The sequence below is a fragment of the Mucilaginibacter sp. RCC_168 genome, from assembly GCF_041355315.1.
Lineage (GTDB): Bacteria > Bacteroidota > Bacteroidia > Sphingobacteriales > Sphingobacteriaceae > Mucilaginibacter.
The window spans coordinates 1-57671 of the sequence record NZ_JBFUPN010000031.1; the positions used below are offsets into that span (position 1 = coordinate 1).

48 protein-coding genes and 1 riboswitch (1 of these 49 running past the window's edge) are annotated in these 57671 nt (G+C 41.8%); of the genes, 28 read left to right on the forward strand and 20 right to left on the reverse strand.

What is annotated here, in order from left to right:
- Positions 1-90: 90 nt before the first annotated feature.
- Both alaS and AB6735_RS24685 read right to left on the reverse strand, forming a co-directional pair.
- Complete coding sequence (gene alaS / locus AB6735_RS24680; RefSeq protein WP_370998843.1) at positions 91-2763, reverse strand: alanine--tRNA ligase; 2673 nt, start codon at positions 2761-2763, stop codon at positions 91-93.
- Positions 2764-3309: 546 nt separating this feature from the next.
- Complete coding sequence (locus AB6735_RS24685) at positions 3310-3930, reverse strand: hypothetical protein (protein WP_370998844.1); 621 nt, start codon at positions 3928-3930, stop codon at positions 3310-3312.
- A gap of 198 nt (positions 3931-4128) precedes the next feature.
- Between AB6735_RS24685 and AB6735_RS24690 the strand changes: the two genes are divergently transcribed.
- The 5 genes from AB6735_RS24690 (at position 4129) to AB6735_RS24710 (ending at position 10226) form a co-directional block, all read left to right on the forward strand.
- Positions 4129-4788: a hypothetical protein gene (locus tag AB6735_RS24690; protein WP_370998845.1), complete on the forward strand. Its 660-nt coding sequence runs from the start codon at positions 4129-4131 to the stop codon at positions 4786-4788.
- 144 nt (positions 4789-4932) lie between these two features.
- Complete coding sequence (locus AB6735_RS24695) at positions 4933-5268, forward strand: MerR family transcriptional regulator (protein ID WP_172335200.1); 336 nt, start codon at positions 4933-4935, stop codon at positions 5266-5268.
- Positions 5269-5358: 90 nt separating this feature from the next.
- Positions 5359-7452, forward strand: a complete 2094-nt coding sequence (locus AB6735_RS24700; RefSeq protein ID WP_370998847.1) for a ComEC/Rec2 family competence protein — start codon at positions 5359-5361, stop codon at positions 7450-7452.
- Positions 7453-7527: 75 nt separating this feature from the next.
- A complete protein-coding gene (locus AB6735_RS24705) occupies positions 7528-8172 on the forward strand; it encodes a hypothetical protein (protein WP_370998849.1) in 645 nt (214 codons plus the stop codon).
- Between the two features lie 176 nt (positions 8173-8348).
- Positions 8349-10226, forward strand: a complete 1878-nt coding sequence (locus AB6735_RS24710; RefSeq protein ID WP_370998851.1) for an LTA synthase family protein — start codon at positions 8349-8351, stop codon at positions 10224-10226.
- A gap of 164 nt (positions 10227-10390) precedes the next feature.
- On the opposite strand, the gene AB6735_RS24715 is transcribed toward AB6735_RS24710, so the two are convergent.
- From AB6735_RS24715 to AB6735_RS24730, 4 genes are read right to left on the reverse strand one after another with little or no spacing between them, the layout of a single operon-like run.
- Positions 10391-10993 (reverse strand): hypothetical protein, encoded by a 603-nt coding sequence (locus tag AB6735_RS24715; protein ID WP_370998852.1) that lies wholly within the window; start codon positions 10991-10993, stop codon positions 10391-10393.
- Positions 10994-10995: 2 nt separating this feature from the next.
- Entirely contained in the window at positions 10996-12261 is a 1266-nt protein-coding gene (gene bioA / locus AB6735_RS24720; protein ID WP_370998854.1) for an adenosylmethionine--8-amino-7-oxononanoate transaminase, read from the reverse strand.
- Positions 12258-12698, reverse strand: a complete 441-nt coding sequence (locus AB6735_RS24725) for an NUDIX domain-containing protein (protein ID WP_370998855.1) — start codon at positions 12696-12698, stop codon at positions 12258-12260. Before AB6735_RS24725 ends, bioA begins: the two co-directional genes overlap by 4 nt.
- Entirely contained in the window at positions 12698-13672 is a 975-nt protein-coding gene (locus AB6735_RS24730; RefSeq protein WP_370998857.1) for a cation diffusion facilitator family transporter, read from the reverse strand. Before AB6735_RS24730 ends, AB6735_RS24725 begins: the two co-directional genes overlap by 1 nt.
- A 90-nt stretch (positions 13673-13762) precedes the next feature.
- Here AB6735_RS24730 and AB6735_RS24735 point away from each other — a divergent pair, with 90 nt between their 5' ends.
- Positions 13763-14956 carry a pyridoxal phosphate-dependent aminotransferase gene (locus tag AB6735_RS24735; protein ID WP_370998859.1) on the forward strand — a complete coding sequence of 398 codons (1194 nt, stop codon included), beginning with the start codon at positions 13763-13765 and terminating at the stop codon, positions 14954-14956.
- A 323-nt stretch (positions 14957-15279) separates the two neighbouring features.
- Here the strand turns inward: AB6735_RS24735 and AB6735_RS24740 are convergent, their stop codons facing one another.
- The 5 genes from AB6735_RS24740 to AB6735_RS24760 form a co-directional block, all read right to left on the reverse strand.
- Positions 15280-16809: a hypothetical protein gene (locus tag AB6735_RS24740; RefSeq protein WP_370998860.1), complete on the reverse strand. Its 1530-nt coding sequence runs from the start codon at positions 16807-16809 to the stop codon at positions 15280-15282.
- Positions 16810-16963: 154 nt separating this feature from the next.
- The gene (locus AB6735_RS24745; RefSeq protein WP_370998861.1) at positions 16964-17530 is read right to left on the reverse strand and encodes a hypothetical protein; all 567 of its coding nucleotides are present in this window, start codon (positions 17528-17530) and stop codon (positions 16964-16966) included.
- Between the two features lie 409 nt (positions 17531-17939).
- On the reverse strand, positions 17940-21119 hold the full coding sequence (locus AB6735_RS24750) for an efflux RND transporter permease subunit (RefSeq protein WP_370998862.1): 3180 nt from the start codon (positions 21117-21119) through the stop codon (positions 17940-17942).
- A gap of 26 nt (positions 21120-21145) precedes the next feature.
- Positions 21146-22345: an efflux RND transporter periplasmic adaptor subunit gene (locus tag AB6735_RS24755; RefSeq protein ID WP_370998864.1), complete on the reverse strand. Its 1200-nt coding sequence runs from the start codon at positions 22343-22345 to the stop codon at positions 21146-21148.
- A 118-nt stretch (positions 22346-22463) separates the two neighbouring features.
- Entirely contained in the window at positions 22464-23816 is a 1353-nt protein-coding gene (locus AB6735_RS24760) for a TolC family protein (protein WP_370998865.1), read from the reverse strand.
- Positions 23817-24183: 367 nt separating this feature from the next.
- On the opposite strand from AB6735_RS24760, the gene AB6735_RS24765 reads away from it, so the two are divergent.
- The 13 genes from AB6735_RS24765 (at position 24184) to AB6735_RS24825 (ending at position 38395) form a co-directional block, all read left to right on the forward strand.
- Positions 24184-25395: an aminotransferase class I/II-fold pyridoxal phosphate-dependent enzyme gene (locus tag AB6735_RS24765; RefSeq protein WP_370998867.1), complete on the forward strand. Its 1212-nt coding sequence runs from the start codon at positions 24184-24186 to the stop codon at positions 25393-25395.
- 105 nt (positions 25396-25500) lie between these two features.
- Positions 25501-26619 (forward strand): hypothetical protein, encoded by a 1119-nt coding sequence (locus tag AB6735_RS24770; RefSeq protein ID WP_370998869.1) that lies wholly within the window; start codon positions 25501-25503, stop codon positions 26617-26619.
- Positions 26616-27602 (forward strand): NAD-dependent epimerase/dehydratase family protein, encoded by a 987-nt coding sequence (locus AB6735_RS24775; RefSeq protein ID WP_370998871.1) that lies wholly within the window; start codon positions 26616-26618, stop codon positions 27600-27602. The genes AB6735_RS24770 and AB6735_RS24775 overlap by 4 nt, the downstream gene beginning before the upstream one ends.
- A gap of 233 nt (positions 27603-27835) precedes the next feature.
- On the forward strand, positions 27836-29152 hold the full coding sequence (locus AB6735_RS24780) for an inositol-3-phosphate synthase (protein WP_370998873.1): 1317 nt from the start codon (positions 27836-27838) through the stop codon (positions 29150-29152).
- 652 nt (positions 29153-29804) lie between these two features.
- A complete protein-coding gene (locus tag AB6735_RS24785) occupies positions 29805-32366 on the forward strand; it encodes a DUF5686 family protein (protein WP_370998875.1) in 2562 nt (853 codons plus the stop codon).
- 29 nt (positions 32367-32395) lie between these two features.
- Entirely contained in the window at positions 32396-33112 is a 717-nt protein-coding gene (locus tag AB6735_RS24790) for a CDP-alcohol phosphatidyltransferase family protein (RefSeq protein ID WP_370998877.1), read from the forward strand.
- 252 nt (positions 33113-33364) lie between these two features.
- Positions 33365-33991 (forward strand): sterol desaturase family protein, encoded by a 627-nt coding sequence (locus AB6735_RS24795; protein ID WP_370998879.1) that lies wholly within the window; start codon positions 33365-33367, stop codon positions 33989-33991.
- A gap of 2 nt (positions 33992-33993) precedes the next feature.
- Complete coding sequence (locus AB6735_RS24800; RefSeq protein WP_370998880.1) at positions 33994-34932, forward strand: phosphatase PAP2 family protein; 939 nt, start codon at positions 33994-33996, stop codon at positions 34930-34932.
- A gap of 216 nt (positions 34933-35148) precedes the next feature.
- Positions 35149-35937 carry a hypothetical protein gene (locus AB6735_RS24805; protein ID WP_370998882.1) on the forward strand — a complete coding sequence of 263 codons (789 nt, stop codon included), beginning with the start codon at positions 35149-35151 and terminating at the stop codon, positions 35935-35937.
- A 169-nt stretch (positions 35938-36106) separates the two neighbouring features.
- Positions 36107-36673: a CAP domain-containing protein gene (locus AB6735_RS24810; protein WP_370998884.1), complete on the forward strand. Its 567-nt coding sequence runs from the start codon at positions 36107-36109 to the stop codon at positions 36671-36673.
- A 122-nt stretch (positions 36674-36795) separates the two neighbouring features.
- Complete coding sequence (locus tag AB6735_RS24815) at positions 36796-37068, forward strand: hypothetical protein (RefSeq protein WP_370998886.1); 273 nt, start codon at positions 36796-36798, stop codon at positions 37066-37068.
- Entirely contained in the window at positions 37065-37826 is a 762-nt protein-coding gene (locus AB6735_RS24820) for an MBL fold metallo-hydrolase (RefSeq protein WP_370998888.1), read from the forward strand. Before AB6735_RS24815 ends, AB6735_RS24820 begins: the two co-directional genes overlap by 4 nt.
- A gap of 146 nt (positions 37827-37972) precedes the next feature.
- Complete coding sequence (locus tag AB6735_RS24825; RefSeq protein ID WP_370998890.1) at positions 37973-38395, forward strand: BLUF domain-containing protein; 423 nt, start codon at positions 37973-37975, stop codon at positions 38393-38395.
- A gap of 165 nt (positions 38396-38560) precedes the next feature.
- Here the strand turns inward: AB6735_RS24825 and AB6735_RS24830 are convergent, their stop codons facing one another.
- The gene (locus AB6735_RS24830) at positions 38561-39022 is read right to left on the reverse strand and encodes a hypothetical protein (RefSeq protein ID WP_370998891.1); all 462 of its coding nucleotides are present in this window, start codon (positions 39020-39022) and stop codon (positions 38561-38563) included.
- 170 nt (positions 39023-39192) lie between these two features.
- On the opposite strand from AB6735_RS24830, the gene AB6735_RS24835 reads away from it, so the two are divergent.
- The 8 genes from AB6735_RS24835 to AB6735_RS24870 all read left to right on the forward strand — a co-directional run bounded on the left by AB6735_RS24835 (position 39193) and on the right by AB6735_RS24870 (position 48003).
- Positions 39193-40773: a GDSL-type esterase/lipase family protein gene (locus tag AB6735_RS24835; RefSeq protein ID WP_370998892.1), complete on the forward strand. Its 1581-nt coding sequence runs from the start codon at positions 39193-39195 to the stop codon at positions 40771-40773.
- 102 nt (positions 40774-40875) lie between these two features.
- Positions 40876-42144 (forward strand): ectonucleotide pyrophosphatase/phosphodiesterase, encoded by a 1269-nt coding sequence (locus AB6735_RS24840; RefSeq protein ID WP_370998893.1) that lies wholly within the window; start codon positions 40876-40878, stop codon positions 42142-42144.
- 16 nt (positions 42145-42160) lie between these two features.
- Positions 42161-43012 carry a helix-turn-helix domain-containing protein gene (locus AB6735_RS24845; protein WP_370998894.1) on the forward strand — a complete coding sequence of 284 codons (852 nt, stop codon included), beginning with the start codon at positions 42161-42163 and terminating at the stop codon, positions 43010-43012.
- A 90-nt stretch (positions 43013-43102) separates the two neighbouring features.
- Positions 43103-43645 (forward strand): YbhB/YbcL family Raf kinase inhibitor-like protein, encoded by a 543-nt coding sequence (locus tag AB6735_RS24850; RefSeq protein WP_370998895.1) that lies wholly within the window; start codon positions 43103-43105, stop codon positions 43643-43645.
- Between the two features lie 306 nt (positions 43646-43951).
- Positions 43952-45577 carry an amidase gene (locus AB6735_RS24855; protein ID WP_370998896.1) on the forward strand — a complete coding sequence of 542 codons (1626 nt, stop codon included), beginning with the start codon at positions 43952-43954 and terminating at the stop codon, positions 45575-45577.
- A 10-nt stretch (positions 45578-45587) separates the two neighbouring features.
- Positions 45588-45992: a helix-turn-helix domain-containing protein gene (locus AB6735_RS24860; protein ID WP_370998897.1), complete on the forward strand. Its 405-nt coding sequence runs from the start codon at positions 45588-45590 to the stop codon at positions 45990-45992.
- A gap of 186 nt (positions 45993-46178) precedes the next feature.
- Positions 46179-46937, forward strand: coding sequence for an SDR family NAD(P)-dependent oxidoreductase (locus tag AB6735_RS24865; RefSeq protein WP_370998898.1), 759 nt, complete (start codon positions 46179-46181; stop codon positions 46935-46937).
- Between the two features lie 139 nt (positions 46938-47076).
- Positions 47077-48003 (forward strand): DUF72 domain-containing protein, encoded by a 927-nt coding sequence (locus AB6735_RS24870; protein WP_370998899.1) that lies wholly within the window; start codon positions 47077-47079, stop codon positions 48001-48003.
- Here the strand turns inward: AB6735_RS24870 and AB6735_RS24875 are convergent.
- The 6 genes from AB6735_RS24875 to AB6735_RS24900 form a co-directional block, all read right to left on the reverse strand.
- Positions 48000-48695, reverse strand: a complete 696-nt coding sequence (locus tag AB6735_RS24875; RefSeq protein WP_370998900.1) for a DUF1345 domain-containing protein — start codon at positions 48693-48695, stop codon at positions 48000-48002. The genes AB6735_RS24870 and AB6735_RS24875 overlap by 4 nt on opposite strands.
- Before the next feature lie 154 nt (positions 48696-48849).
- Positions 48850-49053 carry a YwbE family protein gene (locus tag AB6735_RS24880; protein ID WP_370998901.1) on the reverse strand — a complete coding sequence of 68 codons (204 nt, stop codon included), beginning with the start codon at positions 49051-49053 and terminating at the stop codon, positions 48850-48852.
- 46 nt (positions 49054-49099) lie between these two features.
- Complete coding sequence (argH, locus tag AB6735_RS24885) at positions 49100-50434, reverse strand: argininosuccinate lyase (RefSeq protein ID WP_370998902.1); 1335 nt, start codon at positions 50432-50434, stop codon at positions 49100-49102.
- Between the two features lie 265 nt (positions 50435-50699).
- Positions 50700-50808: riboswitch (SAM riboswitch) on the forward strand.
- A 142-nt stretch (positions 50809-50950) separates the two neighbouring features.
- Positions 50951-52303, reverse strand: a complete 1353-nt coding sequence (locus AB6735_RS24890) for a DUF3943 domain-containing protein (protein WP_370998903.1) — start codon at positions 52301-52303, stop codon at positions 50951-50953.
- Between the two features lie 310 nt (positions 52304-52613).
- Positions 52614-53462, reverse strand: a complete 849-nt coding sequence (locus AB6735_RS24895) for a transglutaminase family protein (RefSeq protein WP_370998904.1) — start codon at positions 53460-53462, stop codon at positions 52614-52616.
- A 98-nt stretch (positions 53463-53560) separates the two neighbouring features.
- Positions 53561-54301: a peptidase gene (locus AB6735_RS24900; RefSeq protein ID WP_370998905.1), complete on the reverse strand. Its 741-nt coding sequence runs from the start codon at positions 54299-54301 to the stop codon at positions 53561-53563.
- Positions 54302-54695: 394 nt separating this feature from the next.
- Between AB6735_RS24900 and AB6735_RS24905 the strand changes: the two genes are divergently transcribed.
- Positions 54696-55787: an acyltransferase family protein gene (locus AB6735_RS24905; RefSeq protein ID WP_370998906.1), complete on the forward strand. Its 1092-nt coding sequence runs from the start codon at positions 54696-54698 to the stop codon at positions 55785-55787.
- A gap of 19 nt (positions 55788-55806) precedes the next feature.
- Here AB6735_RS24905 and AB6735_RS24910 read toward each other — a convergent pair whose 3' ends face one another.
- Positions 55807-57096 (reverse strand): hypothetical protein, encoded by a 1290-nt coding sequence (locus AB6735_RS24910; protein ID WP_370998907.1) that lies wholly within the window; start codon positions 57094-57096, stop codon positions 55807-55809.
- 303 nt (positions 57097-57399) lie between these two features.
- On the reverse strand, positions 57400-57671 hold the final stretch of the coding sequence (locus AB6735_RS24915) for a bestrophin family protein (RefSeq protein WP_370998908.1). 661 nt of this gene lie beyond the right edge of the window; the window shows 272 of its 933 coding nt (coding positions 662-933); its start codon lies off the right edge, out of view — the gene reads right to left on this strand; it ends in the stop codon at positions 57400-57402.

Here is a 57671-nt window from a genome sequence, read left to right on the forward strand (position 1 = left end):
AAAAGAAGCAAAAAGAAAGCTTCAACAATAATAACAACCTATATTATTTGTTGAAGCTAATCTAAAGGCAATGACGCCTGTTATATATTATTAACCTATAAAACTTTTAGCCTTAAGCAATGCACTATCCAACCCGCTGGCATCACTGCCACCCGCGGTAGCAAAGAAGGGCTGACCACCGCCGCCTCCTTTAATCTCTTTGGCGAGTTCCCGAACAATATTGCCGGCATTCAAACCTTTTTCTTTGACCACGTTTTCGGCTATCATCACGGTAAGACTTGGTTTACCATCAAAATCGGCAGCCAGTACCAGGAACATATCCGTTACGATATCTTTTAGCTGGTAAGCCAGGTTTTTAACCGCTTCGGCATTGGGCAGGGTTACTTTTTGAGCAATGAAATTGATACCGTTGACGGCCTCCACCTTTTGTGCCAGTTCGTTCTTTAGCCCTGATGATTTTTCCAGGATCGATTTTTCGATCTCCTTTTTCAGCTTAGCGTTCTCGTCCAACAGGCTCTCTACGCTTTTGGCGAGGTCTTTTGGATTTTTAAGCAGCTCTTTTAACTGGTCTATCAGCTGGTTTTGGTTGGTGATATATACTTCAGCAGCAACCCCGGTGATGGCCTCAATACGGCGTACCCCGGCAGCTACGGCGCTTTCGGCTACTATTTTAAAGAAACCTATCTGCCCGGTAGCTTTTACGTGCGTACCACCGCAAAGCTCCTTGCTAAAGTTATCGTCGAATGTGATCACGCGTACATATTCGCCATACTTTTCACCAAACAGCGCAGTTACACCGCTTTGGATAGCCTCCGCATATAGTACACTGCGTTCTTCTTTTAAAGGGAGATTCTCGCGTACCTTTTGGTTCACGATGGCTTCTATCTGTGCCAGTTCCTCATCAGTTACTTTGGCAAAATGTGAAAAGTCGAAGCGCAGGTAATCCGCATTTACCAATGAACCTTTTTGATTCACATGGCTGCCCAAAACCTGTTTCATAGCGGCGTGCAGCAGGTGTGTAGCAGAGTGGTTACTATTAGTTTGACTGCGCAAGGCCGGATCAACAATAGCGGTTAAGGCATCGTCAATATCTTCGGGCAGCTGATCTACAAAATGTACGATTAAGCCGTTTTCCTTTTTGGTATCGGTTACTTTTACAATTTCACCATCCGGGAAAACCAGCTCACCACGGTCGCCCACCTGGCCGCCACTTTCGGCATAGAAAGGCGTTTTATCCAGTACGATCTGGTATTGTTCTTTACCCTTGGCGGTTACCTTGCGGTATTTTACTACGTGTGCAATGGTTTCGGTTTCATCATAACCGGTAAACTCCACGCTGTCGTTATCTTTTAACACCACCCAATCGCCGGTATCAATGGCGGTTGCAGCACGCGAACGGGATTTTTGTTCCTGGAGAGCTTGGTTATACGCTTCAATATCAACTTTAAACCCTTGCTCGCGAGCCATTAGCTCAGTAAGGTCAAGTGGAAAACCATAGGTATCTGATAATTCAAATGCAAGTTGACCCGATATAACTAAATTTTCCTTAGGCGTATAAAAAGTGTCAGCTTCGTTTATTTTTTGAAGAATCATCTCGGTTAGTAATTTAATTCCAAAACCCAAAGTCCGCAAAAAAGAAACTTCCTCCTCTAACACCACCTTCTGCACAAAATCCTTCTGAGCATACAGATTATCAAACACCCCTTTAAACTGATCGGCCAGTAAAGGCACCAGTTGGTTCAGGAATGGCTCTTTGAAACCTAAATACTGATAGGAATAACGTACCGCACGGCGTAATATCCTGCGAATCACATAGCCCGCTTTATTGTTTGATGGCAGTTGTCCATCGGCAATGGCAAAGCTAATGGCACGGATATGATCGGCCAGTACGCGCATGGCTACAGCTTCGTTCCAGTCGGCATCACCGGGTTTAGCTTTACTGTTGTAGGTTTTACCGCTTTTTTCAGCGATAAACTGGATCATCGGCTGAAAAACATCAGTATCATAGTTCGATGTTTTGCCTTGTAGTACGCGTACCAGGCGCTCGAAGCCCATCCCGGTATCCACATGTTTGGCCGGCAACGGCTGCAGTGCACCACCTTTTAAGCGGTTAAACTGCATGAATACAATGTTCCAGATCTCAATTACCTGGTCATGATCGGCATTTACGAGGGTTGCGCCGTCAACTTCGGCGCGCTCGCTATCCGGGCGGCTGTCATAATGGATCTCTGAACATGGTCCGCACGGACCTGTTTCGCCCATTTCCCAGAAATTATCTTTTTTATTACCCCGCAGAATATGGTCTTCCGCAACCAGGGCCTTCCATAGGTCGTGGCTTTCGGTATCTTTTTCCAGACCTTCCTTGTCGTCACCTTCAAAATAGGTAATGTAAAGGCGGTCTTTAGGCAACTTATAAACTTCGGTTAGCAGCTCCCAGCCCCAGGCAATGGCTTCTTTTTTAAAATAGTCGCCAAAGCTCCAGTTGCCCAGCATCTCAAACATGGTATGATGATAGGTATCAATACCCACCTCTTCCAGATCATTATGTTTGCCGGATACGCGTAAACAGCGTTGTGTATCAGCCGCCCGGGGCGCTTTGGCGGGTGCTTCGCCTAAAAATATATCTTTAAACTGGTTCATCCCCGCGTTGGTGAACATGAGGGTGGGGTCGTTTTTTATTACAATAGATGCAGAAGGCACAATGATATGCCCTTTGGAAACAAAAAAATCAAGAAAAGCCTGTCGTATTTCGGTAGCTGTCATAGTTTGCAAATGTAATTATTAGTCCGGAAGTCGGAAAGTCCGGAAGCCCGAAAGTAAAAGATCGGGATTAGTTAAGGAATACTTACCAATAAAACCACCTCCAAAAAACTTTTTAAACCTTAAATTTTAACATTTTTCTGCTCAGAAACGGGCTAAAAACAGCTCAAAATCATTCGAAAAAATCTCATTTTAACACTTTTTAACAAATTTCAATACCATTTTGAGTGACTTCTAAAACTTTAAAAAGTATTAATTAACTGCCTGTCAAAAAGCTACATGCAAAACGGTCGTTTTCTGTTCTGTTTTTCCTTTAACAAAACAGCCCGGTTTTCCTTTTTATCAGGAAAACCGGGCTGTTGTATATACAAATATACGCAATATTAAATACAATACCTACTCAATCTATGGCAGTCGCTCGGCTCCTGCTGAGTGACTTCTATCACCCGGCCTCCGGCCGCAGTTGAAAGTCAAGTCTGCATTCGCAGGCCAGAGGCCCGGAAATAATCGTCACTCGGCTGGAGCTGAGCGACTGCGGAAATAATCAGTTTACTTTAATGAACTCAGATCCAGTTTCTTTAAAAAATCCTGTAGCTCTGAAAGACTATAGCCTTCGCCTTGTAAAGTAACAGCATAGCGCTCTTTGTATATAAACTTAAGGGAAGAGCTCACTCCCGAGGCGCTTTTGGTATCCTCTGTAGAATAACGCACGCCATCTGCCTCGATGTTTTTGGCTACGGTACCATTTGATTCTGATTCTGATTGCATACTTAGGCCCATAGCCAATAAACTAACCACCGCGCTGCCCGATTCGCCGGCACCATCTAAAATACTTACATGGATGGTTTTGTTATCTTCTTTTGAATATTCGGCTTCTGCGGCAACAATATCGGCCACGGTACCGCCCGCGCTATAGCTTTTTCTTTTAAAATCGCCAATATTTTCTGGCACCACCGCTTTCAGTTCTTCGGTAGTTGCCGGTGTCAGCTTTTTAAGTTTCTCGGTCTGGTCTTTTAGTTTTTCGCCCGATTTTGCAAATTTATCCAGGTTGCTGGCGCCTTCTACTAATTTACCAAGGCCCGACTTTTCTTCATTTTCTTTTTTAGAGGAATTGCCACAGGATGTCAGCGCGAAAAGCAATGCTACGGCTAAAATTGTTTTATTGATCATAAGGATTAGATTTAAATGTTTTCAAACTTAATAAATTCCCGATAATTAGCCTAAATTTCCGTGTAATGTGCTAAGACTTTCAGGTATATATAAATATTATATCCCTTATTAAACTTTCAGCGCCAGGCATCGTCTATCGTTGTATTATAAATGCGCTAACCTAAATATTTACCTATTTTTGCCACCTTAACAATTATCATGAAATTATCTTACACATCTATTGCCTTATTATTTGCTATTACCTGTATCACCATAACATCTTGTAATAAAGACAAAAATAAAGACGACTCCCAGCAATTCCCAAAAACCCTGGAATATCAGGGATTAACATTTACAAGTACCGAAAGGGTATTTACTTATCAGGGTGAGATTACCGACCCAATAGTTAAAGCCAAAGCAATCATATCAACGGGCCTTAACCTCATATCGCATCCAAACCAGGGAGGCGGTACTATTGTATTTACTTCCAAAAACACATTGCAAATTGTTTCGGACAAATATTCGTTAGTTGATGATAGCAGCGGTACATTATTATTTGCGAACAATGAGTCTTCGACTATTTCGGCAAATGATGCCACTGTAAAATTTGCACCTTTATATAAATATCCTGGATTGCAAAGCTCGGGCGATAATTTCATATACCACAACCCAATTATCCTGCACGGCAACTATTCAATGATGAAACAAAGCGGAATGGATTTTTGCTATTTACAAAGAGATGCCAATACCAACAAGGTTATTAAACGGTATGTGCAATGGAATTCAAATGAGTTTAATATTAATGGCATTAACAGTCTTGGCAAACGCGATACACTTGCCATACGGGAATACACCAGTAATTTCGCGGCAAAAAAATAACCCGATTGTTTTATCAGACGTAATTACACCAAAAGTCCGGGCTAAAACTCCCGGGCTTTTTTTATGAAATGCTTTCACAATAACAAAATTTTACAATCCATCACGAAAATTCCCAATTCCAAAATCAAATAAATACATTTGCATATGCCTTATAAAGACCGCGAAATAAGCAAGATGTATTACACCATGGGCGAGGTATCGGCCATGTTTGATGTGAACCAATCGCTTATACGTTTCTATGAAAAGGAATTCGATATCCTGCAGCCCAAAAAGAACAAAAAAGGGAACCGCTATTTTACCCCGGAGGATATCGAAAATTTTAAGATCATCTTTCACCTTATCCGTGATAAAGGCTACACCCTCAATGGCGCCAAAGAGCACCTGAAGCATAACATGAGCGATACCAAAGAGAACCAACGTGTGATTGATTCGCTCGAAAATATCAAAAAATTCTTGCTCGAAGTACGGGACGAACTGTAGAGTGGATATGAGATTTGAGATACCCTTTATCATTCTTAATCGACATTACATATCCTGTCTCAAATCTCATATCTAACATCTCATATCTAAATGCATAAAGGCGAAATCCCGGTTGTTATTCTGCTTGTACCTTTTTTATTGGGATTGGCTGTTGGGATGCAGCTGATGTCGGCAGCTTATTTACCTATCCTTGCTATTGCTTTTATCTGTTTGTCCATCGTATTTATCGCGTTGAATTTAAACTATCAACGCCTGGTCATTTACAAAGCGCGTTGGATTGGTGGTTTATTAATGGGTATGATATTATTTTCGGCCGGATGGATCAGTGTCATCAGTTATAATGAGCTGAATAACCGACACCATTTTTCGAAAATACAGGCGCAATACCTGGCGGTAAGCATCAATAACGAACCACAGCTTAAAAACGGACTGGTACGGTTTACGGCTACCGTTCGGCAAAGCATCAACCGCCGGCAAACCGCCGATGCCAACGGCACACTGCTCCTTACCTTGAAGGACAGCGATGCCATAGCCCTGCAATACGGTGATGAACTGCTGGTACCCGCCTCCTACACCCCTGTCGACCCACCCTTTAACCCGGCCGAGTTTAATTATAAAAAATACCTGGCCCACCAGAATATCTACTACCAGGTGTTTCTGTTTCCGGGCCAGTACAAACTGTTAAAGCACAATACAGGTAACGCCTTTATTGCCTACGCCTTAAAGTTGCGGCAGCAAATGGTGGTGTTATTCAGGCAAAAGCTGCATGATCCCAACGCCATAGCTGTAGCATCTACCCTGATACTGGGTTACAAAGCCGATTTGAGTAATGATGTTTTACAGACATACTCCAAAACAGGCACCATCCATGTGCTATCGGTATCGGGTGCGCATGTGGCCATCATTTATCTTTTAATGCAATGGATGCTGAGTTTTTTAAACCGCTATAAATATGGCAGGCATTTAAAAATGACCATCATGATATTGTTGATAAGCTATTATGCCATGTTAACGGGCTTTTCGCCTGCGGTTTGCCGGGCGGCTGTCATGATCAGTATGATCATTATTGGCCAAACTTTTACACGGCATATCAGTATGTTAAACATCCTGGCTATATCTGCCCTGTTACTATTACTGTACAATCCGTTTTTTATAACCGACGTGGGCTTTCAGCTTTCCTACCTTTCTGTGGTCGGTTTAATTGTATTGCAGCCGGTGGTATATGCCTGGTTCAAATTCAAAAACAAATGGGCCGATAAACTTTGGGCGTTGTGTTCGGTATCTATAGCCGCACAGGTAATCACTTTTCCGTTAAGCGCTTATTATTTTCACCAGTTCCCGGTTTATTTTTTGCTGAGCAACCTGCTCATTATTATCCCCACCATGGTTATTATGTATAGTGGTATAACCTATCTGCTGCTGGCCTGGGTTCCCGGACTGTCGACGGCGCTTGCATGGGTATTGGAAAAATCAATACTGCTGATGAATAAAGCGTTGAGCATTATTGAACATGCGCCTTTTGCCAGCATTAATAAAATATGGTTTACCACAGCCGAATACTTGCTTACTTATGCTTTGATCATCAGTCTGTTTTATTTTTTGTATGATAAAAAATCCTGGCTGCTTAAATTGAGCATGGCCTGCCTGTTTTTGCTCTGTGTAAGTATCAGCGTAAAAAGATATCGTGCTGATAACAGTAGTTCCGTTGCTTTTTTGAACCTGCGCAAAAATACCGGTATGGTTTTTAAAAACGGCGATAAGGCTGTTGTGCTCACCAACCTTGCCGATACCGACAAAAACTACAAATACTCCATTCAGCCGTACCTGGACAGCTGCAAAATAAGTTACGCCGAACTGTATCCTTTTGACCAAAGCATCAGCAAAAAATACCTGAAAAAGCAAGGAGGGTTTATCCAGTTCAATAACAAAAAGATTATGGTATTTAACAGGCAAACACCCAGTTTACAGCTTCCCGAGAAATTAAAAACCGATTATTTATACATCACCGGTAATCCATATATCGATCTTAACATCATCAACAAGAATTATGATTATCAAACACTTGTAATTGACGGCAGCAATAGCGGCAAACTTATTGACCAGCTTGAGCAACAGGCAAGAGCAATGCATATAAATTATAGTGTATTAAAGCGTAACATTTCGTTAATTGCCGTATCTAACTGAAAAAATTAAACCAAGTACTAATAAATTTGTCTTTTAATCAAAAACAAGTAAATTGGTATAAATCAAACAAAAACTATGAATATTAAATTTTTTAATGTTGCCCTGGGCCTGGCTCTTACCGCAACAGCCATGAGCGCCAGCGCGCAGAAAAAATACACCGAGGGTACCGTTAACTTCACTACCAATATGAGGGGTCAGGAAGTTAATGCAAAAGGATATTTCCGTGCCGATTCTAACGCGTTCACCTTTACTGCAGGTCCTGCTACTATAAAAATCTTAACTGATGCCGGCGGCAAATCAATGGCCATATTGGTAGATGTACCGGTTGCCAGCATTAAAAAAGCAGCCATTGCCACGCCAGATGAGGTAGATCAGGCTCAGGCAGATATGCCAACCTTTACTTTTGCGCCAAGCACCGAAACTAAACAGATCTCGGGTTTTAACTGCAAAAAAGTAGTAGCTACAGATTCAAAAACTAAAAAAACCTATGATATCTGGATCACCAATGATGTGGTTGTTCCAATAACCGGTATTGCAAAATACTACAGGGAAATAGGTGGCTTCCCGGTTCAATATACCTCATTTAGCCAGGGCCAAAGTACTGATGTTACTGTTAAGAGCATCGTTGACGAAAAAGCGCCGGCTGGTACATTCGGTATTCCGGCTGATTTTGAAAAGATATCTCTGGATGATCTGAAAGCCATGAGCGGCGGCAGATAAAAATTAGTATCAAGTAGTTAGTATCAAGTATCAAGACTTTTTGCTGGCTTGATAACAAGTATCATACTTAGAGGTCTTGATACTTGATACTATCTACTTGATACCTTCCCCACTTCACTAACAATTCATTAAAGGTTTCTTAACATTGGGGTTAAAGTACTACTTTTGTCCCCTTTATGTTAAGAAACCTTTTTAGTATAATCAGATTTTTCATATTCTGGCTGCTGTTCTTCGTGATCACGCGGCTTACGTTTGAATTATACTTTTTTTATAAAGTTCGTGGCGCCAGTTTCGGCGAGATCCTGCAGACATTTTTTTACGGCTTTAGGCTCGATGCTTCAGCTACAGCCTATATATGCACCATCCCTTTACTCGTATTTATAGTTAACTGGTGCGTTCCGTCGTGGCATATCAAACCTGTCTGGCTTAAAATTTATGTGGGGATCATCTTGTTCTGCATTTCCTTAAATACCATACTCAATTTTAATATTTTCAGGGAATGGGGCACCAAAGTTACTTTCAGGGTATTTAGCTCGTTTTATCATGCCCCTTCCGAGGCGCTGGCATCCTCGGGTTCATCGCCGGTGGGTAAGTGTATCCTGATAGGCGTACTATTGCTAAGTTCAGGCGCCTTGTTATCCAGATACGTTATTGATTATAAGTTCAGGAAGCCCGTGGCCAAACCGGGGCTTAAAATAGCCTTGATCTGTTCACTTGTATTTGTTAACTTTTTGTTTATGCGGGGTGGCCTGCAAACAGAGCCCATCAACCAAAACGCAGCCTATTTTTCTGACAAGGAGATCCTGAACCAGTCGGCACTAAATACCGAGTGGAACCTGTTCAATAACATATTCGAAAATTTCAGGAAGCCCTACAACCCTTATGTGTTCATGGAGCCTGCCGATGCACAGAAACTGGTGCGTGATGCCTATACGGCAATGTCCGACTCATCATTAAAAATATTGACTACCGACAGGCCTAACGTAGTGATCATCCAGTTGGAAAGCTATACAGCCAGCATTATTGAATCATTAGGTGGCGATAAGGGTGTAGCGCCCAACTTTGAAAAGTTCATTCAACAGGGTGTCCTGTTCGATCATATTTATTCCTCGGCCGACCGTACAGATAAGGGTATCATATCTATTATGAGCGGTTTTCCATCACAGGCTATCCGTACCATTATAGCCGATACACTAAAACAACGAAAACTGCCTGCACTATCCGTAGTGTTTAAAAACGCGGGATACCATACCTCCTATTTTTATGGCGGTAAAAGCAGCTACATGGATTTTAATATATTCATGAACAGCCATGCGATAGACCAGATCACTGATGAACATAATTTTGCACCAGCACAGGTACAAACTAAGTGGGGTGTTTATGATGATGTACTGCTCAGCAAACATTTGCAATTCGCGCAGCAACAAAAACAACCCTTCTTTTCGTACCTGCAAACATCCACCAATCATGAGCCCTTTGTATTGCCTGTAAAAGCTCATTTCCCAGCCGATGAAGATGGTGATGCCAGCAATCAATTCAGGAGCACGGCCTATTTTACCGACTCCTGCCTTAATGCCTATTTCGGGCAGGCAAAAAAACAAGCCTGGTATAAAAACACCCTGTTTATACTGGTGGCCGATCATGGGCACCGCCTGCCACGCAATATTGCCGAGGCTTACGACCCTGTTAAATACCATATCCCGCTATTGTTTTTTGGCGACGTGATCAAACCGGAATACCGGGGTAAAAAGATCAATAAATTAGGCGGACAAACCGACATTGCCGCCACACTACTGGCCCAACTGGGTATGCCGCATAATCAATTTACCTGGTCGAAAGATCTGCTTGATCCGGGCAGTAAAGATTTTGCATTTTTTACCTGGGATAACGGTTTTGGTTTTATGACCCCGCAGCAAAGCATCTCCTATGATAACTCGGGCCGCAGGATAGTTTATAAGGGCAATAAAAACGCAGGTGAAGCGGTTACAAATAAAACCTTGCAGGAGGGTAAATCTTTCCTGCAATTGGTTTATACGGAGTATATGAGTTATTGACCGTTGATTTTTTTGATTACATTGATTTCGCTGATTAAAAATCCCTTGTCATTCTGAGCGCAGCGAAGAATCTGTTATACTACATGCTTGTTGAAGAAGATTCTTCACTCCGTTCAGAATGACAGGACGGGTGTTTTTTTGACTTTTTACTTTTGAATTTTGACTTATTTCAAAGAAATACCCAGCTGCTCCACCCATTGATTAAATAAACGGGTTTCAAAGGCAACGGCTTTGTTGGCGTGGCGTTCCCAATCGGGTGAAAATTTGTGCAGTTGGTTCAGCATTTCTTCCAGGTGGCCTTCCTCTTCCAGAATGATGGATTTTACGTTTACCTTGCTGCCGGCTTCATCAAGTGCGTCCTGGTAAATGGGATATAGCTCATCGGCACGTACTTCAATAGCATAAGTAACCAGCAGGTAGGCTGCAAAACGCAGTTCGCTGCCGCTTAAGCCCAATTCCTTTTTCAGGTAACGGCATACATCCACATCCAGTTGGTTCAGGTAGTATTTGCTTGAACCGGGAGCCAGCAGGTATTCGGCTGCATAGGTTGGAAGTTCTACTCCTGTTTTTTCAAGCTGTTTTTTGAGGTAAAAAGCATGACGGTGCTCTTCGGCGGCGTGTTTGAGTATGATATAAGTAACGGTATGCGGATCTTCGCTGGCGGATATTTTACGCGCGCCGGTATTTTCCATCAGCGACAGCGTATTTAACCAGCGGGAGTGCAATTCGTTATCAGCAATTATTTGGGGTAGTAATGTATTCAGCATAGTTATATTTCTTCAAGTGCCTGCTCAATTTTGCTGTAAACATAACCGAGTTCGGCATCAGTAATGCAATATGGGGGTAAAATATAAATAACATTGCCCAGCGGGCGCAATATAATACCTTCGGCCAAAAAGTAGTGATACAATTTATCGCGCAGCGAACTAAAATATGAGGTATTGTCGCCGGTTTCCCATTCCATGGCTATAATGGTACCAGTTTGCCTAACGGTTTTTATTTTAGGATGATGCTTTATTTTGGCGGCAAAAGCGGCGTGCGCTGTTTCAATGCGCTGCATATTTGCCGCCATAGCCGGTTCCAGGAAAAGATCAAGACTGGCCAGCGCAGCTGCGATAGCAACCGGGTTAGCGGTAAAGGAATGCCCGTGAAACAAAGTTTTCAACTTATCATCAGATAAAAAAGCGTCGTAGATCTGCTGGGTACAGGTGGTTAAGCCAAGCGCCATGGTACCGCCCGTAAGCCCTTTGGAGAAACACATAATATCTGGCTGCACCTGCACATGATCGCAGGCAAAACGTTTGCCAGTGCGGCCAAAACCAGTAAATACCTCATCATCTATCATCAGCACGTTCTCCTGTTTACAATGGGCCATGAGTTGGTTCAGATATTCGGCCTCATACATGATCATACCGGCAGATCCCTGCACCAGGGGCTCAAAGATAAAACAGGCCAGTTGGGATTTGAGATCTGAGATCTGAGATTTGAGATCTTCTATATTATCCTTGTTGGGCAGATCGATAAATTCTACCTCGAACAGCAAACTGTCAAACGCGGCCGTGAACGCGCTGCGGCCGCTTACGGCCATGGCGCCAAACGTATCACCATGGTATGCGTTTTTGAAAGCAACTATTTTAGTACGCTGATCGCCTTTATTGAGCCAGTATTGCAGGCACATTTTGATGGCCACCTCAATGGCGGTTGATCCGTTATCCGAGTAAAATGCTTTTTGCTGATTATTGGGTAAAATAGCCAGCAATCTTTCGGCCAGTTCAACGGCGCCTTCGTGGGTAAAGCCGGCAAATATCACGTGCTCCAGCTTATGCAGCTGCTCTGATACTTTTTTGGCGATGTACGGATGCGCATGCCCGTGGATGTTTACCCACCAGGATGATACCGCATCGATATATTTTTTGCCCTCTTCATCAAACAGACCGGCCCCTTCTCCCCTTACTATACCTATCGGCGGCGCGGCGGTTTTCATTTGGGTGTAGGGATGCCATATTACTTTAAGGTCGCGTTCGGTAAGGTTCATAATTCGTTCTGTAAAAGTTCAACCACACGTTTATCTGTCGGAAATTCAAAGTCGGCTACACTCAGCGCGGTAAGCGGCACCCATCTGAAAGCTTGTAACACCTCTCCATCCCCTTCAAAATCAAAGGCGATGGTTTTTATATTAAGATTAACCGGCGCGATACTTTTCACCATATAGTATACACTGATGATCTGCGAATTATTAAAGGCCGATTTTACAGCAAAATCCGTCGTATAAAAATGACTGACAACTTCTATCTCCAGATTGCACTCCTCCATAAATTCGCGTTTAAGGCCATCAATCAGGCCCTCGCCAAGCTCAAGACCGCCGCCGGGAAATTTTGAAAAACGCATGCCATACTCCTGTTCATCGCTAATCAGTAACTCGTCATTATCATTAAGCAGCAGGCCATAAACCCTTACATTAAAATATTCCATTATTCAAAATGCTTTTTGTTACGTACTACCTTATCCATTGTCCAGACTATGGTTTCTGTTTGCGGTTCAGACCGGATAGGGCAATTAGGCATGCTGCAATAGTGGCAACAATCAGGAACACATGGATCAGAATGGATAAACAGCTCCGTTTTAATGCCCACTTCCTTATTGATCATCTTATCAACCAAGGATACTTCGGCATGGGCTTTATTCAGATCAAAGTAGTTGGGCAGGGTCATGTGACAATCGATATGCAGTTCGTTGCCATATTTCTGTGCGCGAAGGTTGTGTACGTCTATCCAGGCTTCGCGTCGTTTTTCGCTTAATACGTTAATAATGTCGGTTACCACCTGAAAATCGGCCTCGTCCATTAAACCTGCTACCGATTTACGGATGAGCTTATAACTACTATATATAATATATAAAGCCACCAGGATGGATAAACCACTATCAAGCCACAGGATACCGGTAAACCTGATGAGCATTAAACCTGCCACCAGGCCAATACTGGTTACCATATCTGCTATCAGATGGCGGCCATCAGCATCCAATGTAATGGAACGTAACGACTTACCTTTTTGGATCATATAATAACCCAGCGCCCCGTTTACAAGCCCTGTAGCGCCAATAATAGCAGCACCGGTAAGCAGGTCATGGATATGGCTTGGATACAATAAACTGTAAACAGATTTGATGATAATAATAACACCCGCTATACCAATGAGCGCGCCTTCAATAAAAACGGAGAAGAATTCCACTTTACCATGCCCGTAGGGATGGTTCTCATCCCGGGGTTGTGATGAAAGGTAGATGCTAAAGAAGGCGAAAGCGCTGGCAATTACGTTTACAATGCTTTCGGCAGCATCGGTAAGTACAAAATTAGATGCTGTTAAAAAATATGCTCCAAACTTCGCCAGCATGAGCACAATGCCTGTAATCAGCGAAATTAGTATGATCCTTTTTTGTTCTTTCAAGGCATTCTTTATTAAGCGACAAATTTATAAATAACAAGCGTAAGTAGCAGTAAAGTTATTTTCTATATTTGCCGCGATAACATAATTTATATGAGCGCATTAAGTACCCGGATCAATAACTTGTCCGAATCTGCAACAATTAAGATGGCCAAATTAGGCCGCGAACTTGCCGCTAAAGGTGTCGACGTGATCAGCCTTAGCTTTGGCGAACCTGACTTTCATACCCCTGAGCACATCAAGGAGGCAGCAAAGCAGGCCATGGATAAAAACTTTACCTACTACACTCCCGTGTCTGGTTATCCCGACCTGCGCAAGGCTGTAGTTGCCAAGCTGAAGAACGAAAACAACCTTGATTATGATTTCAGCCAGATTGTAGTATCAACCGGTGCCAAACAAGCTATTGCCAACACCGTACTGTGTTTGGTAAATCCGGGCGAAGAGGTGATCATCCCTACGCCTTACTGGGTATCATACTCAGAAGTGGTAAAACTGGCCGAAGGTAAAAGCGTGTTTATTAATACTACTGTTGAACAAAACTTCAAAATAACTCCTGAGCAGTTAGAAGCAGCTATTACACCAAATACCAAGCTGTTCATGTTCTCTTCTCCTTGTAACCCTACCGGTAGTGTTTACAGCAAAGATGAATTGGAAGGACTGGCCAAAGTATTTGAAAAACATCCGCATGTATATATCCTGAGCGATGAGATCTATGAGCATATCAACTTTATTGATAAACATGAGTCAATAGCGCAGTTTGATTATATTAAAGATCGTGTAGTGATCATCAACGGTTGGTCAAAAGCATTTGCCATGACCGGCTGGAGAATTGGTTATACCGCTTCAAACTCAGAAATTGCTGCCGCCTGTGATAAAATGCAGGGCCAGGTCACTTCAGGAACCTGCTCCATTACCCAGCGTGCCGGCGTAGCTGCCTACGAAGGTGGATTAGAATCGGTACTGGAGATGCGTGCCGCTTTCAAAAAACGCCGCGATATTGTTTATAAATTACTGAGTGAGGTAGAAGGTGTTAGAGTTAACCTGCCCGATGGCGCGTTTTACTTTTTCCCTAACGTTACTTCTTTCTTTGGCAAAAGCTATAATGGCCGTACTATTAAAGATGCCGACGACCTGAGCATTTACCTGCTGGAAGAAGGCCATGTAGCCACTGTAGGCGGCGATTCATTCGGTGACCCGTCATCTATCCGTATCTCTTATGCCGCTGCCGAAGATAAGCTGATAGAAGCCGTGCGCCGGATCAAGAAAGCATTAGGTAAATTAGTCTGAATCAGAATTTTAAAATTCACAGAATAATTAATGTCATTTTGTTAATTCTCAAATTCTGTAAATTCTGATTCAGACAAAAGAAAAGCCCCTCAGCAAATGCGAGGGCACTGAAAAAGTGGCTATTTATCAAAAGAGGTCGTTTTCAAAATTGAAAACAACCTCTTTTTCGTTGACGTATTCGGGTAGGTGGTGGAGAATGATTTCGTACAGGCGATTCTCAGCGCCTCCATTTTATCTGTAAAACTACCTCTTTAATTTTAAAGGACTTTTTCAGTGCCCTCGCATTTGCTGAGGGGCTTTTCTTTTTAAATGGCTGTTGCAAATTAAAAAATCTTTTTAGGCTCAACACTTATACTTAAAACATTACCACTCGTAATTTCCCTGGTGGTATAGGAACCATTCGAAACATTGGTAATTATAGGTTGATCAAAAGACAAAACCGCCTCACCCAAAAAATCAGAATTTAAGGTAGTTTTAACACTATATGTATTTTTAGTATTTGTCGTTGCACTTGCACCAAATTTCAGCCCTATTTTTTTACTTATTGCATCCGTAATTTCAAAATTGGCAGCGTAAGTAGTAGAATTTTCAAAAGTTTGTGTAACTTCTTGAGCATTATCTATTTCGTAAAATATAAACTTCCAAGCCGTACCATAATTTTCCAAATCCCATGGAACTAATTCAATGTTTGGATGATACTCCTTGGGAACCGCTGAAACAAATTTATAATCTTTGAAAAACCCATGATCTTCTATCTGATATTGAATGTCAAACAAGTCAGATGGTTTAACACTCATGATTTTTTGGAGTTCCGAACCTACCCCGTTTTTTGCATTAATTAATACAGTAATCGAAAACTCGAAATTACCATCTGTCCAAGCTGGGATCAATACTTGCCCACTTCTTAAAATTTTCATCACACTATTAGCTTTAGGATCTCCATCCTGATCTGCAATAATTCCTAAGGCATTAGGTGTTAAGAATTTAAATGATGTAATAACTTCGCTATAATTATTTCTGAAGGCACCTTTTGTATTGGTTGGGGTCAATCCATAATAAACATAATCTCTTTGCCATTCATCACCAGAATTAAATGCAGCAATATTTACAGGATCAATATCATTGGAAGCTGCAACCCTTTGAATACCAAGGTTATTGGTTTTTTGCTCTTTATTGTTGTTTATACCATTGAAAGCATCATCCGCAAAACTGAAAGAAAAATCCGTATTTTGATATAAAGCAGCCGTTTTTTTATTAAGGTTATTTACCGATAGGCTAGTCTTGTTGTTAACGATAACACGTTCATTTTGTTTTACTACAAGTACTGGTATCCCCGGTACTCGGTCTGCTTTCAATATTGTTTCCTTTCCTAATTCATCAAATATAGATGCTTGACCATTATCTACTACAGTAGCTACTAATGGTGCTTCATTTAAAGCATTCCATTTGTCAGGTGAAAAATTAGGTAGAGTTGGAACAAATATTGTCAACAAGGGCAAAGCTCGTTCAATTGAATCTAGTTCCTTTTCTGAGCTTGCATATGAAGTTAAAATTTGATGGAACGTTTTAGACCCATCTACACTTTCGCTTTTAACCATTTGATATAATATATCATTATCATTATCAAATTGTTTCAAGCTCTCCTTCTTCAAAAACTCCCGCAGAGACTGATTAGATTTAACCGCTTTCGCCAAAATTTTTGAAAATACTATTTGCGCTTGTCCAGTAACGGACGATCGAGAATTCGTTACCGAATTGTCATTACTTAATGGCTTTTCTAAACCATTTTTTTTGCAAGATTGCGCTACGCATAAAATCAATGCAAGATACAGGATTCGTAAGGTTAATTTCATTTTAATAATTATTAATATTTTATTTTTTTACAAAATAACATATTTAATTACTTAAAAAGAAATTAATTTATAATTAAGCAGATTATTATTTCAAAATAAGAAAATAAAATCTGCTTAATTATAAATTCTGCTTAATTATAAATTAAACTTACAATTACAACCCAAATCCGTAAGCTATACGTAAACCAACGGTACCATAGTTATTACTCTGGCCCGAATAGTTTTCATAACGTACACCCACATCCCATGATTTAGATGCATAACCTAAGCCTGGGGCCAATAAAAGTTTAGTATTCTTCTTAACATCCACAACATCATTGCCCTTAATATCTCCAAAGCCCTTGGTTTCAAAACCGGCACCTACTTCAGCACCAAAATATAAATTGTTGGTAAAAAAGGCTTTTATACCAGCTTTAACCGGCACCATACCTAAAGACTTATATTTGATGTCTGTACCGTCCCCGATTTTTTTACCGAAGAAGTTGTAGTAACCTGATGTAAGCGTTAATGCCAGATTGTCGGCAATACCGTATTGCAAACGTGCTGTACCACCTATACCAACATTTGAGATATCATGTAAGTTACCTGTTGGCAACAGGCCTTCAACACCTATACCAAAACGCAACGCGTCTTTTGGTACTGTCTGGGCTTTTACATTTGTTCCGATAAATATAGCAAGGGCAGTAAACGCTCCGGCTATAATTTTTGTCATTGTTTTCATAATTGTGTTTTTTAGTACTAACTCTACAATATTTTTATTGTATTAACACCATCTTAACAAATACTTTGCCACTATCATCAGTTTTGCATGCCGATAGTTAGTCCTTCATGATTACTTCATGATAGCAAACAGACTTTAGCTATCTTTAATAGCTGATTATCAATACATTTTGCTCACGAATAGTAAATAGTTACAAATCTTAATTTTAAACTAAAAAAACATAGATCCAAGACCACACCTCAGCTATTTAAGTGTAGGTAAACGCTGAATTTTTGTTTGGTTTTATTAAATGTTAGTCTAATCTTGTCGAAGACTCACGTGCAGAAGCTTCAACGATGCTACCTATGACATAAAAAAACAAAAAAAGGAGAGGCAATGCCTCTCCTTTTTTATCTCTTAACGAAAAATATTAAACCTCGGGTTCATGCCCCTTGTGCGGGTCGTAGTTTTTTTCCAGCTCTGCCAGCTTTTCTTTACCATAGGCAAACCTGGTGATGATAAAAAATAATACCGGTACAATGAATATAGCCAAAGAAGTGGCCGCAAGCATACCGCCAAATACCGTCCACCCAATGGTTTGACGTGCTACCGCACCCGCACCTGTGGCAAATAACAAAGGCGCTACACCTAATATAAATGCCAGCGATGTCATGATGATAGGCCTTAACCTTAGTCGTACGGCTTCCAATGTGGCTTTCTCCAATTCCATACCGCTATCCACACGTTCTTTGGCAAATTCCACAATCAGGATGGCGTTTTTGGCGGCCAAGCCTATCAGCGTAATCAAACCTATTTGCGCGTAAACATTATTATCCAGCTTGGAGTGGAACGTTAAGAATAGGATAGCCCCAAACGCACCCAGCGGTACCGCCAGCAATACCGAGAACGGTACCGACCAGCTTTCATATAAGGCAGCCAGGAACAGGAACACGAACCCGATTGACAACATAAAAATGTAAACCGTTTTTGATCCCGATAATTTTTCCTCCCGGCTTAGGCCCGAAAACTCGTAACCATAACCTTGCGGCAGGGTTTTGGCGGCAACTTCTTCCAACGCGTTCAGCGCGTCGCCGCTACTGTAACCAGGTGCGGAATTACCATCTATCTCCGCCGAACGGAAAAGATTATAGTGTGATATCAATGGTGCGTTTTCAATTACTTTATATGTTGTTAAAGTACTTAATGGCACCATGGTACCCGCCTGGTTTCGTACAAAATACTGCCCGATGTTCTGGATATTGGTACGATAGTTGGTATCGGCTTGTGCCAGCACACGGAATGTACGGCCATACAAGGTCAGGTCGTTGATGTAAGAGCTACCCATATAAGTTTGCAGGGCCGCGTTTACATCAGACAGCGCCACACCCAATCTTTTTGTTTTTTCCCTGTCGATAGTTAACTGATAGGCCGGCGTACGGGCGGTAAAGAAGGAGAACGCTTTAGATATCTCCTTACGCTTACCTAATTCGGCAATAAAATTACGCATCACCGATTCAAAATACTTGATATCCCCGCCTGCTTGTTTCTCCTCCAATATAAACGAGAAACCCGCCGTATTACCCAAACCAGGGATCGCCGGCGGCGGAATTACAACAACATTGGCTTCTTTAAACCGCGAAAGTTTCTTCTGCAGCATAGCTACCAGCGGAAATATGGTATGCTGTTCGCCTTTACGTTGCTCCCAGGGCTTCAACTGTACAAATATGGTGGCACTGTTTGATTTGGTTGCGAACGTTACCGCGTTTAAGCCACCTAAAGCGGCGTAGTGCCCTATCTCCGGGATACTATCCAGCGTGCGCATCATATCATGCAGCACCTTTACAGTACGCTGTGTAGATGATGCCTCGGGCAGATCATAAGTGATATAGATACGACCATCATCTTCCGTTGGGATAAAACCACTTGGCTTACCTCTGAACAACAGGATAGTACCTATAATAATACACACCAATATAATAATAATGAACTTGGAGTTTTTAATACTCTTATCAACACCGTTACGGTATCTGCCGGTTACCCGATCAAACCATGCATTAAATTTAAAGAAAAACTTGTCAAGCCCTTTAGATTCCTGGTCTAATTTACGAGGCTTTAATATCAGCGTACAAAGAGCAGGCGTTAATGAAAGCGCCACAAAGGCCGATATCAATACCGATATAGCGATGGTAATAGCAAACTGCTGATACAAGCGCCCTACAATGCCCGGCACAAAACCTACCGGTACAAACACCGCCGCTAATATCAAAGCAATGGCAATTACCGGAGCCGATATATCGCGCATGGCATGGATCGTAGCTTCTTTGGGCGACATACCTTCCTCGTCCATATAATGCTGCACCGACTCCACCACCACAATGGCATCATCCACCACAATACCAATAGCCAGTACAAAACCAAACAACGTAAGCGTATTAATGGTGAAGCCCAACGGTATAAAGAAAATGAAGGTACCAATGATAGATACCGGGATAGCCAATACCGGGATGAGCGTGGTGCGCCAGCTTTGTAAAAACAGGAATACCACCACAATAACCAGCACCAATGCAATAACCAGCGTTTCAATTACTTCGCTAACGGATACTTTTACTACCGTTATAGATTCGAAAGGCACTACATAATCCACATCAGCAGGAAATGATTTTTTGAGCTGCTCCATGGTGGCGTATACATTATTTGCAGTCTCTATAGCATTACTGCCCGGTGCCTGGTAAACCAGCAAATAAGAAGCGCGTTTGCCATCAACAAAGGAGTTACCGGCATAATTAAACTTACCCAATTCCACACGGGCTACATCTTTCAGGTGCACTATAGCACCGTTACTGGGTTGTGTTCGAACAATGATATTTTCAAACTCAGCCTGGCTGCTTAAGCGCCCCTTAACCAAAACCGTATATTCAAATGGCTGCCCATTTTCCTGTGGTGTTGAACCTACAGAACCGGCAGCAACCTGGGCGTTTTGCTCGGCCAGGGCCGCGGTTACGTCTCCTGCGGTCATGCCTAAAGCGGCCATCTTATCAGGTTTAAGCCATATGCGCATACTAAAGTCGTCAGCACGGGTAAACACGTCACCCACACCTTTAGCACGTAAAAGCGCATCGCGAACAAAAACGTTGGTATAGTTATCTAAAAAGGTAACGTTATGGCTACCCTTTGGAGCGAACATGGCTACCAGCATCAAAATACTGGGGTTACGTTTACGCACGGTTAAACCCAAACGCTGTACCTCCTGCGGCAGTGTTGGTGTAGCGATACCTACACGGTTTTGCACATCAAGAGCGGCAATATTAATATCGGTACCTACTTCAAAGTTAACGGTCATGCTCATGGCGCCATTGCTGGTACTGTTACTTTGCAGGTAGGTCATGCCCGGTGTGCCGTTCACCTGCACTTCCACAGGAGTGGCCACGGTTTGTTCAACCGTTAATGCATCAGCACCGGTATAAGTACCGGTGATATTTACAGTTGGCGGTGTAATTTCAGGATACTGGCCTATAGCCAAATTACTTATCGCCAGGATACCAACAATTACTATCACTAAGGATATAACTATAGCGGTAACTGGTCTTCGTATAAAGGTATCTGCTATCATTCTTGTTGTGTTTTATAAAATACCGGTTACTTTCCTTGTTGTTTCCCCTGTGCTGGTGCTCCCTGGCCTGGTGCCGGTGCCTTTGACGGATCGCCCAGCACAATTTTGCCGCCATCGCGCAAACGCTGGAAACCTTCGGTAATCACCTTATCGCCAGGTTCAACACCGCTCATGATCACAACGTCGAAACCTACCCGCGGACCTAAAATAACTTTATGCTGTTTGGCAATGAGCGCTTCAACCTTTTCGTTATTTTTAGTGGTATCTACATAAGAAGTATCCTTGCTCACAAATACAAAGAACTCGCCCATTTGCTCGGTGACAGCTTTATAAGGAATTTGCACTCTATTGCCAGATTGGTCATTAAGCACCTTTAACACGCAGCTCATCCCATCTTTCAATACACCATCCTCATTCGGGAATTGGATCCTTACTTTAATAGTACCTGTTTGGTTATTTACACCCCGGTCAATAGCTAAAATCTTACCGGGTTTATTATAAGTGGTTATCCCGTCTGACAGTTGCAGTTTAAAAGTAGTATCGTTGCTTTTTTGCTGTAATTTATAAAAACGTTGAATATCCTGTTCGTTCACCACCACGTCAACCCCCATCGGGTGCTCGGCAGATATAGTGTTCAATAAGGTTGTACCTGCTGTTACCTGGGTACCCAGCCTTACCTGTGATATACCGATACGGCCGGTAAATGGCGCTGTAATGGTTGCATAAGAAAGATCGGTACGTGCCGAATTTAATGCCGCTTTTGCTACGGCTACATTAGCTTTGCTTGTTTCAAAGGTTGCAGAGGCCTGGTCAACGGTCTGGCGTGCGATCGCGTCATTTTTCAACAGCATATTATAACGGTCGATATCTTTTTGAGCTTTAACCAAATTGGCCTGCGCGCTCAATACGTTGGCTTCAGCCTGTTGGTAAGCGGCCACATATTTACGTTTATCAATTTCATATAATACCTTTCCCTTTTGCACCACATCACCTTCCTTAAAGAATATGCCGGTTACAAACCCGGGTACCTGGCTCCTGAGCTCGGTAGTATTGATAGAAACAACCGTACCCTGGTACTGATCGTAATAAATGGCCTCGGCTTTTTTAGCTTCGACTAAGTTTACAGGAGTTGGCGGCAGCGGCGCATTTTGTGCACTTTTACCTTTGCAAGAAGCTAATGCCAATAAGGCCGCAGGGGCTAACCAGTATATATATCTGTTTTTCATCGTAGTGATTATTCGATCGTAGTGATTATTCGTTGGTTGTTTGTTTCTTTAGCGGTACTCATGAGTGCCGCGCAGTTATTCGTTTATTTAAGCAAGTTCAGGTGCTTTACTGTTTAAATTATTGATTAGTATCTACGCCAAGCGTTCCCAAAGCCTTTTGAAGATCTATTTTGCTTGATAACAATTGGAACAGCGCGTTATAATAGTTTAACTCGGCTGTACGCAGATCTGACTGGGAAACTATAACATCCAAATAAGTTTTAACACCTTCCCTGTATTGCAGGCTTACTACTTTATATACATCCTTAGCCAGGTCAACATTTTGCCTGATCAACTGGTAACTGGTGTAATTACTCTTGTAACTGGCCAATGCCTGTACATATTCGGTATTGATGGTATTTTTGCTGTTTTCCAGATCCAGGTCAACACGCTCAACCTGCAGCTTGGCCTTACTCAAATTTTGTAAACGCCTGGTTCCCTGAAAAATGGGAATACTTAGCGTAAGCCCTGCATAACCTGTTGGATATGCCTTATCATACAGATCAGAAAAATCATGACTAAAATAAGCCCTGTTATAACTGCCAACTGCAGATAAGGAGGGTAAAAACCCATACCTGTAATAATTTACATTAATATTTTGCAATACTTTGCTGGTTTGCAACAAACGGTATTCGATACGGTTATTGAAATCAAGTTGCTGGTTGGTATCAATAACGGCGGCCTGCTCATACCGCGACGAATCATAGGCCAGATCCAGATTTTTTGATCCGTCTATCCCCATGATCTGTTTTAAATAAGCAGTTTTACTTTTAATAGCTTCTTCGGTTTGTTTGCGCGTAGCCAGTGAATTGTTTAGCGATATGGAAGCTTGCTTATAATCTGTTTTGTCAGACACGCCTGCCTGATATCTGTTATAGGCATCTTTCAGGCTTCTTTGCAAACGGGTGATGTCCTCGTTGGTGATATTCAGCTGTTTTTGAGAAAGCAGCACATCAAAAAATGCTTTGCTCACATCAGATACTACGTTGATCTGACTGCTGAGTGTGTTCTGTTTATAGTACTGACGGGAATATTTGGCTGTTTTAGCGGCCAGTAACACATCGTTATTATAAATAACCTGGCTTGCCTGCAACCCCAGTGTAGACAAATTACGGATGCCCGAGCTTGATGGGAAGTTAGCCCCTGATGCCCCGGCCTGCGGAGTTCCTTTAAAATAGTAGTTATATATACCTGATCCTGTGATCTGCGGCAGCCAGGCAGAAAGCCCTATCCTGATATCTTTTTCATTGATCTGCTCATCAATAGAAGCCTGGCGTACGGCGGGTTGGTTCCGGAGTGCGAACTCCACACACTGCTTTAATGAAACAGGTCCGTTAATACTGTCGGCAACAGTTTGTGACCAGATTGGTAAATGTAAAATTAATGTTAAGACAATTGTAATGAAAAATACTAAATACTTATTTTTTTTCATAAGGTGGCTATGGGTGACGTTAATTATCAGCCAAAATAACAAAAAATCAATCTCATAGTTTTTGCCGATATATACAGGGGAAGTGCGAATATGTGATTAATATTACTAAATTAAAATCAGGAACAAAAATTTTACGTAAAATTTATAAAAACATGCCAAAATCATACGTTTTTGAGCTTTTTACAAAAAAATGAAAAATTGTGGTGCGAAATAAATAAAAAAATTAATTAATTTGCCGTGATATAATTTGGAATGCTTCTTGTTATTTTAATATCAGAATAAGCATTTTTTTAAAAAATTACATTTACCATATAGGTTATATGCTTATTCATGGTATTTTTACACAAAATTTAAGCAGGGTTAATACATGGTTAAAAAACTACATGGGAAAATCGCCGAGTTCCAGGTTGCAAATATGCTCCGGGAGAAGGGATTGTATCCTTATTTCAGGCCTATTGAGTCTGCTCAGGACACTGAAGTAATAATAGATAACAAAAGGGTGTTAATGTTTGGTTCCAACTCCTACTTAGGGCTAACCAATCACCCAAAGATTAAAGAAGCTTCAAAGAAGGCAATTGACAAATACGGTACAGGCTGTGCCGGTTCACGGTTTTTGAATGGTACACTTGATATTCATATTGAGTTAGAGAACAGGCTTGCCAACTATGTTGGCAAAGAAGCTACCGTTTTGCTCAGCACCGGTTACCAGGTTAACCTGGGTGTGCTTTCATGCATTACAGGCCGTAATGATTATCTTATATTAGATGAATATGATCATGCTTCTATCATCGACGGCAGCAGGCTATCATTTTCAAAAGTGATCAAATACGCCCATAATGATATGGACGATCTTCAGCGTAAACTGAGCATTCTTCCAGAAGAGGCTGTAAAAGTTATTGCTGTTGATGGTATATTCAGCATGGAGGGCGATATTGTTAAATTGCCGGAGATAGTTAAACTGGCCGACGAATTTGGTGCCAACATTATGGTTGACGACGCGCACAGTTTGGGTGTTATCGGCCATAAAGGTGCAGGTACCGCATCGCACTTTAACCTTACCGATGATGTTGACCTGATCATGGGTACATTCAGCAAATCGCTGGCATCATTAGGTGGTTTTATTGCTGCTGATAAGGATACGATTGATTATATCAAGCACCGCGCCCGTTCATTAATGTTCAGCGCAAGTATGCCTCCTGGCTCAGTAGCCAGCGTAATTGCAGCTTTGGATATTATCGAATCTGAACCGGAAAGGATCCAGAAACTTTGGGATAATACCAACTACGCGCAAAAACTGCTGTTGGAAGAAGGTTTTGACCTCGGTCCTACCGAAAGCCCGATATTACCTATCTATGTACGTGATAACGAAAAAACCTTCCTCGTAACCAAATATCTGCAAGCTGCAGGCGTATTTGTTAACCCGGTGGTTTCGCCAGCCGTACCTTCAGATTCATCATTACTGCGTTTTTCATTGATGGCTACCCATACCTTTGCTCAAATTGACGAAGCGGTTGAAAAACTTTCAAAAGCATTTAAAGAAGTTGGTGTATCTGCAGCTTCTGTTAAAGAAAATATCTAAATAAGCTTAAAAGCAGAAAGCCAAAAGCGGAAAGTTAAAAAGAGCAGCCAGATTTCAGGCTTTCTGCTTTAAACTTTCCGCTTTTTGGTTTAAACAGCACCACTCATGATAAAAATTGTAACTGTTAGTTCTAAAAAAGAATTAGCTTCATTTATTGATTTTCCGCATGATTTGTATCAGGACGATCCCAATTACGTTCCGGAATTGTTCATAGCTCAGCGTGATCTGTTAACTATACACCCCTTTCATAAGCACAACACCGTACAAACCTTTTTGGCTTATGATGGCGACAAAATTGTTGGTCGTATTGCAGCTATACTCAATAATGCACATAACAAGTTCAATAGCACCAATGATGGTTTTTTTGGCTTTTTTGATTGCATTAATGATAAAGAGGTAGCAACAACACTTTTCAATACGGTTACCGATTGGCTTAAACAAAAAGGTGTAACCGAAAAATTGATAGGCCCTGTTAATTTTTCAACCAACGAACCATGCGGCTTATTAATAGAAGGTTTTGACAGTCCTCCGTTTTTAATGCAAACCTACAATGCCCCCTATTATGCCGATCTGATAGATGGCTTTGGCTTTATAAAGAATGTTGACCTTATTGCCTGGCATTGGGACGATAAAAGCTATGACGATAAATCAGTTCGCTTATTAACAGCATTGGAAGAGCGGTTAAAGCGCAACAATATCGTTATCCGTACCATCAACCTCAAAAAATTTAAAGAGGAATCCATCAAACTACGCGAAGTTTATAACTCCGCCTGGGATCATAACGAAGGGTTTGTTCCCTTAACCGATGACGAGTTTGACTACCTGGCCAAAGATCTGAAGTTAATACTTGATAAAGATTTTGTACTGGTTGCCGAACAGGAAGGCAAAATTGTTGCCTTTGGTTTGGCCCTGCCCAATTACAATGAAATATTTAAGAAAATTAAACGGGGCCGGTTATTGCCAACGGGCATTTTCAAATTACTTTTTGGCCGGAAAAAAATACAAAGTTTGCGTATATACGCCTTAGGAGTTATTGATGGATACCGCAAAATGGGTATTGAAGCCTGCCTATACGGCACTATAATAAAAGAATACAAACGTAAAGGCATGAAACAGGCAGAAGCTGGCTGGACTCTGGAACACAACGATATGGTGAACCGCGCCATAGAAGCCATAAACGGCAACCCATATAAAAAATACAGACTCTACGAAAAAGCGATATGAAGCAGCGGGTTTTAATAACCGGTGCCAGCGGTTTTGTTGGGTATCATTTAATTGAAGAAGCTTTAGGTCAGGATCTGGAAGTTTATGCGGCAGTACGTAAAAGCAGTAACATCGATCATCTAAAATCGTTTGATATCAATTATATACAGCTTAACTATAAAGAGCTGCCGGTATTAAAACAACAACTCGCCGATATTAAACCGGACTACATCATTCATGCGGCGGGTGTGACTTCTGCCCGCTCGCAAGCCGAATATGATACCATAAACGCCACTTATACCTACAACCTGGCAACAGCGGCGGCTAACGCCTGTCCAGATTTACAAAAGTTTGTGTTGATAGGTAGTTTAGCTGCAATAGGCCCGCTTAAAACTTTAACCGGTATCATAACCGAAGCAACCTCTCCTGCTCCGGTAACCGCGTATGGTCGCAGTAAACTGCTGGCCGAACAGCGGTTAAGAACAGTTGAAAATTTAAATTATACTATACTGCGCCCCACCGCCGTTTACGGTCCAAGGGATACCGGCATATTTATTTTTTTTAAACAGGTAGTAAAAGGCATTGAGCCTTACATTGGCAGCGCCCAACAAAAATTGAGCTTTATATATGTAAAGGATGTAGCCAAAGCAGCCCTGAAAGCATTATACGGCGGCAACCATCAAACCTATAACCTGAGCGACGGAAACTTTTACAGTAAGTACGAGTTAGGCGATCTGACCAAAGAAATATTGGGTATAACTACCTTTAAGTTTCATTTGCCTGTAAATTTTGTAAAAATAATAGCCGCTGTATCAGAAAAAGTAAGTTCTTTGAGAAATAAAGCCGCCGTAGTAAATATCGAAAAGATAGATGAACTTATGGCAGCAAACTGGTATTGCGACAACGAAAGTGCAAAAGCAGACCTGGGTTTTTATCCGGTATATAACCTAAAAACGGGTTTAGTCGAAACACTAACCTGGTATAAGGCCAATAAATGGCTCTGATCCAAAATTAAATAATGTTAATAAAAATGAAAAATTCGCTTTCCTTCTTTTATAACTTAAACGTTTAAGTTATTTTTGGATGCGAAATAAGCAAATGACAATTTTGCGCTTTTCGGCATTACTTAAACGTTTAAGTAATGTCGAAAAGCGCAAAAACCAAGAAAATAAATAGAAAACAGGGCATAAGGCCCATAACGTGCTAACCCAATAATTAACAAAAAAAGTAAATAAAAATGAAAATTTCACCCGCCGAAGGCAAACTGGGTATCCTTATCCCAGGTTTAGGAGCTGTGGCAACTACACTGATTGCCGGTGTTGAGGCAGTAAAAAAAGGTATCTCACAACCCATAGGTTCACTTACCCAAATGGGGCATATCCGCTTAGGTAAAAGAACGGAGAACCGTAACCCTAAAATTAAAGATTTTGTACCACTTGCCAATTTGGGAGATGTTGTTTTTGGCGGATGGGACGTTTATGAAGATAACGTATACGAGGCGGCCGCCAATGCAAAAGTGCTGGAACCGGGATTATTAAACTCAGTAAAAGCGGAGTTGGAATCCATTAAACCGATGAAAGCCGCGTTTGATAAAAACTACGCTAAAAACCTGAACGGTACACACGTAAAACAAGGTACCCGTTACGAGCTTGCCCAGCAGGTTATGGAAGATATTAAAAACTTTAAAGAGCAAAACGGATTGGACAGGGTTGTTTTGGTTTGGTGCGGATCAACCGAGATCTACTATGAAGCATCGGCCATTCACCAAACATTGGCTGCTTTTGAGCAGGCTTTGCTTGATGATGATAAATTAATAGCGCCAAGTATGATATACGCTTACGCGGCTTTAAAATTAGGTGTACCGTTTGCCAATGGCGCCCCCAACCTAACTGTTGATATCCCTGCGCTGATCGAGCTTTCAAAAGAAACCCAAACCCCAATTGCCGGTAAAGATTTCAAAACAGGTCAAACCTTGATGAAAACCATCCTGGCTCCAGGCCTGGCCGCACGTTCATTAGGTGTACACGGCTGGTTCTCTACCAATATACTGGGTAACCGTGACGGCCTGGTTCTTGACGATCCGGACAATTTTAAAACCAAGGAAGTATCAAAGTTAGGTGTACTGGAAGATATTTTTAAGCCTGAAGAAAACAAGGAGCTTTATGGCGAGATCTATCACAAGATCCGGATCAACTATTATCCACCTCACGGTGATAACAAAGAAAGCTGGGATAACATTGATATTTTTGGCTGGCTCGGTTATAAAATGCAGATCAAGATCAACTTTCTTTGCCGCGATTCTATTCTGGCTGCCCCTATCGCGCTTGACCTCGCTTTATTCTGTGATCTGGCCAAACGTGCTAATATGAGCGGGATCCAGGAATGGCTGTCATTTTACCTGAAATCGCCACAAACAGCCGAAGGCCTGCGTCCAGAGAATGATATATTTAAACAGCTCATTAAGTTAGAAAATACCTTACGTTACATGATGGGCGAGGATCTGATCACTCATCTTGGTTTAGATTATTATGAAGAGGCTTACGCCGAGGCATAATAACAGCTAACAAATCTTTTAAAACCAGTTGTTTTACAGACTAACCTGTATACAACTGGTTATTTTTTTGCTTATAATTGTCACCGGTTAGCTGATCACTTGTCCCTAATACGTAAAGCCCTGATTTATTAATTGTGTAAAATATTTGTTTTCAGGTAGTTAAACTTTGTTAAATCTGATAACAACTATTGCTTGCCTATTTCAAAGCAATCTGAAATTCAATACTTTACGTAAATTATAAAACAAACAACCCATAAAAGGCCCATAATATATAAGACAGAGTGCCGTTCTCAGTGTAATATAATTTAACGGTAATATTAAACAGATAAACGTGGTTTAAACGCTTTCTACGGGGAATATTTGACTTTTTGACCACATTAGTCTGTAATAAATTTTTCTACCTTTGAAGCGCAATTACAAGCTAACGGGATAGCTATGCCAATGCAAATAAGCGTTGGATTAACTATTTCTGCCGCGCCGATAGATAAGGGAGATAAGAAATATCAGTTTAATTGATATGATGATAAGGATTTGGGCTTTATTATAATAATAATTGACTATCCTTATTCAAAATAGTTTGGATAGTTAAAACGGATAATAAAGGGTTAAGGATTAAACAAAGAGTTTGTATTTGCATAATTGCATAAAGTACATGGATTTTAAAAATTTTTATAAAAGTTTATTTTTTTTAATACTCTTTTTTTCTGCTTCCTCATTATTTGCGCAAACCACCGTTATAACGGGTACGGTTACTGATGCCAGCAACAGACAAACCCTTCCTTATGTTGTTGTATCATTCCCGGGTACTTCTACTGGCGTTGCTACCGATAATAATGGTAAATACCGACTTTCGACCACAAACGCTACACTCAAACAAATAAAAATTTCTTTCTTAGGTTATAAAGACGCTTTTTTACCTGTTGAACCAGGTAAAGAGCAAGTAATTAATGTAAAGCTTTTCCCTTCGGCCAAGCAATTGAATGAAGTGGTTGTAAAATCCGGAAAGAAACCTAAATATCGTAATAAAGACAATCCCGCGGTTGAACTGATACGCCAGGTTATCGAAAACAAACCTAAAAACCGCCCCGAAGCTTATGATTATGTGGAATACCGCGAATATGATAAAATGATGTTCGGGTTTATCAACGTATCGGCAGCGTTTTCAGACAGAAAATTTTTCAGAAAATATAAGTTCATCATCGATAACCGCGACAGTACCATTTTACCTGGAAAATCCATATTGCCGGTTTATCTTGACGAAAAACTATCACAGAACTACTATCGCAAAAATCCCGAAAAGAAACGCGAAGTTGTGTTAGGGCAGCGCGGTGTAAACTTTGGCCCTGCAGTTGATAATGAAGGTGTTAAGCAATATTTTAAACACCTGTACAATAACGTGGATATTTATGACAATGATATATTTTTGATCACCAGTCAGTTTTTAAGCCCGATATCCAACAACTCTCCCAACTATTACAAATTCTTTATTACCGATACCATTATCGACGCCAAGAATCAAAAATTGGTTGAACTGAGCTTTACACCACGTAATAGTAACGATGTGCTTTTTGAAGGTATGATATACATTACCCTTGATGGTAACTATGCCGTTCAAAAAGCGGTATTGAAGATCAATAAACACATCAATATCAACTTTATACGCTCTATGGAGGTTGACCTGGACTTTGAACAGAACCCGGATAACCGTTATCACCTGAGCCGCAGTAATACCATAGCCGAGTTTGGGGCCACCAAAAAGGAGGGTAAAAGTGGGCTGTTGGGTATGCGTACCATCACCTACAAAAACTATATAGTTAACCATCCCCGACCGGATACCGCCTATACCAAGCAATCAGAAGAATCGCAAGACGAGGCTAAAACCCGGCCTGCATCATTCTGGGAGAAGAATCGCCTGGATACTCTTACCACTGCTGAATCAAAAGTATACAAGAATGTAGATAGTTTAAGGAATATGCCATCGTACAAGCGCACAGTGGATATCGCGACACTATTGCTTGCCGGTTATAAAGGGTTTGGCAAATTTGAGATTGGCCCGGCTAACACATTCTATAGCTTTAACCCGGTGGAAGGTCTGCGCCTGAGACTTGGCGGTCGTACCACACCCGAGCTAAGCAAACGCTATTATTTTGAAACGTATGCCGCGTATGGTTTTAAAGACGAGAAATGGAAATACTTTTTAAGTGCTACCTACTCCCTTAACAATAAGTCTATTTATAAATTCCCGCAAAATTATATCAGGGCCAGTTATCAAAAAGACACTAAAATACCGGGTGCAAATCTTCAATTTGTGCAGGAGGATAACTTCTTGTTATCATTTAAACGTGGCACAAATGACAAGTACCTGTATAATGATTATTACAGGTTAGATTACGTACATGAGCTGGAGAACCACTTATCGTTCGCGGCTGGATTTAAAAACTGGAAACAGGCACCTGCAGGGTCGCTATATTTTAATAATATGGTAAACGGGCAGCCGAATGTGATAAACTCTTTAACCACTACCGAGCTTACAGGAACTATCCGCTGGGCGCCGCATGAGGAATTTTACCAGGGTAAAATTTACCGTATACCTATCCCTAACCCTTACCCTACCCTTGAATTGGATTATACCACTGGCGTTAAAGGTTTATTTAATGGCGAGTATAACTATCAAAAACTTGATTTCAGGGTCGACAAACGTTTATACCTGTCGCAATTAGGATATTCGGACCTAAGTATTTCTGCTGGCAAAATATTTGGTCAGGTACCATTTCCATTGTTAACTATTCACCAGGCCAACCAAACGTATGCCTATGACATCGACTCCTATAACCTGATGAACTTTTTGGAGTTTGCCAGTGATAAGTACGCGAGTTTCAGGATAGACCATCACTTTGGCGGTTTCTTTTTCAATAAAATACCTTTGTTAAAGAGATTAAAATGGCGCGAGACATTTTCGGCAAAAATATTGTACGGTGGTTTAAGTGATAAAAACAATCCATCCATTCATCCGTCATTATATCAATTGCCTGTTGATGCCAATGGTTTACCTATTACCTATGCACTGGGTAAAACACCTTATGTGGAGGGTAGTGTTGGTGTTGAAAATATATTTAAATTTATACGGGTTGATTACGTGAGGCGATTTAATTATTTAGACCATCCGGATGTACCGCGTGATGGTATCCGTGTACGTGTTAAATTTGATTTTTAATTTTGTATAGCAAAATAATTACAAAGAAAATGGAACAGCAAACATCCATAAGAACAAACCTACAGTTAGGTATTTACAAGGTTATTGATCCCTTTGTAAAAATTCTTATCAAGGTTGGGTTAACCCCCAACGCGGTTACTTCAATTGGTTTTGTGTTAAATGTAGGTGTGGCTGCCATATTTATATTAGGCGCCGAAGAAGGTAACCGGGGCGACCTGAGTTATGTGGGCTGGGCCGGTGGTTTAATATTGTTTGCTGGCCTGTTTGATATGCTCGATGGACAAGTAGCCCGTTTAGGCAATATGAAATCAACCTTTGGCGCTTTGTATGACTCTGTACTTGACCGTTACAGCGAGCTGATCATGTTCCTTGGTATCTGTTATTACCTGGTTGCCCATCATTATTTTGTAAGCTCGATAGCTGCCTTCATCGCGCTGATAGGTTCCATGATGGTTAGTTATGTAAGGGCTCGTGCCGAAGGTTTAGGCGTAGAAGTTAAAGGAGGGTTAATGCAAAGACCCGAGCGTGTAGTAACCATTGGTTTATGTGCCGCTTTAAGTGGTATAGTGGCGCAGTATATTGGCGGTAACTATAAATTGTTTATACCCGGCATTAAGTTTCACGTGTTTGAAACCATATCCATATTCACCATTCCATTGGTAATATTGGCGGTGCTTACTAATATTACCGCGTTTAACAGACTAAGAGAGGCTAAAAGAGCTTTAATTGAAGCGGAAAGGAAGTAACCAATTATTGAGTTACTGAATTATCGAATTACTGAATTAAAACTAAGTTGGCAATTAGGTTAGTTGAAATCAAAAGAGATCACTAATTCAATAATTAAAATATCATATCTTCGTAACCTTTAAATAAAGGTGTTTACATAATAGTAAATCTTTATTAAAATTGAACAGGGTTAGGTTGTGCTAACTTATATATTATTATTAAAAGACAATAACAGGCAGAGAAATCGTTAAAATTTTAAAACCTGATATGCTATGAAAAAGAATTATGTCTCCAATTCTCAGGAGTCTGTGAGAATGTTTAAAAGCGACTTTTTAGAAGGTTTATCAAAGGTACACTACACCGTACCCCTATATATTTTTGTACCCGTTATTCTGGCATGTACCTACGAAGCTTTTTTCGAAGCTGGCATGAACTTTTTACTGTATACCGGCTTGTTTTTAGCAGGCTTATTTATCTGGACCATTGTTGAATACATTATGCACCGGTTTGTTTTCCATTATCAGCCAAACGAAAACTGGAAATGGGCACAACGGTTACATTTTATTATGCATGGTGTACACCATGATTACCCCAGCGATGCCAAACGTTTGGTATTGCCGCCATCATTAAGCATTCCACTGGCTACCGGGTTTTACTTTTTGTTTAAAGCTTTGCTGCCGGCAAATTACATATTTGGCTTTTTCCCGGGCTTTATATTAGGCTACCTGTTTTATGATATATCGCATTATGCTATGCATCATTTTAACTTCAAAAGCGGTCTTTTCAAAAAAATAAAACAACATCATATGCTGCATCATTACCAGGATCCAGAAAAGGGTTATGGGGTGAGCTCACCGCTTTGGGATAAAATATTCCGTTCAGGTTTTTTAAAGAAATAGGTGTGGATAGTACCGGGCAAAACAGTGTAGCCGTAAATGCTAAATCAGTACTGGTTGTTACACTTCTTTCAATAGCATATCTGATTATCTCCTACTTCCTTATTGGCTATAACTCATCAGAGCTGGTACTCGTAGCCATATTTAATTCACTATTTTACCTATCAGGAATTACCCGTAAGTTCATATTAGCCTTCAGTATATTCATTGTATACTGGATCATATTTGACTACATGAAGGCTTTTCCAAACTACCATTATACATCCGTTCATATTGCCGATCTGTATAATTTTGAAAAGCACATTTTCGGGATACATGACCATGGCAAACTGTTAACCCCCAATGAATATTTGCGCATTCACGGCACTACGTTTATAGACGTGGTAGCCGGTTTATTTTATCTCTGCTGGATACCCGTGCCATTGGGTTTTGCCGCATTCTTATTCTTTAAAAACAAACGGCAGTTTTTATATTTCTCCCTCACCTTTGTATTGGTGAATCTGCTTGGATTCGTGATCTATTACACTTATCCTGCTGCACCGCCATGGTATGTTCAATATTACGGTTTCCATTTTACACCGCTAACTGCGGGTAATGTTGCCGGTTTGGCTAAGTTCGATGCTTATTTTCATGCGGGTATCTTCAAATCTATCTATACTAAAGGCTCCAATGTTTTCGCGGCTATGCCATCGCTCCACTCTTCATACCCGGTTATTGTATTGTACTATGGTATAAAAAACCGGTACAAAGTGGCCAGCATCTTTTTTGCCATTGTAATGCTGGGTATTTGGTTTACCGCTGTATACGCAAGTCATCATTATGTGCTGGATGTTTTGGCGGGTATTACTACAGCTGTATTGGGCATATCCCTGTTTAACCTGTTGATGGCCAAAGTAAAATGGATGCAAACCTCCATTGATAAATACGAACAGGTTATTCTGTAAATCATTGTACTATTTACTATACCATCTCTGATTTGCCATAAGACAATCCTTGCTACCTGATGATATCCAGGTTTAAACTATATTACAAAAATATCTTTTGGGTATAAAAAATTACAAATCGCTTAATATCATCAGCATTTGGATTAACAAACAGTAAACAGGCACACTATTTGACAGGATATTATTCAAATAAACTGTTGATACGATAATCCTTACATGAAGAAACTGATTACCTGCCTTTTTATACTCCTCGCCGGATTAGAATTATCAGCGCAAGCGCATGACCTGGATAGCCTGAAACAAAAATTACAGGTTACCAAAGATTCGCTAAAAGGCCCTATATATGTGGAGATCGCGAACCAGTATTTGTTAAAAAACGATACGATCAGCAGCAGGCGGTTCAGGTATTATAACCAGCTTGAAGCGTTAAACTATACCATGCTGGCCCTCCACAATTTCTCAAACATTTCAGACACGCTGGGTTTACGCACCTGCTATAATAATCTGGCAAAAATTTATCGTCAGCAATACAGATATATTCAGGCCAAGTGGTTCATTTTGCAGTCAAACGCCATATCCCGTCAGAAAAAAGATGTACCCAATATTATTACTTCGTTAATTGAACTTTCGGCGATAAAGGCCGATATGAAAGATTATAAATGGGCCATGCGCGATCTGAATGAGGCCTTGACATTATCGGTTAAAAACAAAGATCCCCAGAAAGAATCGGCGGTACAGGTTGGTTATGCCGGGCTATTTCGCCAGATGAAAGATTTTGATAAGGCAGCTTTGGCCATTAAGCGGCATGAGGAGATTGATGACAGTATACACCAGGCTGAAATTGACCGCTTGGCACGCGTCAATACTCAGGACTCCCTCCGGATCAAAAAACAAGACTCAACCATGGTCAAAAAAAAAGTATTGGCCTCCAGCAAAAAAACGCCTATCTCAGGCAAAAAGAAGCCTTCCAAAACAGGCTCCGTCAAACGCATAGCCTCGTTGTAGTATTGGTAATAGCGCTTGCCCTGATCGCTATTGCCGTTATCGTTTATTCAATACGCAGCAAACTCGTTAAATGGCAATTGCGCATAAGAAAACCACGATCATAACGTTGCATATATCGCCGGGATATTTTAATTAAACCCGCTGCCGGGAAAATTGTCATACAGATGATATGAGGAAACTGATCATTAAAACCATTTTTACTTTTGCAGCCTTGCTTACATTTTACACCGCTTATGGCCAAAGCAGGCAGTTTAAAAATGAGTTCTTATACCGTATAAACTTAACCAGGCAAAAAGGCTGTAACTGTGGTGTGAAATATTACCCTCCTGCCCCACCGCTAACCTGGAACGATGACTTACAGGATGCTGCAGAGGGCTACGCTAAAGATATGGCCAGGCAAAATTATTTTGATCATAACAGCAGGGATGGCCGCAGCATGGAGGATCGCATAGTTGCCGCCGGCTACAAATTCAAGGGATACAAAAGTTTTGCTATTGGCGAAAATATAGCTGCCGGGCAACAAAGCATTGCCGAGGTGATGGACGGTTGGTTTAAGAGTGAAGGACACTGTAAAAACCTGATGAATCCCGATTTTAAAGAAGTAGGTGTTGCCATGTACCGGAACTACTGGGTACAGGATTTTGGCGGCCGCGAATCCTTTTCGCCCGAACAGCAGAAGCTCATTAAATCGGGCAAATACCGCATGGTGCGGCAGCCCTCAACCGGTCATGATTAGATCGATGCGCGAATATGTAAATTACAGATACCGGCTTTTAGCCAGGCAATCCTAAAGTCAGCTTTTCAAAATTCCCCAAATTCAAAGCGCATTTACACTTAGTTTTGTTAATTTTGGAATTAATGCTACCCGCTACCAATCATACGCTTGAAAAACTGGAAATGCTGCTCAAATCGGCCGGGTACAAGGTGCGGTATGAAAAAGGCAATTTTAAAACAGGCTCCTGCTTGTTACTCAACAGCCGTATGGTAATTGTTAACCGTTTCTCGAACCTGGAAAGTAAAATATTAGCTATTGTTGAATTGCTTCGGGAACTTGAGGTAGATTACAAACTGCTTGATGAAAAACAGGTTGCATTTTTGCAGGAGATCAAACAAACTAAATTGCAGCTGTGACCATAACATTTTTAGGAACCGGAACTTCACAGGGTGTACCTGTTATTGCCTGCGGCTGTGAGGTATGTACATCAACCGATGCTCGTGATAACAGGTTAAGGACCTCCATTTTAATAGAAACCGAAGATAAAACCATTGTAGTTGATTCGGGTCCCGATTTCAGGTACCAAATGTTGCGGGCAGGGGTAAAACATTTGGATGCCATTGTGTTTACTCATGAACATAAAGATCATATTGCCGGCATGGATGATATCAGGGCATTTAACTACAAGCAAAATAGCCCCATTGATATTTACGCAGATCAAAGAGTACAAAAAGCCCTGGTACGTGAGTTTCCGTATGTTTTTGACGGAACAGGATATCCCGGTATTCCACAGGTGATAGTGCATCCTATCAACTTGCTTCCTTTTCCAATTGGTAACAATATTTTTACACCTATTGAGGTGCTCCACTATAAGCTTCCCATACTGGGTTTTAGGGTAAAGGATTTCACTTATATTACGGATGCCAAAACCGTACCTGAAAGTGAAAAAGAAAAAATAAAAGGAACAAAAACACTGGTGATCAACGCGCTGCAAAAACAAAGCCATATATCACATTTTACACTTGAAGAAGCTATAAATTTTGCCAATGAGGTGGGTGCCGACATGACTTATCTTACGCATATCAGCCATCGTTTGGGTACTCATTTCGACGTATCCAAAGAATTACCAGGGAATATTGAACTGGCTTATGATGGGCTGAAACTCATTATTTAACTCCCCAGGGTAACACCGCTGGTGTTTAAGAATTTACAATAAATAAACAGGAAATAAGACAATTTTCGCACAAAAAAAAACAATATTTGTAAGCATCCGTTTGGGTACATAATATGTACTTGATACGGATAGCAAGCCCCTATTAAATGGAATATATTGTTTATGTAAGCACAGCCCAAAGGCTGATGAGCGAAGAAGAACTTTTAGATTTGTTGAGAGTTGCTCGTGCTAAAAATAAAAAAAATAAGATCACGGGCATGCTGCTCTATTGTCAGGGTACATTCATGCAGGTTCTGGAAGGTGAAAAAAGTTCTGTTGAACTTATTTACCAAACCATTGAACTGGATACCAGGCACAAAAACATCATTAAACTTGCTTCCGGAACTACTAAAAAAAGAAACTTTCCAGACTGGTCAATGGCTTTTGCCTCTGTAAATTCAGAAACCCTGCAAGAAATTGAAGGCTTTCTTAGCTTACCCGATCTAAACTTACCCAATAACTCTGAGCATATCACCATTAATATGCTTAAAACCTTTGTTGATAGTAACAGACTATATATTTCTTTTTAACCTCCAATTTTATATTAATACCTTTTTTATGATGCTGATATAACAATAATTATTAACTAATGTTTTAAAAAAATGATTTTTTTAATTATAATTCAATAAATACTGCCTGCAAATTTATAATTAGTTATTTAATTTATCAAAACTTAATAAAATTTACAAATAAGATTATAGCTTAATAAAGCTTACCCTCTCTATTGCACCTTTATATTTGTTTAAGTAACCCGTATTATGCGTATTAATTTTACCCTTTATGGTAATAAACCTTTTATTGATCCGGGTAAATGTGCCATTGTTATATTGAAATAATCCCTCTCGTGTTCCGGTTAGGTACAATGGGCACTCCTGGCTAAAATCAACCCATAGCGCTTTATTTAAGGAATGATCGGCAAAAAGGCTATCATTTAATAATGCCGATTGCTCAACACCCTCCACATATTTCCCGGTAACTTCTACATACTGACCGTTATAACTTTTAAGATGATTTACCAATTCGGTAAACTCAATTTTTTTAAAAGTTATCCCATCGTTACAATTACTCTCAAAAATCTTGGGCTGTTTGCTGCATGACAGCAGCAATAACATAATTATGGCAGGAAAGAACAGCTTGCTTATTTTACCGGGCACCATAACATCAAAAAATCAGTTTATGAATATAACGAAAACATTTTCAGTATAGTAGTCACATCCGTTAAGTATCCTGATTATTACACAATAAACAGGAGAATTATTCATCTGTGCTAAATGCTTTTATAATATTGTAATTAGCGTTACATTTAGCTATCAATTATACCAATTATATGAAGCTGAAATTAATGATTATAGGGCTGTTTATTTTTATAACAACAGCACAAGCACAGCAAAAAATTATCCAGTTGTACCAAGGTGCGGCTCCAGGTTCCGAAAACTGGAATTGGACTGAAGGCGAAAGTGAAAATAAGTTATTTAATGTAAAGTTGGTTTACAATGTGGTGCATCCTTCTCTGGAGGCATTTTTACCCGATCCGGCGATTGCCACAGGCACGGCTGTTATTATTTGTCCCGGCGGTGGTTTCGAGGTATTATCTATCAACAGTGAAGGTAACGATGTAGCTAAATGGCTTAATCAGCATGGCGTAGCTGCCTTTGTATTAAAATACCGGTTAACGCAAAGTTTTACTGACGACCCAATGAAAGAGCTCGCGACAAACATGGCTAAAAAAGGTTTTGAACAAAAAATAAGTAAAATAATCCCTTTATGTATTGCTGATGCAAGACAAGCCATTACTTATGTGCGGGAGCATGCTGTGGAATATGGCTTGTCACCATCGCGTATAGGTATTATGGGTTTCTCGGCAGGAGGAACTTTAGCCGCGGCATCTGCTTATAAATATACGCCTGCCAATAAACCCGATTTTGTAGCGCCAATTTACCCTTATTTTCCACCGGCATTGCAATCCCCCATCCCGGATGATGCGCCACCCTTGTTCCTGACCGCGGCTACAGACGATAACCTGAACCTCGCTTCGCATAGTGTCGACTTGTATTCCAAATGGCTTGCTTCAAAACATAGCGCCGAATTGCATTTGTATGCCAAAGGGAGCCATGGTTTTGGTATGCGAAAACAAAACATTCCTACAGATACCTGGATTGAACGTTTTAACGACTGGCTGGGTCTTAAAGGCTTTTTAAAACCGATAGATCCAAAAGCCAAATCACCACAGGAAAAACAAGAACAAGCAGAAGCCAATCGCAAAAAATATGATGAACAGTCTCATAAAGACTGGGCCAATATTAAACGCTATGCGGCCGATAACGAAAAAGTAATTGCACAGGGGGCTAACCCTAAAAGTGTTGTTTACATGGGCGACTCGATCACTGATTTCTGGATCAGAAGTGACTCTGCATTTTTTGCCGGTAAGCCATATTATGACCGGGGCATCAGCGGGCAAACCACAACCCAAATGCTGGTACGTTTTCGTGATGATGTGATCAACTTAAAACCCGGTGTGGTAGTGATACTGGCAGGCATTAATGATATTGCCGAAAACAATGGCCCTATAAAGCTGGAAGATATTTTTGGCAATATACAATCCATGGCGCTGCTGGCAAAAGCCGCTGGTATTAAGGTAGTCCTATCGTCGGTATTGCCGGCATTTGACTTTCCATGGCGCCCCGGAATGGAACCTGCCGAAAAAGTAGTGCGCCTGAATGCCATGATTAAAGACTTTGCCGACAAAAATCACATGGTATATCTTGATTACTTTTCGGCAATGGCCGATGAACGCAAGGGTTTGCCTAAATCATTATCAGGCGATGGCGTACACCCCAATCTGGCTGGTTACAAAGTAATGGAACCGCTGGCCGAGAAAGCGATAGCTGAGGCTTTAAAACGTAAATAAGAGGGATTAATCTACCTCCCTCCTGACTGTGAGGGGGGTAATTTAACCCAATCATATCAAAACGATAATGCTATCTGCATAAATTTGTGCATATCGTTACCTATGAAAAAACTCATCCTCTTTATTACAGTCTTTTTGCAAGCTGTAATAGCATTTGGCCAGGCCGATACGGTTCAGAAGATCATTCCTGGTCGTAAAAATAGCGTTAAACAGCAAAGTAAACCATACGTAATCCTTATTTCGGCGGATGGTTTTAGATATGATTACGCCAAAAAATATCAGGCTACCCATTTGCTTGCTTTAAGCAAGGGAGGTGTTAGTGCAGCATCTATGATCCCTTCTTATCCTTCAGTTACTTTTCCTAACCATTATGCTTTGGTAAGCGGCTTATATCCTTCTCATTCGGGTTTAGTCAATAACGCTTTTTATGATCGTGACCGGCACGATTCCTATTATATGGTGGCCAAAGCCAAAGTTGCTGATGGCTCCTGGTATTATGGTTCGCCATTATGGGTGTTGGCAGAACAGCAGCACATGCTTTCGGCCAGTTTTTACTGGGTAGCTTCGGAGGCAGCTATACAAAACGTTCGCCCTACCTATTATTATACTTATAACGAAAAGATAACTATCCATGACCGTATAGATGCTGTGGTAAAGTGGTTAAAACTACCGCCGGCCGAACGCCCGCACCTGATCACCTTCTACTTTCCGCAGGTTGATCATGCCGGGCACATGTATGGCCCCGACGCGCCGGAAACAGCCTATGAAGTACACTTTGTTGATTCGGCTGTTAATGAGCTGAATAAAGCTGTAAAAGCAACTGGCATTAAAGCAAACTTTATTTTTGTATCAGACCATGGCATGACCTATGTAGATAAGGAACACCCCATCGGTATTCCCGCGGCTATTGATACCTCAAAATTTGTAATATCAGGCGATGGTATCCTGGTAGAATTGTATGCCAAAAACAAAACCGATATCGACAGCACCTACAAACAGTTAAAACAACAAGCAGTTGATTACGACGTGTATCTTAAAGCCAACGTACCGGCCAGATTACATTACGGGCAGGCCGATGACTGGCATAATCGTATTGGCGATATATTACTGATACCCCATTACCCCAAAGTATTTAACTTATCTAAAAGAAAAATAAACCTGGGCTGGCACGGATATGACCCGACTCTGGTTAAAGATATGCACGCCACCTTCCTGGCCTGGGGGCCTGCCTTTAAAAAGAATACAACCATTCCATCGTTTGAGAATGTAGCGGTTTTTAGCCTGGTAAAAAGTATATTAGGGCTTCGATATACCGGTAAGGTAGATGGCACCGATAAGCTGGCGCGTACCATCCTGGTTAAAAAGAAATAAAATATCCCTGTTAGGCATGACCAACATTTACATACCCGAGGCTACCGAAAACCAGAGCAAGATCACTGCGGGTAATATTTCGTTTGTACATTATCAGGAACAGGACAGCTTTAAAAATGTTCGGGTGGTATTTAACTGTTATGCCATTAGCTTTGTGATCAATGGCGAAAAGGCAGTCTATCGTCCGGCTGATAATACGGTAGTACATACTGGCGAAGGCATTGTTTTACCTCAAGGTAATTCCATTATGGCCGAGCATACCCTTAACGAACATCAGTATAGCAGCATTCTGGTGTTTTTTCCGACAAGCGTGGCTATTAATTTCTTAAATAAATATCAGCTAAATACCAAGACTTCGGCCACTCCGGATTATATTAGGTTCAGACAAACCAATTATCTGGCCGGTTATATTAAAAGTCTGCAGGCCTTGATACACGATGGGCAAAATTTACCCTATGAATTGGCCGTAAACAAGGTGGAAGAGCTGTTGCTAATTTTACTGCAAAGCCACCGGACGCAATTGATTGCTTTGTTACAAAGCAATGCCCCTTCGCCTGCCATGCAATTAAAAAATGTAGTGGAGAACAATCTCTTCAATAACCTTACCCTCGAGGAACTGGCCTTCCTGGCTCATAAAAGCCTGGCATCTTTTAAACGCGATTTTGAAAAAGCTTACCACATTGCCCCGGGCAAATACATCCGCGAACGCAAACTGGAAATAGCCCGGCAGGAGTTATCGCAGGGAAAAAACGCTACGTCGTTATACCTTGACCTGGGTTATGATAACTTGTCGAATTTTTCGTCGGCCTTTAAAAAGAAATTCGGGGTAAGCCCTAAGCAATATCAGCTTACCAACCAGGTAATCTGAGCTGTTTTCAATAGTTTTTGAGCCTGCAACAATAACTGCAAGGCCCTCAATACATGCAATTTTGGATAAATAAATATTATCCGAAAGATCATGAAAACATTCTTCTTATTTGTGCTGGCTATAAGCCTTGGTTTAATCGCTAATGCACAAACCTTTACCCTTAAAAGCACCGATTTAGGTGGCCAGTTCACCAATCAATTTATCGCTAATACATTTGGTTGCAGCGGCGGCAACAAATCGCCTCAACTGGAATGGCAGAACGCGCCAGCAGGTACACAAAGTTTCGCGGTAACTATTTATGACCCGCAGGCGCCTACGGGCAGCGGATGGTGGCATTGGGTTATTTTTGATATCCCGGCCAGCGTACATGAATTAAAACAGGGAGCCGGCAACCCATCGGCAGGGATAGCACCGGCCAGCACTATACAGGGAATTACTGATTTTGGTGTTACTGGTTATGGCGGCCCATGCCCGCCGGAAAATGATGCGCCTCATGGCTATGTGATCACGGTTTATGCCTTGAAATCAACGAAGCTTGGGGTGGATAATAAAGCTTCGGCTGCCTTAGCCGGCTTTATGCTTAATCAAAATGTGATAGCCAAAGCATCGTTGGTGGTATATTATAAGAGATAAGAGTTTGGTGTATAGACGGGCTAACGTAGTATCGACTCACCCCACCTACGCTTCGCTGGGTGACCCTCTCTTCGCCTACGGCGGAAAGAGGGTTGGTAAAATACTCATTAAAAAAAAATCTGGATCCCTCTTTACGCCACAGGCGAAGAGAGGGATGTCGGGCATAGCGATGACAGAGTGAGTTGACACCACCCGGAAAATTGGGGTGGATGTAACGTTGTACATACAAATGGGTAATAACCAAGCTTGCTATTTTTAATTAGCCAAATATTTTGTTATTTGTATTAGCTTAAAATCCCACCGGTTATGCACAGAAGAAACTTCCTGAAAACAGGCTCATTAGCAGGTTTAACTTTATCAACTTTAGTAGCCGCGTCGTGCAGTCAGCCAGCGGAAGAAAAAAAGGCCGATGATACTGCCGATAACAAAGACGATCTGTTTGAACTCTCAGAAGTTACCATTTCCTATCTGCAGCAAAAAATGCAGGCCAAGGAATATACCTCGCACCTTATTACCGAACTCTACCTGAAACGTATTGACAAAATAGATAAGAACGGGCCAAAGCTCAACTCGGTGATCGAACTTAACAAAGATGCGTTGAATATGGCCGATGCCATGGATAAAGAACGTGCACAGGGCAAAGTGCGTGGCCCATTGCATGGCATACCGGTACTCATTAAAGACAATATCAATACCGGCGATAATATGCACACCACAGCCGGTGCGCTGGCATTGGCTGATAACTTTGCCAAACAGGACGCCTTCATTGTACACAAATTGCGCGAAGCGGGCGCGGTTATACTGGGCAAAACCAATTTAAGTGAATGGGCCAATTTCCGCTCCACACACTCCACCAGTGCCTGGAGCAGTCGCGGCGGACAAACCAAATGCCCTTATATATTGGATCGTAACCCCAGTGGTTCAAGCGCAGGTTCCGGATCGGCGGCGGCAGCTAATTTATGTACCGTTGCTATCGGTACCGAAACGGATGGCTCTATTGTATCGCCATCATCGGTAAATGGCCTGGTGGGCATTAAACCTACGGTAGGCCTGTGGAGCCGATCGGGCATCATCCCCATATCCAAAACACAAGATACCGCCGGACCAATGGCGCGCACCGTTAAGGATGCCGCTATTGTTTTAGGTGTACTGGCCGGTATCGACGCACAGGACAGTTACACCCTTGCCAGTAAAGGAAAAGCAGCGGCAGATTACACTAAATTTCTGGACGCAAACGGGCTGAAAGGTAAACGCCTTGGTGTAGAGAAATCGGCACTGGAAGGTAACCCGGCAATGGTTGCTTTGTTGAAAGATGCCATCAACACGCTGAGAGCCAAAGGTGCCACTATTGTTGAAGTGGAACTGAACAAAGCGCTGAAAGACATTAGCCGAGGTGAATTTACTGTGTTATTATATGAGTTTAAAGATGGCGTCAATAAATATCTGAGTACCGCCAACAGCAAAATGAAAACACTGGCCGATGTGATCGCTTTTAACAAACAGAACGAAGCCAAAGCCATGCCCTTTTTTAAACAGGAAACGCTGGAACTGGCCCAAAGCAAAGGCGATCTGAACAGCAAAGAGTACCTTGACGCCCTGAAACAAACCAGCGATGGCACACGCAAAGCCATTGATAAAATACTGACAGATAATAAGCTGGATGCCATCATCGGTCCAACCAACGGACCTGCAGTTTGTATCGACCTGGTTAACGGCGATTATGACAACGGCTTTTCATTCTCGGGGCCTGCCGCTAAAGCCGGCTATCCGCATATCACCGTACCCATGGGTAAAGTACATGAATTGCCGGTGGGCCTTTCGTTTTTTAGTACGGCTTATAAAGAAGCCGACATCATTGCCCTGGCCTACGCCTACGAACAGGCGTCCAAAAAAAGAGCCGAGCCTGTTTTTAAGCCAGACCTGTTTGCTTAACTTTGTTATCATGGCAACAACACCTATTCCTAAAAAGATACTGGCCAGGCAGCACGAAATAACCGCCGACTTTTTGAAAGCGATTGATCAGCACCTGGACGACTTGTTGCAACACAAGTTAATGGATATGATGGAGATCCGCGACTTTGCCGATCAGCTGCACATCCACCCTACCCATTTAAGCAATACCATTAAGTTAACAACCGGTCGGGCGCCTTGTGACTTTTTTGAAGAAAAAATCATGAGAATAGCCAGGGAGATGCTCCGGAATAGCGCTGTATCCATTGCCGAAATTGCCGCAGAACTTACTTTTGATCCATCTAACTTTACTAAGTTTTTTAAGCGTTTTGAGGGTGTTACACCAAAACAATACCGTGAAGGGATATTGATCAGGCAATATGAGCAGGCGCATTGAAAGAGACGCATGTGATGCGTCTGTACGTTTAGGTTGTTTTGTAGAGACACATCACATGTGTCTTTTTACCACGAAATAAGTACCAATTAATCTGAAACAGTTACCATTTAAACTGAAATAGTCACCATAATTACAACACTATTTAGCTGCAACTTTGTATCATTATAAACAATAAACAAAAATAAAATGAGTACAAATAAAATAGCTCTTATTACGGGCGGCAGCCGTGGCTTAGGCAAAAACGCGGCCCAGCACCTGGCCAAAAAAGGTATTGATGTAATACTTACCTATCGCAGTAAAAAAGAGGAAGCCGAAGAAGTTGTCGCTTCCATCGAAAAATTTGGTCAAAAAGCAGCGGCATTACAATTGGATACCAGCATTATTAAATCATTTGATGGTTTTATCACTCAGCTTAGCGCGCTGCTGCAGGAAAAATGGGGTCGCAACACCTTTGATTTCCTGATCAATAACGCGGGTATTGATGCAGCCTCGAAATTTGCCGAAACTACCGAAGAGGATTTTGACAACCTCATGAACATACATTTTAAGGGCGTTTACTTTTTAACCCAAAAAAGTTTGCCGGTTATTGCCGATGGTGGTCGTATTATCAACTTTTCAACCGGCCTGGCCCGTTTTTCTACTCCCGGCTATGCGGCTTATGCTTCTATGAAAGGCGCCATTGAGGTATTGACCAAATATCTGGCCAAAGAGCTTGGACCACGCGGCATCGCGGCCAATGTGGTTGCACCCGGTATTATTGAAACCGATTTTACCAAAGAAGCTTTCTCGCATGAAGGTATGCATGACCGGATAGCCGGCATTACCGCTTTAGGCCGCCCGGGTATGCCGGATGATATTGGCGGCATCGTAGCCTTTTTATGTACCGAAGAAGCCCGCTGGATCAACGCGCAGCGTATCGAAGCTTCAGGTGGTATGTTTTTGTAATTGATTGGGTTGATTGGGTTGATTGGGTTGATTGGGTTGATTGGGTTGCAACACAAATAAGTAATTAGCTGTTTTAATAATTAATACTTTTACTAACTTAATCACCAATCCAACTTAATCAACCCAATCAACTAATTATATGGAATTTGGCCGTGTTACCCCGCAAGAATTAGCTGCTATAGATTTTACCCTTCCTCCTGATACAGCGCTTACATTAAGCACTTTGGCGGCGGCAAAAAGCAAGGAGCCATTACAGGTTCGCGTAGGTTGCGCCAAATGGGGCCGCAAGGAATGGGTTGGCCAGATCTATCCCCTTAAAACCAAGGAAGCCAACTTTCTGGATGAGTATGTAAAGCATTTTGACTGCATTGAGCTCAACGCTACATTCTACAATGTTTACGGACCCGATACTATCACCAAATGGAAAGCCAAGGCTGATAGCAATCCAGATTTTAAATTTTGCCCCAAATTTTCGCAAAGCATCAGTCACATCCGCAGGTTAAAAAATGCCGAGGATATTACCACCAGTTATTACGAAGGCGTGATGGCCTTTGGCGATAAATTGGGACCCATGTTTTTACAGCTGAGTGATAACTACACCCCAAAAAGCTTCCCGGAGCTCAAAGCATACCTGGAACAATTACCCAAAGATGTTCCTGTTTTTGTTGAGCTGCGGCATAAAGAATGGTTTGCCGTGCCCGAGAACAGCGAAAAAGTTTTTAAGCTATTGCATGACCTCAACATCGGCGCGGTAATTATCGATGCTACCGGCAGGCGCGATGTGGTACACATGAACCTGCCTACACCGCATGCTTTTATCCGTTTTGTGGGGAATGGGTTGGTGGATGGTAATTTTGATTCGGATAAGGCCCGTTTGGACGAATGGGTTGCCCGTATTAAACAATGGCAGCAACAGGGTTTAAGATCGGTATGGTTTTTTATGCACCAGCACGATGAACGCTATTCGCCCATCCTGGCCGATTACGTAACCGACGAATTGAACAAAGCATTAGGAACCCAACTGCTTCGCCCTAAATTCATCGAAGCACAAAGCAGTTTGTTTTAGTTAGCTACCAACCCGGATATTACATTAATACTCAAGGCCACTATCGCCGTATTAAAAGCGAAGGCTATCATACCGTGCATCCAGGCCAGGCGGCGAATCTGGCGGGAGGAGATCTCCACATCAGATACCTGGAAGGTCATGCCGATAACAAAGGAAAAATAAACAAAGTCAAGATAATCAGGCTCCTTTTCATCGCCCGGAAATTCAAGGCCTCCTAATGGCTTTTTCTTGTTATCGCCATCAGTATCGATAGAATAATACATATGCGCATAACGCAGGGTAAATATGGTATGCACCAATATCCAGGAAATAATAACCGATGTCATACCCAGTAAAACATGACCGGTTACAGCCTCTGGCGACAAATGTTTGGATGATTTAAGCAGGAAAAATATAGCCAGCATACTTACCAGCGAGGATCCAATGACGAACAAAAATATCAGGGTACGACTGGAGTCTTCTATGCGCGCTATTTTGCGTACTTCCATGGGGTGGGATGACAGGATGATCACCCAGTCCATAATGATGATAGCCAATGCAAAAGCTATCCAGGTGATCAATATTACTGTAGGTGCGCTGAAATGTCCAAAACAAAAAAACAATACGATTCCGCTTATCCCTAAGGAAATAAGCATCCGATAATTGGAATCCAGCCGAAACCAAACCTTTGATTTTATTTTATTTGCAGGCATAAGACGAGTTTATACCGTAAATATGGTGATGAATTGTGTAGAATTAATGAACTACTTAAAAAGAATCAAGAGTTTAGAGTCAAGAATCAAGAAAAGTAAAAGTAATAGTTGTTCTCATCTTGATTCTTGACTCTAATATCTTGCTTCCGGCACACTAATCTTCTTCATCTACTATCCAGGCTACACGGCCCACCTGCCCGTCATCTAACTGAACCTTGATACCGCGAGAGTGATAAGCGGCGCTGGTCAGCAATCGTTTTACAAAACCGCGGGTAAGGGTACCCGTACGTTGATCTTTTTTCAGGATAATGTCAACCTCCAGACCTGGGTATATATCGCTTCTGTTTTGTCCGTTCATGACCGTTGATCTATATTGATTTTTATGATTCCTTTGATTTTGACGCCTACTTCACCAGTTCTTTTATCGCTCTGTCAACCTTTTCAAAATCAAAATTGGTGAGCAGTTTATCAAAGGCGGCGCTGATATGTTCATTACCAAGGTTGCCTATACTGCCTTCGTGGGTATGATTTACCGTTTTGTCGGGGTTAAAATCGCCTTGTTCAATGGCCAGGCCTATTTGTTTGTAGGCATCGCGGAAAGGGGTACCGTTCAATACCATGCGGTTCACTTCTTCCACGCTGAAGAGGTAAGCATATTTTGGATCTTTCAGTATATCAGTGTTTACGCTGATGTTCTGCAGCATAAAGGTGGCCATGTGCAGGCAATTTTTCAGATCGGCAAAAGCCGGGAACAACAATTCTTTAAGCAATTGCAATTCACGGTGATAGCCCGATGGCAGGTTGGTGATCATCATGGCTACATCGGTTGGCAGGGCCTGCAAGCGGTTACATTTGCCGCGCATAATTTCCCATACATCGGGATTCTTTTTATGCGGCATAATGCTGCTGCCGGTAGTTAAAGTATCCGGGTAGCTTACAAAAGCAAAGTTCTGGCTTAGGTATAAAGCCTGATCCATCGCCATTTTAGCCAGCGTAGCCGCAATAGACGACAAAGCCTGCGCAATGATCCGCTCGGTTTTGCCACGCCCCATCTGGGCGTATACCACGTTATAATTTAAACTATCAAAGCCCAGCAATTGGGTGGTTAAAGTACGGTTTAACGGAAACGACGAGCCATAACCCGCTGCCGAGCCTAATGGGTTTTTATTGGTAATGCGATATGCCGCCAAAACAAGCTCCAGGTCGTCGGCCAGGCTTTCGGCATAAGCGCCAAACCACAAACCAAATGACGATGGCATGGCTACCTGTAAATGCGTATAGCCAGGCAGTAAAACATCCTTATATTTTTCACTCAGAGAGATCAATTGACGAAACAGTGCTTCTGTTTCTTCAACCACCTGCTGCAGCTGATTGCGGAAAAATAGTTTCAGGTCAACCAGTACCTGGTCGTTGCGGGAACGGCCGCTGTGAATTTTTTTACCGGCATCGCCTATGCGCTGGGTAAGCAGCAGCTCCACCTGCGAGTGCACATCCTCCACTCCATCATCAATAGTAAAACCACCTTTTTCAATATCGGCGTATATGGCTTTTAATTCGCGCTGTACCAGGTCAAGATCGGCAGTATCCATCAATCCTATGCTTTGCAGCATACGGGTGTGTGCCAATGATCCTAACACGTCAAAGGCTGCCATTTGCTCATCAAATTCCCTGTCGCGGCCAACAGTAAAGCTCTCTACCAGTTCATTTACATTGGTAGTTTTTTGCCATAACTTACTCATGGTGCAAATATGTGCATTAATGAGAAATAATGGTTAAAAAATATCAAGACGAGTGGACTAACCCGAAAAGAACAAGGATTATTGGATCAAAGAGCAAGGATAAAGCCAACAAAAGTCTTTGCTCCTTGATCCAAAAATCTTTGCTCCTTACCGCCTCTCCAATACCAGAAATAATTTATTTTAAAATATTCTACTAAATCTATAGGATTTATATAAATACTTTTTTATATTTGCACTGTCAACAACGACAAATAGTTCTTTATTACGCTTATCAAGAAAGACTGAGGGAAAGGCCCAAAGACGTCTTAGCAACCTGTACATCCGCATAATGTAAAAGGTGCTAATTCCTGCTCCGTATAGGAGAAAGATAAACAAAGATCTTACCCTTCCAATCTTCCATAAGTGATTTATAGTTTTTTTTAAAGTCGCGTGACCGAGAGGATAGGTTAAGGTCTGCAAAACCTTCTACGGCAGTTCGAATCTGCCCGCGACGTCAAATTTTCTTCTTTTATTTTCTTAAAAATTCACGCTATACCTGGTCGAAAACCGGAGGTAAGGATAAGTTTTGTCCACATCCGGGTGATTTTTGTAGTTCCCCTCCAGTCGGAAGTAGCCAGGCTCGGCACAAATAGAAAAACCTTTGATAAACATATAACTCAACTCGCTCGAAAACGTGTGTAGAAAGTAGTGTGAATTATTGCCGTTAACCGTTATAACCCAGCCGCCCCTGTAATTAATACCATAAAATATCTTATCAAAAATACTGATAGTACCTCCCCCATTAATAGCAAAACCAGGCCCATAGTCATAATTACGCCCTTTAAAAAGATAAGGATCGGGTATAGCGGCCAGCAATATCGGCCCCGCGCCAAACGAGGTGTTGATCTTTAGCCTTTTGCTTAGCCTGTATTCCGATAGCATGTTGAACTTAACACTTTGCCCGCCATAAAAAAATGCCTGGTTGTGGATATAATCGTAATTGGCCGATAGGATAAGCAGGTTTCTAATATTATCCTTTAACGAGATATCCCAGCCGGCAAGTGATCCGTACACGCTGATCACGTTTACATTGGTACTGTCGTCCTGCCCAAACTCGGCCGTAACTGCTATGTTGCTGAAGGGACTTTTCAGATCTTCGGCAGGATCGCCGTATAGCAACCTGGCCCGGCCATACCAGCCAAAACGCCCGCTGGTGGGTAAACTTTTGCTGCCGCTGGTATTTACATTACGCAGTCCTATATCGAGCTCGGCGCTGATATGGGTGGAGTCGCGGTCCTTAGGGTTTCCATAAACCTTACCCCATTTACCATCCAGCAGGCGGTTAAGTCCGTTCATGGGGTTAACTAAAAACCCAAGCACTTCCTGTGCCTGCCGTTTAAAACCACGCTGCCGGTTATTCACGATTTTGTTGGAGAAGCGGTAAGTCATTTCGCCCAGTACAATGCCACCGAAACTGGTATTGATAAAATCATTGGGTGCCGGAGCCTGGTTTTCGGCAAAGGTTTCCCAAAGGTAACTGCCGGCTGCTGTTGCCGGGACCGATTGCCAGAAACTGTAACCGTTGCTCCGGAACGCGCTGTAAAACATACCGCCATGATAAGGGTGCCCAAACTGATTGGTTTGAAAAGGATCGTTATCCCAGGTCCAGCTGCCGGGATTCAGGTTATGGCCAACCGTTTTCCAGGCGATGCGGGCATAATCTTTATTGGCAACATAACGATCAAAAGTCCAGGGGATCACTTCGGCAAGCATCAACTCACCGGCCGCGCGGCCGAACTTCTTTTTGATCAATGTATCGCGGAAATTATCCTGAGCTTTACTGCCAACAACCGGAAGCTTACGAAACGGCACTTGCCCATAAAGCTGCATTGCGCTTATAACAAAAATTAAAAGCAATATGAGCCACCTTGATCTTGTAAAACGGGTATGGGTAAGATACATTTAAAAACAAATTGCGACGATGATGTATCTTCTACCCGCACCCACCAATCGTTATCAGTACCGATATACCAGCATCATAATATCAAAGAGTTGTATAAACTATAACTCAAAAGATAATAACCGGGAAAATTGTTTTTGATCGCGCCCAATTAAATTCAGCTGAATTTAACTTTAGATTAATAATCAGACAAAGACCGTTCAACCCTGACTTAAAAAACCGGGAAAGAAATGGTCAGGCTTACAAGTATATCAGCCCTTTAAATTCGTCCGCTTTATAATAAAACGGCTCAAAATTTTCGGCTTCCACCAGCTCACAGCTAACCTCCATGGTGGTAAAATTAATATCGCCAAAAATATTGGCTATGGCGGTATCGGCTGCATCCCGGCCAGTAGCTATCTTGATCAGACCATTGAGCGGCACCAACCTGGTAGCATCAAAAAGAACCCAACTACTACCCAGGTAAGCTTCAAAGCAGGCGTGAAAGTCGGCAGGTTTCAGGTGATAAGCATAGCCTGTAAAATAACGTGCCGGTATGGTGAGCGCCCGGCATAGAGCAATACCCAAATGGGCAAAATCACGACAGACCCCTACCTGCTCGGTTACGGTGTCAAAGGCCGATGTTTGCGCGTTACTATAGCCACTCAGGTATTGCACATTTTGATGTATCCAGTTGGTAAGGGTGGCCACCTGCTCAAACGGATTAGTAATATGCCCAAACAGGTTATGTGCCAAACGGTATAATTTATCAGACTGGCAATAGCGGCTCGGGTTCAAATAATGCAACACATGAGCAGGCAGTTGCGAAACCAATGCTTCAGGCAAATCGCTAAAGTCATACAACTCATAACAATTATCAACCAGTGCCCGGTAAGTAATTTTTAATGCGCAAGGTTCGGCCAGTTCAACCCGCATCAGCCGGCTTTCGCCCTGTATGGCCGTTAATTCTTCGGCTTTGTGGTACGGATCGATGGTGAGTTCTTCGCTCAGCACCAATTGATTTGGTGTACGCAAAGCATGGATATTTAATACCAATGTGCCTTCCGACTGTGCCTCATACTGCATTTGGGTAAACACATTGAACTTCATAATTAATTACTGAGTTATTGATTTAATGAATTTGTGAATTTTTATGATCCTGGCTCCAAAAATTCTTGCTCTTTATTCCAAAAATCTTGCTCCAAAAATCATTCCGTCTTAATTTTAATTTCGTTAAGCTTTTCAAATGCAGGATCCATCCAGGCTTCCGAAACATGGTTAAGTGCGTTCTTCAGTTCTTCGGCCCATTGCGCCGATATAAACTCCAGGTCTTTTTTCTCATAGCGTTGCTCCACCAGCTCAAAACTATCTTTTTTATAAAGCACCACATCAATTGGGAAGTCCACATTATTGGCGCTTACCCGTGTTGAATCAAATGAGAGAAAACCTGTTTTAAGCGCCAGTTTCAGGCTCGAATTTTCGGTAAGCGTACGGTTTAAAATGGCCTTGCCATGCGCCGCATTCCCGATAACCACATAAGGCGAACCCTCGCCCAGCTCTACCCAATTACCTTCGGGATAAAGTAAAAACAATTTATGTTCATCATCATCTTGCAACTGTCCGCCAATAATGGTATTCAGATCAAACTTAAAACCAGCCTGCTCCAGCGCTACCTTGTCTTCCACGGCCGCCAGCTTTACCTTTTCGCCAAAGGCATTCACGGCTTTGTACAGCTTGTTAAACTCCCGGGTTTCCAGCTGTTCGGTAAAATAAGTAATAGCCTTATCCCTTACCGAGCGTAAACCGCTGGTCATGATAAAAAGCGAAAAATGATCTTTTTGTGCTATGGTGATCTTCTTTTTTACAGTAGTATCAGTTCCCGTAGTAATGCGGGTATCGGCAATAGCAAGCAACCCTTCTTTAACTTTAATTCCCAGGCAATAGGTCATCTTAAAAAACGTAACGCGTTAAAAATTCCGAAAAGGCCAAAATAATTAAATAAAGGGAGATTATGGGATTAATGAGCAATTTGGTTTTGGAAAGGGATTTTAAAGCTTATCATTGATTCGGCTAAAGCCGCCTTTAAATTTTACCCCCCGTCCCATAAATGGGGACGGCAATGAATTTTGAAATTATTTCAACATGAGCCTTTATTCATTGCCGTTTGGCTTCAGCCAACGGTTAAATTCAAGTATATAAAATGGCTTTTAGCCGAAAATCTAAATTCTGCATGCGATCCTATTCAATTTAAATTTTTGTTGGCTAAATCGTTATTATTCGGTATTCTTGAGCTTTGCGTATTACCCCGGCGCATTTGTTTTATCCTGTATAAACCAAACATCAATGACCGAACACAAACTTAATCCCGGTATCCTAAAAACCAAACAACACTTTGAAATTCTTGATGGCCTCCGCGGCGTAGCTGCTTTGGCCGTGGTGATTTTCCATTTTATGGAAATAGCTTACTCCGATTACAGCCAAAACTTTATCGGCCATGGTTTTCTGGCGGTCGATTTTTTCTTTTGCCTGTCGGGCTTTGTGATCGGGTATGCTTATGACGACCGCATCGGAAAAATGGGTGTCATGGAGTTTTTTAAATCAAGGATCATCAGGCTGCATCCCCTGGTTATTTTCGGTTCGGTATTGGGTTTGTTAGCTTTTTTGTTTGATCCCTTTGGCGGTCATCCTGAGCTTTACAGCGCAGGCAGGCTGATACTGCTATTTTTACTGTCTGTACTGCTTATCCCCTTCCCGGTGATGAGTGACCGCTATTTTAACCAATTCGGTTTTAACGCCCCTGCATGGTCGCTATTTTGGGAGTATATAGCTAATATTGTTTATGCCTTTGTGCTTTGCCGTGTTCATAAACGTGTGCTGCTTGTACTTGCTATATTGGCAGCACTGGGCATTTGTTTTGTGGCACGGCACTCCGGAAACCTGATGGGTGGCTGGGGTAAGGGTAACTTTTGGGACGGCGGCGCCCGCATCGCTTATTCGTTTTTAGCCGGTTTGCTGGTATACCGCTTCAACTGGATCATCAAAAACAAACTGGGCTTTTTAGGCCTGGCAGTGCTGCTGGCCTTCGCTTTTCTGATGCCTTTCTCTACTCAATGGAACTGGCTTACCGAATCGCTGGTAGTAATCTTTTACTTCCCATTACTGATAGCCCTGGGCGCGGGAGCTGTATTAACACAAGGCATAAAGAAACTATGCGTATTCGCCGGGAATATATCATACCCGCTATATATGACCCATTACGCGGTAATGTGGATGTTTGGCAACTATTACGCCGCACATAAGCCGGGCCCCGGCCAATTGGCATTGATTATTTCGATATCGGCAATCCTCCTGGTTGGTATAGCCTATTTAGTGATGGTGATATATGATATCCCGGTACGGAAGTATTTGACTAATAAAAGGAAACAGGGCGTTTAGGTTTTGAATTTAAACTCATTTATTCTCTTACGGGTTCCGTTATAAACCGCAGATTGACCTTTGGAAGTTTATCTGCCATATAGGCTATCCAAAAGAGTACTACTGGTATCATCACATCAAACTGCCGTGCGTAAGCGCTAACCAATCCGCTGATGAAAAAATACAGCACGAAAATGAGCATGACGAATTTCAGCGCATAATTGATGCTTCGCCAATTGATCACACTTACTATTAAAGCCATTATACCAGCCCAAAACACTAAGGATCCGGTAATAATATTGGTAATGGTTTGCGGGATCTGGTACGAGTAAGAATACGGAAAATCAAACAACATACGCGAAAGATTATAAAAATAGTTTTTAATAAACTTTTTAGGCGCCGAACGGATATTTCTGATCGCCGCCTTTTTAAACAGGTCATCCTGCTCAACGCCCTGGTGTTTTAAGATCGAAGCGATCTCCGCCGAATGATTGGCCTTCAGCAATGAATCGCCTTCGGTAGTATTAAAAGGCTGCGGCGACATCAGGTTGGTTAAGCCGGGCAGTTTCCAATCGCCGTACTCCAGGTTATCTGGAGTGCTCATCCAATACAAGCTCATACCACCGGAGTTTCCCCAATAAAAAAACCTGCCGGTTAGGCTATAAGTGTACACAAGATAAGGTGTTGTGGTTATAAAGGCTATCAGAATGATATACAGGGAGCTTTGATAATTCCTTTTTGCTTTACCGAAAATTAAAAGTACCAGGCATACCAATAATCCGCCCAGCAATACATAGCCAAAAATAATTTTAGTTAAGGCTAAAAAGCCCAGCAAAAACCCCGATAGTATAAGGTGCTTAATCTTGCCACCCTTATAAAATAATACCACACTATAAACAAACGCCGAGATGAGAAAAGCCGAAAATATTTCGGTAAGAACCGCCGGCAAATACGTGTAAATATTAAAATAAAACGCCCATATGATAGCAAAAAACAGGGCTATCCGTTCGTGGGCTACACAGGTTAAAGCTTTATAAAGAAAAACAATGGATAAGTAATAAAACAGCGCGTTAAACAAGGGGTAAAATATAACAGGCAGATGCAGTGCCGCACAGGGCATCAGTGCTATAGGATACCCGGGGCCATTCCACAAGTTAATACCGGGAGCCGGCGGCGAATAAAAGCCGTGCAGCAGGTTTTCTGCGAAACCAATATACCGGGGTTCATCGCCGTATAAAACAGGCCATTTGTGTTTCAGGATATAATAAACGTAATACAGCAGGAATGGTAAAAAAAGAAGAAAGGGATTACGCTTAAATTTAATAGTCATACCGGGTTAGCAGGTGCCGTCAAGCCATGAAGGTAGGGCAATTTAATGCTTTTTCTGAAGATAAAGAACAAGAGACTTGCTTTGGTCTGAGTCCGTGCAGGTGATAGTATCGACGATAGGCCATTTTTTACTTACTCAGAACTAAAGACTTCTGACTTCAGACTATCTTTCGTATATCTATACAAAACGGCAGCCCGGCACCTTTCTCAAGGGTACCGGGCTGTTTGGTTAAGGCAACAGGAGAACCAAAAACCAACCGCTTAATATACAATCAACTATATATCAACTCCTTAATAGCTCTGGTTACAAAATATAGAACACCGCCTGTTTTTGCTGCTGATGGTTGGTCACCATATCGGTTACCTGGGGCATTTCGTCTTTTAGCATTTGCTTCAGGTCCTGCTCAATTTTCCTGCTGATGGTGGTGGTTGGGGTATCGGTCGGCATGTTCTCAAATGGATCCTGCAAATGAATAGCCATTTTCTCGATCAGAAAAAATGCCGACGAAATAGCGATCACCAGGGGCACCTGCAATATGCCAAAAAACTCCATCAGGCTAAAAGGCAGTAGCAATA

What these genes read in the sequence shown, in the direction of transcription:
- AB6735_RS24865 (WP_370998898.1), top strand. Translation starts at nt 46,179, where the DNA reads ATGAGTACAAATAAAATAGCTCTTATTACGGGCGGCAGCCGTGGCTTA.
- AB6735_RS24830 (WP_370998891.1), bottom strand. Translation starts at nt 39,022, where the DNA reads ATGGTGCCCGGTAAAATAAGCAAGCTGTTCTTTCCTGCCATAATTATG.
- AB6735_RS24860 (WP_370998897.1), top strand. Translation starts at nt 45,588, where the DNA reads ATGGCAACAACACCTATTCCTAAAAAGATACTGGCCAGGCAGCACGAA.
- AB6735_RS24785 (WP_370998875.1), top strand. Translation starts at nt 29,805, where the DNA reads ATGGATTTTAAAAATTTTTATAAAAGTTTATTTTTTTTAATACTCTTT.
- AB6735_RS24855 (WP_370998896.1), top strand. Translation starts at nt 43,952, where the DNA reads ATGCACAGAAGAAACTTCCTGAAAACAGGCTCATTAGCAGGTTTAACT.
- AB6735_RS24745 (WP_370998861.1), bottom strand. Translation starts at nt 17,530, where the DNA reads ATGAAAACAATGACAAAAATTATAGCCGGAGCGTTTACTGCCCTTGCT.
- AB6735_RS24805 (WP_370998882.1), top strand. Translation starts at nt 35,149, where the DNA reads ATGAAGAAACTGATTACCTGCCTTTTTATACTCCTCGCCGGATTAGAA.
- AB6735_RS24740 (WP_370998860.1), bottom strand. Translation starts at nt 16,809, where the DNA reads ATGAAATTAACCTTACGAATCCTGTATCTTGCATTGATTTTATGCGTA.
- AB6735_RS24735 (WP_370998859.1), top strand. Translation starts at nt 13,763, where the DNA reads ATGAGCGCATTAAGTACCCGGATCAATAACTTGTCCGAATCTGCAACA.
- AB6735_RS24700 (WP_370998847.1), top strand. Translation starts at nt 5,359, where the DNA reads ATGCATAAAGGCGAAATCCCGGTTGTTATTCTGCTTGTACCTTTTTTA.
- AB6735_RS24795 (WP_370998879.1), top strand. Translation starts at nt 33,365, where the DNA reads ATGAAAAAGAATTATGTCTCCAATTCTCAGGAGTCTGTGAGAATGTTT.
- AB6735_RS24895 (WP_370998904.1), bottom strand. Translation starts at nt 53,462, where the DNA reads ATGAAGTTCAATGTGTTTACCCAAATGCAGTATGAGGCACAGTCGGAA.
- AB6735_RS24835 (WP_370998892.1), top strand. Translation starts at nt 39,193, where the DNA reads ATGAAGCTGAAATTAATGATTATAGGGCTGTTTATTTTTATAACAACA.
- AB6735_RS24790 (WP_370998877.1), top strand. Translation starts at nt 32,396, where the DNA reads ATGGAACAGCAAACATCCATAAGAACAAACCTACAGTTAGGTATTTAC.
- AB6735_RS24690 (WP_370998845.1), top strand. Translation starts at nt 4,129, where the DNA reads ATGAAATTATCTTACACATCTATTGCCTTATTATTTGCTATTACCTGT.
- AB6735_RS24850 (WP_370998895.1), top strand. Translation starts at nt 43,103, where the DNA reads ATGAAAACATTCTTCTTATTTGTGCTGGCTATAAGCCTTGGTTTAATC.
- AB6735_RS24715 (WP_370998852.1), bottom strand. Translation starts at nt 10,993, where the DNA reads ATGCTGAATACATTACTACCCCAAATAATTGCTGATAACGAATTGCAC.
- AB6735_RS24840 (WP_370998893.1), top strand. Translation starts at nt 40,876, where the DNA reads ATGAAAAAACTCATCCTCTTTATTACAGTCTTTTTGCAAGCTGTAATA.
- AB6735_RS24755 (WP_370998864.1), bottom strand. Translation starts at nt 22,345, where the DNA reads ATGAAAAACAGATATATATACTGGTTAGCCCCTGCGGCCTTATTGGCA.
- AB6735_RS24685 (WP_370998844.1), bottom strand. Translation starts at nt 3,930, where the DNA reads ATGATCAATAAAACAATTTTAGCCGTAGCATTGCTTTTCGCGCTGACA.
- AB6735_RS24760 (WP_370998865.1), bottom strand. Translation starts at nt 23,816, where the DNA reads ATGAAAAAAAATAAGTATTTAGTATTTTTCATTACAATTGTCTTAACA.
- AB6735_RS24880 (WP_370998901.1), bottom strand. Translation starts at nt 49,053, where the DNA reads ATGAACGGACAAAACAGAAGCGATATATACCCAGGTCTGGAGGTTGAC.
- AB6735_RS24815 (WP_370998886.1), top strand. Translation starts at nt 36,796, where the DNA reads ATGCTACCCGCTACCAATCATACGCTTGAAAAACTGGAAATGCTGCTC.
- AB6735_RS24870 (WP_370998899.1), top strand. Translation starts at nt 47,077, where the DNA reads ATGGAATTTGGCCGTGTTACCCCGCAAGAATTAGCTGCTATAGATTTT.
- AB6735_RS24875 (WP_370998900.1), bottom strand. Translation starts at nt 48,695, where the DNA reads ATGCCTGCAAATAAAATAAAATCAAAGGTTTGGTTTCGGCTGGATTCC.
- AB6735_RS24845 (WP_370998894.1), top strand. Translation starts at nt 42,161, where the DNA reads ATGACCAACATTTACATACCCGAGGCTACCGAAAACCAGAGCAAGATC.
- AB6735_RS24825 (WP_370998890.1), top strand. Translation starts at nt 37,973, where the DNA reads ATGGAATATATTGTTTATGTAAGCACAGCCCAAAGGCTGATGAGCGAA.
- bioA (WP_370998854.1), bottom strand. Translation starts at nt 12,261, where the DNA reads ATGAACCTTACCGAACGCGACCTTAAAGTAATATGGCATCCCTACACC.
- AB6735_RS24765 (WP_370998867.1), top strand. Translation starts at nt 24,184, where the DNA reads ATGGTTAAAAAACTACATGGGAAAATCGCCGAGTTCCAGGTTGCAAAT.
- AB6735_RS24770 (WP_370998869.1), top strand. Translation starts at nt 25,501, where the DNA reads ATGATAAAAATTGTAACTGTTAGTTCTAAAAAAGAATTAGCTTCATTT.
- AB6735_RS24890 (WP_370998903.1), bottom strand. Translation starts at nt 52,303, where the DNA reads ATGCAGCTTTATGGGCAAGTGCCGTTTCGTAAGCTTCCGGTTGTTGGC.
- AB6735_RS24695 (WP_172335200.1), top strand. Translation starts at nt 4,933, where the DNA reads ATGCCTTATAAAGACCGCGAAATAAGCAAGATGTATTACACCATGGGC.
- AB6735_RS24900 (WP_370998905.1), bottom strand. Translation starts at nt 54,301, where the DNA reads ATGACCTATTGCCTGGGAATTAAAGTTAAAGAAGGGTTGCTTGCTATT.
- AB6735_RS24710 (WP_370998851.1), top strand. Translation starts at nt 8,349, where the DNA reads ATGTTAAGAAACCTTTTTAGTATAATCAGATTTTTCATATTCTGGCTG.
- alaS (WP_370998843.1), bottom strand. Translation starts at nt 2,763, where the DNA reads ATGACAGCTACCGAAATACGACAGGCTTTTCTTGATTTTTTTGTTTCC.
- AB6735_RS24725 (WP_370998855.1), bottom strand. Translation starts at nt 12,698, where the DNA reads ATGGAATATTTTAATGTAAGGGTTTATGGCCTGCTGCTTAATGATAAT.
- AB6735_RS24775 (WP_370998871.1), top strand. Translation starts at nt 26,616, where the DNA reads ATGAAGCAGCGGGTTTTAATAACCGGTGCCAGCGGTTTTGTTGGGTAT.
- AB6735_RS24750 (WP_370998862.1), bottom strand. Translation starts at nt 21,119, where the DNA reads ATGATAGCAGATACCTTTATACGAAGACCAGTTACCGCTATAGTTATA.
- AB6735_RS24780 (WP_370998873.1), top strand. Translation starts at nt 27,836, where the DNA reads ATGAAAATTTCACCCGCCGAAGGCAAACTGGGTATCCTTATCCCAGGT.
- argH (WP_370998902.1), bottom strand. Translation starts at nt 50,434, where the DNA reads ATGAGTAAGTTATGGCAAAAAACTACCAATGTAAATGAACTGGTAGAG.
- AB6735_RS24910 (WP_370998907.1), bottom strand. Translation starts at nt 57,096, where the DNA reads ATGACTATTAAATTTAAGCGTAATCCCTTTCTTCTTTTTTTACCATTC.
- AB6735_RS24705 (WP_370998849.1), top strand. Translation starts at nt 7,528, where the DNA reads ATGAATATTAAATTTTTTAATGTTGCCCTGGGCCTGGCTCTTACCGCA.
- AB6735_RS24905 (WP_370998906.1), top strand. Translation starts at nt 54,696, where the DNA reads ATGACCGAACACAAACTTAATCCCGGTATCCTAAAAACCAAACAACAC.
- AB6735_RS24810 (WP_370998884.1), top strand. Translation starts at nt 36,107, where the DNA reads ATGAGGAAACTGATCATTAAAACCATTTTTACTTTTGCAGCCTTGCTT.